The following is a 57,671-nucleotide window of genomic DNA, read 5'->3' as shown; positions in this document are numbered from 1 at the left end:
ACGACAAAGCCCAGGAAGGCCAGCATGCGGTTGCGCTCACCATTCTGAAAGCCAGGATTGCACTGGCTCGCGCGTTGCCTGAACGAGCCATTGAATTGCTCGCATCGCTGGACGCCGGGTCGGCCAGGCTGCCTCAGGCCCAGCATGTCAAGCTGTTTGCCTTGATTGGTTTGAATCGATGGGACGAGGCTTTGATTCAGTACCGGCATTGTGTGGCCTCCCGAGCCCTCAAACAGATGGACCAGGAGCAAGCCATCGGTGCAATTTACACCGGCCTAGTCGCAGCCGCTGACGGTGATGCTGCGAGGCTCAAGGCGGTTCTTTCCAACGCAAAACCCAAAGAGTTGGACAATGTATTGGCTTTGAATGCCCTCTCGGAAGGGTTGATGACGTGTGGGGAAAGCAAAGCAGCGCGTGTGCTGCTGGAGTCTGCACTCAGCAATCGCAAGAGTCTGGATCTGTTGCCCGCCTATCACCAGGTTGCTGTTCATGAGTCCCGGGATGCCTTGCCATTCGTGGAAAATCTCCTGGGGGCGAACCCCACAGATTTGCGACTGATTGAACTGGCCGGAGACGTATGTGAGCAGGAGCAGTTGTGGGGCAAAGCCATTTCCAGGTTTGAGGCTGTGTACGCGCGACAACCAACTGCACATTTGGCTCGCAAGCTGGAGCGTCTGTATGGGACTGCCAACCAAATGGACAAGGCACGCTTGTGGCGCGACAAGCTCAATGCCCATCTGCAGGCCGAACGTCAGCCAGCGTGAAGAAAACTTGGCTACAATTCCGAGCATCCAGGCAGGTAAACACCTGAATCAAATTTTGAAACATTGAACGAAAAGGATTTTGTGATGGGATACGAAGTGATTGCACCGGGCAAAGATGTTCCAAACGACGTGAACGTGATTATTGAAATTGCAGCCAACTCTGACCCTGTCAAATACGAAATTGACAAAGACAGCGGTGCATTGTTCGTGGACCGTTTCGTGGGTACTTCCATGCAATACCCCTGCAATTATGGCTACATTCCGCAAACGCTGGCTGCTGATGGGGACCCAGTGGACGTGTTGGTGATGACACCTTACCCCTTGGTGCCCGGTTGTGTGGTTCGTGTTCGCCCCATTGGTATTCTTAAAATGACCGATGAATCGGGAGGTGACGCCAAGCTGCTGGGCGTACCTGTTGAAAAGTTGCTGCCGTCCTACAAGCACTACAAAACCATTGCCGATGTGCCCCAAGAGTTCCTGGCGCGAATCCAGCATTTCTTTGAACACTACAAAGACCTGGAAAAGGGCAAATGGGTCAAAGTGGATGGCTGGGGCACCATGGACGACGTGGTCAAAGAAATTACGGATGGTATTGCCAACTACAAAAAAGATTGATTGTTGGACCGTGGCCAATCAAAAGCCCGCAGGCATTGCTTAGCGGGCTTTTTCATGGTCTAAAGACCTGAAAAGCCCAGCCCTGTTTGTCGATAGGCCTGATGCTCATCCAGCTCCTGTGCGTACATGTCCAGGTGCTGCTTTTCCCGTTCGATGAATTGGGCGATGGGTGCCTGAAACGCTCTGCTGGAAAGCCAGTGGACCGATACCAGTGTTTGAGGGTTTAAACCTCTGGCCATTTTGTGCTCGCCCTGTGCGCCGCCCTCAAACCATTCAATCCCCTGTTCAATGGCGAACTCAAGGGCCTGGTAGTAACACAATTCAAAGTGCAAGCACGGTATGGTTTGAACGCTGCCCCAATAGCGGCCATAGAGCCGTGTCTGGTTGAACAAGAACAAGGTACTGGCCACAGGCCGACCCTGCAGGCTTGCCTCAATCATCAGCACCTGCTCGCCCATCGATGCACAAATATCTTTAAAAAACGCCAGCGTCAGATAAGGACTGGATTGATGCGCCAGGTAGGTTTGTTCATAGCAGCGGTAGAAAAAATCGAGATCATCCGAAGTGGCTTCATGACCATGAATCCGCCGAATTCGCAAACCATCGACCTGCGCTTTGCGCCGTTCAGCTCGTATGTTTTTGCGTTTTTTCTGCTGAAGGCTGCCCAGAAAATGCTCGAAATCTTGAAATGGCCGACCAGTGTCTGGGTGTTTGTTTTGCCAGTGAAATTGCACCACATGCCGCGATTGCAGGTTTTCCCAGTGGTTGGTGCCCAGCAACAGGGATTGGTCTTCCGAATTCAGAAACAAGGCGTGCAGCCCCGAGCATTGAACACCCAGCAGTTGTTCAGAGGTGCATGCCTGTTCGCTCACTCGACGAAGGCCATCGCGCAGTACGGCTGCATGGTTCGGATCGTCAAACAGTAATTTAGGTCCGAGTATGGGTGTGAAGGGAATGGCACTCAACAGCTTTGGGTAATACACCATGCCGTGTCGGTGGTAAGCCTGAGCCCAAGCCCAGTCGAATACGTATTCGCCGTAAGAGTGGCTCTTGAGATAAAGCGGCATGGCGGCAACAGTCCGACCATTCTCGTCATCCATCCGAAGATGCAGCGGTGCCCAGCCTGTCTCTGCTGTGGCCGAGCCACTGTTCTCCAGCGCGAGCAGGTACTCGTGGCGCAATGCCGGGTGCAGCACACCGCCTGTACGACAGCGCAGGAGTGAATTCCAGGTCTCTTGTGCGATTTCACCAATGCTCTGGCAAATCTGCATGCGATAATTTGAGGACATTTGGCGACTACAGCAACACTTCAGCATCATGAGTTTATCCCGAGTCCGCGTGGCCATCGCCCAGTTGAATCTCACCGTGGGTGATTTGAAAGGCAATAGCGCAAAAATTATTGCGTCGGTGCATCAGGCTGTGGAGCAGGGAGCACGCGTCGTGTTGACTCCCGAACTGTCCATCACTGGTTATCCACCCGAGGATTTATTGATCCGTCCATCATTCCAGCGCCAATCAGACGTAGCGCTGGAAGCCTTGATGCGCGAGTTTGCAGCTTTGGACGTTTACGTGGTTTTGGGCCACCCTGTGCGCTGTGAAGGCGAGTTGTTCAATTCCGCGTCAGTGGTTCACAAGGGCAAGGTGATTGGTCGATATCACAAACACGATTTACCCAACCGGGAAGTGTTTGATGAACAACGGTATTTCACGCCAGACAACCGGCCCTTGGTGTTTGAGGTCGATGGTATTCGGTTTGGTTTGAACATCTGTGAAGACACTTGGAACCGCTATGCACCCGAGGCCGCTGCGGCGGCCGGTGCTGAGGTGCTATTGGTGCCCAATGCCTCGCCCTACCACATGGGCAAGCACACCATTCGGGAAGGGGTTGTTGCGCGCCGCGTGCAGGAAACAGGGATGGCGATTGTGTATGCCAACCTGGTGGGTGGGCAGGATGAACTTGTCTTTGATGGTGCCTCGTTTGCCATGGATGGTCACCAGCGTGTGGCCTTGCGCATGGCTCAATTTGAAGAAGGGCTTGCATGGTTGGATGCGGTGTCCACGCCGGGTCAGCCGATCGCCTTACAGCCTGTTAAAGCCTCTGCCGACGAATTGTCTTTAACCGCGCAAGTGTACGAGGCCTTAAAACTGGGTGTGCGGGACTATGTAACCAAAAACCGTTTTCCGGGTGCCATCATCGGCTTGTCGGGCGGGGTGGACTCTGCATTGACCTTGGCCATCGCTGTGGATGCGCTGGGTGCCGACAAAGTGCGTTGTGTGATGATGCCGTCACCGTACACTGCGGATATTTCGCTGACAGACTCACGAGACATGGTGCAACGCCTCGGTGTTCAATACGATGAAATATCGATTGAGGACTGCATGCAGTCGTTTGATCAAAGCCTTGCCCCGCTGTTTGGCGGTTTGCCGCCAGACACCACCGAGGAAAACCTGCAGGCCCGCATCCGGGGTACTTTGCTGATGGCCTTGTCCAACAAAACAGGTCGTATTGTGCTCACCACCGGCAACAAAAGTGAAATGGCGACCGGGTATTGCACGCTGTACGGCGACATGGCGGGTGGTTTTGCGGTCATCAAGGACATCTTTAAAACCTGGGTGTACAAATTGTGCGAATACCGCAATGGCTTGTCAGCGGTTATTCCGGAACGGATCATCACACGCCCGCCATCGGCGGAATTGCGTCCCGACCAAGTCGACCAGGACAGTTTGCCGCCCTACGACGTGTTGGATGCCATCCTGGCGCGCTACATGGAACAAGATGAAACCGTTGAGAACATCATTTCCAGCGGTTTTGCAAAGGAAGATGTGATCAAGGCTGTTAAACTTTTACGCATCAATGAGTACAAGCGCAGACAAGCGCCCGTGGGTATTCGCGTGACTCACCGGGCATTTGGCCGTGATTGGCGTTACCCCATTACTTCAAAATTCAATGACCTTGAGGATCTCTAACCATGAAATTGCTGACCGCCATCATCAAACCTTTCAAACTGGATGAAGTTCGCGAGGCCTTGTCGGAGATCGGTGTGTCGGGGCTGACCGTGACGGAAGTGAAGGGTTTTGGTCGTCAACGCGGTCACACCGAGTTGTATCGCGGTGCAGAGTATGTGGTCGATTTTCTGCCGAAAGTGAAAATCGAGTTGGTCATCGAGGACAAATTGGTGGATCAAGCCATTGATGCCATTCTTGGTGCTGCGCGCACCAACAAGATTGGTGATGGAAAAATTTTCGTGACTGAAGTCGAACGGGTGATCCGCATTCGCACTGGCGAGCAGGGCGAAGCGGCCATTTAAGTCAATTCAAGCCAAATGGCTGTGAATAATGTCTGAAAATGTTCCAGCCAGTGGTGCGGGCAAGTCATGACCCAAGCCCTTGATCAGGTGCAGCCTTGCACCCGGAACCAACTTCGCGATCCGCTCTGAACACTCTTTTTTCAGCAGTGGATCGTCCAGGCCGTGAATGACGCAGGTTGGTACCGTAATTTGACGCGTGTAGTCCTCGATGGAACCGGTGGATACCACACAGTGCGTTTGACGCAACACACCAGCCGGTTTGTAAGACCTTTGATACGATGCACGTGCGCGTGCCCGAATATCCACAGGATTGGGTGGATATCCAGGGCTACCAATCGCCGTAAACACCCGTTCTACATGCTCGGCCACATCATCAATGTGGGTGCTGCGCGGTTTTCTGAGGAACATGTTCAACATCACGTTGGGGCTGGGCATGGGCAGTTTTGGGTGGTTGGTCGACGACATCAAGGTGACCAATCGCCCAATCAAGTCTGGCCGTTTGGCCGCCACAATTTGGGAAATCATGCCGCCCATTGAAATACCCACCAGGTGAGGACGCTTTAGTTTCAGTGCTTCGATCAAACCGATTGCATCATCGGCCATCAAGTCCAGCTTGTAATTGCTCGGTGTCCTCAACCCCAGCTTATTGCGAACAAACGTGGCGGGAATATTGACGCGAATGTGGCTGGGGTGTTGATCTGTTAAGCCAATGTCCCGATTGTCAAAGCGCACCAGTCTGTAGCCCAACGCCAACAGTGGGCGGCAAAAATCGTCGCTCCACATGGTCAACTGACATCCCAGGCCCGCCACCAACAAGATGGTGTCAGCCTGCTGCGGGCCTGCGGATTGCCAGCACATGTTCAGTCCGGTGGTGGTTGATTGGCAGAATCCCTCGGTCCATTCAATGGTGTTCAAGGTCAGTGTCTCCGTGATGTTGTTGTGTGAACGGCAGTCATCAATGTTTGGCTTTCAGGATGACCAACAGGGCACCAGCGCCACCGTCTCGAGGGGGCGCCTGGCAAAAGGCCAATACCTCATCTTTTTGCACCAGCCACCGTTTCACTTTGTCTTTGAGAACGGGTTCTTTGCCCACAGAGCCCAGCCCTTTGCCATGAATGATTCTTACACACCGTACATCGTGTTTCACGCAGGTGCGTAAAAATTCGCCCACAGCCTCGCGCGCCTCTTCAGTGCGGTAGCCATGCAGATCAATTTGGGCTTGAATCACCCACTTGCCACTGCGCAGGCGTTTCAGGGCCTCCAGGCCAATGCCGTTTCGGCGATAACTCAGCTTGTCATCGGTTTCAAGAAAGCGTTCCACATCCATGTCGTCGGAAATACTTTCTTGCAGAACATGTGCATCGTCCAGTTCTCGCTGGCGCGCGATGGGAGGTGGTTTGTTGGGATCGTGAACTTTGCGATTGCTGTTGGGCAAAGGGGTGACGTCTTGCACCTGTCGTTGAAACAACTGGGCTTCTTCGCGTTGTTTTCGCTCGGCTTCCAGTCGAAGTTTTTCCTGTCGCTCAGCTTCCAGGCGCTGGTCTTTGAGCAAGCGGCGGACCCCTTCCAGATCGGCCATGGAATTGAGCTTTTTCATGGTGGGGTCTGCCAGGTGCTACTAACGATCGGTTATCAGCCTTCCTGGGCTTCCAGCCAGCGCTGGGCGTCCAATGCAGCCATACAACCGGTACCCGCACTGGTGATGGCTTGCCGGTAAATGTGGTCTTGCACATCGCCGGCGGCAAATACGCCTTCAACGCTGGTCATGGTGGCCAAACCATTCAGGCCACTGCGGGTCACGATGTAACCCCCTTTCATGTCGATTTGACCTTCAAAAATCTCCGTGTTTGGCCTGTGGCCAATCGCGATGAACACGCCTTGCAGCGCAATTTCTTTGGTGCTGCCCTCGCCAGTGGATTTGACACGAACGCCCGTCACCCCTGTCTGGTCGCCCAATACTTCGTCCAGTGTGCTATTCACCTGCAACTCGATTTTGCCTTCCTTCACCTTTTCCATCATTTTGTCGATGAGAATGGCTTCGGCCTTGAATTTGTCGCGGCGATGAATGAGCGTGACTTTTTTGGCAATATTGGACAGGTACAGCGCTTCTTCAACGGCGGTATTGCCGCCACCCACCACGCACACTTCCTGATTGCGGTAAAAGAATCCGTCGCAGGTGGCGCAAGCCGATACCCCTTTGCCCATAAAGGCCTCTTCAGAGGGCAGGCCCAGGTACATCGCGCTGGCACCGGTTGCGATAATCAGTGCATCGCAGGTATACACACCGGAGTCACCGGTCAATGTGAAAGGACGGTTCTTGAAATCGACCGTGTGGATGTGGTCAAAAATGATTTCCGTCTTGAACCGTTCTGCATGCTCCAGAAAGCGCTGCATCAGCTCAGGGCCTTGAACACCATGAACATCAGCCGGCCAGTTGTCCACCTCGGTGGTGGTCATGAGCTGACCGCCTTGGGCCAAACCGGTAATCAATACAGGGTTCAGGTTTGCGCGGGCTGCGTAGACCGCGGCTGTGTAGCCTGCTGGGCCAGAGCCCAAAATCAGGACTTTGGCATGGCGGGTTGGATTGGAGCTGCTCATTGGGGCCTCATTTGTGCTTCAAATGTTCGTGGTTCGGGGGCATTGGCCCTCGAACTTTGTCAGAATACAGACTTCAATTATATGCCGCTCGCGGCCTCGTCTGAACCCAGTGAATTCCAGGACCTCACAAAACAGTGGAACCCTCCGCGCCAGCAAACTGTTGCTGGAGGTGCGTTGGCTGGCCATGCTCGTGCTCTCCATCTATTTGATGCTGATTTTGGTTTCTCACAATCCGCACGACGACAGTTGGTCACATGCTTCCGGTAGCGATTCTGTCAGCAATTTCGGTGGGGCCATTGGGGCTCACCTGTCCGACGTGTTGCTGTTCCTCTCCGGGTATTCCGCTTACGTGCTGCTGGGCTTGTCTTTCTATCAACTGTGGCGCGTTCGTAGAATGGTTGATGCATTGGACCTACCCGGGTTTGATGAGCCTTTGCCCAAATGGTTGCCCTGGGTTCGTCCGGTGGGCTTTGTGTTGTTGTGGGTGGGTTTTATGGGCATCGAAGCCTTGTCGGTGTTCAAAGGGAACGACCTGCCAGCGGGTGCTGGTGGTGTGATTGGCCAATCCGTGAGCCACGTGCTGGTCAAGCTCACCGGTTTGTCGGGTGCAGTCATGTTGCTTTTGCTCATGTTTGCAGCGGGTCTGAGTGGTTTCTTGGGCATGAGCTGGGCAGTCATGGCTGAACGGGTTGGCGGTTTGCTGGAACTGGCCTTCTTTAAGGTGCGCAATGCATGCAACGCCTACGCGGATCGCAAAGAAGGCAAGAAGGTGGCCCAGGCGCGTGTGGAAACGGTCGAGAAAAAGCGCGAAGAATTTCAGGAACACAAGCCCATTCGCATTGAACCGGTGGCAGTGCCTGTTGAACCCTCGGTACAGGCCATCAAGGAAAAACAACAGCCGCTGTTTGCCGATCTGACCGAGACCGAGCTGCCACCATTGTCATTGCTGGACGATGCGCCGCCTGCTCAGGAAACCGTATCGGCCGACACACTGGAATACACCTCGCGGTTGATCGAGAAAAAGCTCAGTGATTTTGGTGTTCAGGTGCAGGTCATGGCCGCACAACCAGGTCCAGTGATCACCCGGTTCGAGGTCGAGCCTGCCGCTGGCGTGAAAGGTTCGCAGGTGGTCAACCTGGCCAAAGACCTGGCTCGTGCACTTAGTTTGGTGTCGATTCGGGTGGTGGAGACCATTTATGGCAAAAACCTCATGGGCCTTGAGCTGCCCAACCCTCGTCGACAAATGGTAAAGCTCACTGAAATTTTGAGCTCACAGGTTTGGAGCGGATCCAAGTCAGCCTTAACCATGGCGTTGGGCAAAGACATCGCGGGGAAACCGGTGGTGGCTGACTTGGCCAAAATGCCCCACCTCTTGGTTGCGGGAACCACGGGTTCGGGTAAGTCGGTCGGTATCAACGCGATGATTTTGTCGCTGCTGTACAAGAGCAATCCGGAAGAAGTCCGCCTCATCTTGATCGATCCCAAGATGCTGGAGATGAGCGTGTATGAGGGCATTCCGCATTTGTTGTGCCCGGTGGTCACAGACATGCGACAAGCGGCCAACGCCCTGAACTGGGCTGTGGGCGAAATGGAAAAACGCTATCGCCTCATGAGCAAAATGGGTGTTCGAAACTTGGCCGGTTACAACGCCAAAATGACCGATGCGCGAAAGGCCGGCCAGTCCATTCCGAACCCTTTCAGCTTGACCCCCGATGCACCGGAACCACTGGAGCCATTGCCCACCGTGGTGATTGTGATCGACGAATTGGCCGACCTCATGATGGTGGTGGGCAAGAAAATTGAAGAGTTGATTGCGCGTTTGGCTCAAAAAGCCCGCGCAGCAGGTATTCACCTGATTTTGGCCACCCAACGTCCTTCTGTGGATGTCATCACCGGTTTGATCAAGGCCAATATCCCCACCCGGATTGCATTCCAGGTGTCCTCCAAAATTGATTCACGAACCATTCTCGACCAAATGGGTGCCGAGGCGCTGTTGGGGCAAGGGGACATGTTGTTTCTTCCGCCGGGCTCCGGCGTTCCTCAACGGGTGCATGGTGCCTTTGTGTCGGACGAGGAAGTGCACCGCGTGGTTGAACACCTCAAGGAAAAAGGCGGTGAGCCCAACTACATTGAAGGCATTTTGGAAGGCGGAACTGCTGAGGAGGGTGGAAACGCCAGCATGGACGCAACCGCCGGCAATTTTGATGGCGAAAAAGATGCCCTGTATGACCAGGCCGTGTCGATCGTGTTGAAGCACCGTCGGGCGTCCATCTCATTTGTGCAACGTCACCTGCGGATCGGCTACAACCGCGCCGCACGCTTGTTGGAAAGCATGGAGCAAGCCGGTTTGGTGTCGGCCATGCAATCCAACGGCAATCGGGACATTTTGGTGCGTGCGGATGCAGCCCCGCAGGATGACGATCCGCCGTTTTAAGAGCCCATGCATTGAACCATTGCGTTCTCCTGGGCTCTTACCCCGCAAACCCACCCACCATTCTGCTGGATACACATGAGCGTGTTTTTCAAAAATTTTGCTGTAGCGCTGACCATCGTGGTCTGTCCATGGAGTCATGGGCTCGCACTGGCGAGCTCTGCTGAAGACCTTTTGCATAGCTTTGCCAAAACACGGCAATTTGCCGAAGGGCAATTCACGCAGGTCGTGGTTGCACCCTCCGGACAAATTAAGCAGAAAGGCAGCGGTGAGTTTGCATTTTCGCGCCCTGGCAAGTTTCGTTGGGAAATCAAAAAGCCCTATCCACAATTGATTGTTGCAGATGGCAAGTTGGTGACCAATTATGATCCCGACATGCAGCATGCCACCCAGAAACCCATGGGCAACGCCATGGATTCCACCCCGGCAGCCCTGCTGTTTGGCAGTGCCGATTTAAACAAGCTGTTTGTGATCAAGGAAGAAGGCACCAAAGACGGAAAGCAGTGGCTAAGTGCCAAGCCGCGGGACAAGGAAAACTTGTTCGACACCGTTCGCATCGGTTTTGAAAATGGCCTACCTGTTCACTTGGATATCGTGGATGCGCTGGGGCAAACCACCAAGCTGGACCTGACTCAATGGAAGTTTGACGCTCGACGTCCTGCCGCTTACTTTGAGTTCAAAACCCCACCGGGTGTGGATCTCATTCAAACCCAATGACTGTCTTGAATGGCCATGACTGCTGATTTGTTTGGCGAGGGTACCCAATCAAAGGGCACCGGTTCAACAGCGACTCAGCCCAGCGGTTCTGCGCCTCTGGCCGAGCAACTGCGGCCTCAGACACTGGTGGATGTGGTGGGGCAGGCCCATCTGATCGGTCCAGGAAAAGCCCTGTCCACCTTGTTTGAGCAGCGCAAACTCCACTCCTTGATTCTGTGGGGCCCTCCAGGCGTTGGTAAAACCACATTGGCCCGACTGTTGGCCAAGGCGGCCGATGCACAGTTTATTGCCTTGTCTGCTGTGTTGTCGGGTGTGAAGGAGATTCGAGAAGCCATTGATTTGGCGAGAATGTATGCAAAGCAAGGCAAAGTCACCACGCTGTTTATTGACGAAATTCATCGATTCAACAAGTCCCAGCAAGATGCTTTGCTGCCCCATGTCGAATCTGGTTTGGTGACATTTCTAGGCGCAACCACCGAAAACCCGTCTTTTGAGGTGAATTCCGCTTTATTGTCGCGTTCCCAGGTTTATGTGCTTCAACCGCTTCAGTCCAGTGACTTTGAACGTCTCCTGACACGGGCGCTGGCACACCTGACATTCAAGTTGACGATTGAGTCTGAAGCTTTTGACCTGTTGTGCCAATACGCCGATGGTGATGCAAGGCGTTTTCTGAATCTGCTGGATATCGTGGTTCAGCAAGCCGCTTTCCAAGGGCATGAAACCTTGACTGCAGACCTGCTGAAAGCCCTTGCACCATCCCAAATTCGTCGTTTCGACAAAGGCGGCGATGCGTTTTACGATCAAATCTCGGCTTTGCACAAAAGCGTGCGTGGCTCTGACCCGGATGCAGCGCTGTACTGGTTTTGCCGCATGATTGACGGCGGTGCCGATCCCCGTTATTTGGCCCGGCGTATCGTACGCATGGCGTGGGAGGATATCGGCCTGGCCGACCCGCGGGCCTTTACCTTGTGCAACGAAGCAGCTAGCACTTACGAGCGCCTGGGCAGCCCGGAGGGCGAGCTTGCCTTGGCCCAGGCTGTGATTTATCTGGCAGTGGCAGCCAAAAGCAATGCTGGCTACGTGGCCTACAAACAGGCCATGGCCACGGTCAAACAAACCGCGAGCCTGCCAGTGCCCCTGCATTTGCGCAACGCGCCCACCCAACTGATGAAAAATTTGGGGCATGGGGCCAACTATCGATACGCACACGACGAAGCGGGTGGCCATGCGGCGGGCGAGTCCTATTGGCCAGAGGGTTTGGAAGCTCAAGCGTTTTATCGGCCGACAGACCGGGGCCTGGAAATCAAAATTGGTGAAAAACTGGCCTGGCTGGCAGCGCGAAACCAGCGCAAAGGCGAGTAAGCCAGCCGATTAAAGTCGTCAATCCGGCTTAAAATGCTCACCATCGGACCCAGGCTGCCTTGGCATGTCTGCCCAACACAACAACCATCGACCCAAAGCGACCCCCATGCTCGACATTCAATTGCTTCGTAAAGACCTGTCCGCCGTGGCACAACGATTGGCCGACCGCGGCTATACCCTGGATGTAGAACAGTTCAATGCCCTGGAAAGTCAGCGCAAGCAACTTCAAACCAGCACTGAAGAACTGCAGGCCAAGCGAAATGCACTGTCCAAGCAAATTGGTCAACTCAAGGCCAAGGGTGAAGACACGGCGGCGGTGATGGCCGAGGTGGGTGGTCTGGGTGATGCACTGAAGGCCAATGAGCAAGCTTTGGCGCAGCTGCAAGACACGCTGCAGGCATTTTTACTGACCATTCCCAACATTCCCCACGACAGCGTGCCCACGGGTGCGTCCGAGACCGATAACGTGGAGCTGCGCCGCTGGGGTACCCCACGACAATTCGATTTTGAAGTGAAAGACCATGTGGATGTGGGGCAGGCTCTGGGGTTGGATTTTGAAACTGCGGCCAATTTGTCGGGTGCACGGTTTGCGGTGTTGAAAGGGCAGGTTGCCAAACTTCACCGTGCACTGGCCCAACTCATGTTGGATACTCACACCGATGAGCACGGGTACATCGAGCATTACACGCCGTACATTGTCCGTGCACAGACCTTGCAGGGCACTGGCCAGTTGCCCAAATTCGCAGATGACCTGTTTTCGGTGAAGAGGGGCGGAGAAGCCGGGGATGCTGAAGCGCTCTATCTCATTCCGACGGCGGAGGTTACCCTGACCAACCTGGTGGCTGACCAGATCCTGAAGGCCAGTGACCTTCCCATCAAAATGACTGCGCACTCACCGTGCTTTCGCAGTGAAGCAGGCAGCTATGGTCGAGATACCCGGGGGTTGATTCGACAGCATCAATTTGACAAAGTGGAAATGGTGCGGATTGAGCATCCCGACCGGTCTTATGCGGCGCTGGATGAAATGACTGGCCACGCCGAGAGAATTCTGCAAAAGCTGGGCTTGCCTTATCGGGTTATCGTCTTGTGTACGGGCGATATGGGCTTTGGTGCCACGCGAACCCATGACATCGAGGTCTGGTTGCCTGCCCAAAATACATATCGGGAAATTTCATCTTGTTCGAACTGCGAGGGCTTTCAGGCACGCCGCATGAAGGCTCGCTTCAAGAACGAAGCCGGTAAAACGGAGTTTGTGCACACGTTGAATGGGTCCGGCCTGGCCGTTGGCCGGACGTTGGTGGCGCTTCTCGAAAATTACCAGCAGGCCGATGGTTCGATAAAGGTGCCCGATGCCTTACAACCTTATTTGGGGGGAAAAGCCGAATTGCGCGGCTGAGCTTTCACTGGAAAAAACAAAAAGCACCGATCGGTGCTTTTTGTTTTTAAACAATCACTTGTCTTGATAATTTAACAAAACCGTTTAGGCGCCAACGGTTGCTTTGATGGCCGCGATGAATTTCTCGCTCTGCGCGACATTCACAACGGTGGCTTCAATTCCATGGCGGGCGCTGGCCAAGCGAACAAAGCGTTCCATCCGCCGTTGCTCATGTTTATTCCAGCGAACCGTGAAGGATACCACTCGATTGTTGTCGATCCAGACATTGCTGGGTTTCAGGAACATGAAGTCGCTGAGGGCGGTTTTTGGTAATCCAGGTTGACCGGTTGCGTCTGTACCCTTGAATTGCACCAACAGGGGCACGCCCGACAGCAGCCAATCGGCGTGGTCAATCGAGTCGCAAAAAATCGAGCAGGTTGACCAGGTAAGGCCGCTGTAACGCACCATAAAGGCCAGTCTGGATTCCTCAAAATTGTCGGTAACGTCTGCGCCGACCGCCGCCAAGTCTTCAGGACGTACTTTCAGCGACAACAACTCCTGCTCTAGCGTGCTGTAGGCCAGGGAAGTACGAACTGAATCTGGAATGGGTTTGACTTGCAGCCAGTGAAAAAGGCAATACGAGCGAGTCAAACGTTCGGCAATCGAGGTCATCATTTACTCCGTCAATGAGCGATCCCACCTTACACTTGTTACCAAGCTGTGAATCTTTTCAGATTCAACTTCACCCGATTTAAATTGGGTAATGGCTTCAAAACTGTGTGTCGTCAAAAGCCGATTTGGTTTCAATGGTGTTTAACGATTGGATCGCTCATTTGGATGACAGTTCAAAACCCCGTGTTCAAGCGGCTTTTTCCTGAATGTTGAGCGATGAGAAGTCAACGGCGGCTGGCCGATGGTCTATCAAAAACTGGGGTAATAGGTCGTCCCAGTCTGGGTTCAGTGACTCAATCAGCAGCAGTCGCATGTCGCGAGGCCAATTTCGAACGCGGCGCAGCCTGGCAATGAATTTCTCATGGTCATGCCAGACTTCAAAATAAACCAGGCGATCGAGGCGGTGGTAGTGTGCGTAATCCCGTCGAAGCCCAAGCCGGTGCTCTTCCATCCGGGTAGACAGGCATTCGGTATCACCAAGGTAGAGGGGGCCGCTGGGCTTGTTGTTTGATAAAATATATAGCCAGTACGTTGGGGACTCAGCATCGATCGCTGGGTGAAGGCCCATGGGTTTTTGTGTACTCACTTCATCCTCCGGTGGTGGCGGTGGGGTGTCTGAGATTGGCGGTTCGGTGCTTGGTTTACCGATGTCCGTACAATACGGGTTAATTGTACGGGTAATACTGACATTGGGTGATTTTATCTCCCTCGCAATAGGGGGGTCTGGCGCTACTTTTGACGATCACTTGGTGGTAGGATATTTAGTGCGGCGGTGTAACTTATTCATTTATTGCATTTCATCCATAATAAAATCGTTTAAAAATCAAGGGTTTATATGCTTACAGCGATCCTCGTGGACGGGCCGTTTTTCGTTCGCCGAATTCGTCAAATTTTCCCGTCGTCCATTCATTACGATGCCAAAGTGATGGCCGATCTGGTGTGGCGGTTATCCGCAGCGCATCTCTTTGAAAGAAATCAACCCAAACGTCATTTGTTTCGGATCTTTTTTTATGATTCGCCGGTGTTTACCCAGCGGGTCACGCTGCCAGTGTCTCGACAGTCCATTGACTTGTCAAAATCCAGAGAAGGGCAGTTTCGTGCAGCATTTCAACGCCAGCTCCAACGCAAGCGCAAATTGGCTGTTCGATTGGGCGAGCCCATGAACGTGGACAATTGGACCTTGAATGAAGACGCGTTGGGCGATCTGCTGGGCAAGAAAATCAGCGTGGATGACCTGACGGATGAGGATTTCTCGCCCGATGCGCATGTGCGAGGCATTGAATTGCGTATGGGAGTTGACTTGGCGTCACTGGCTTACAAGCGGCAGGTTCAGCAGGTGGTGTTGCTCACCGGGGACGGCGCCTTCTCCAGCGCCGCTGAGTTGCTTCGTCATGAAGGGATTGACGTGGTATTGGACCCAATGTGGCACAATATTTCGGAAGATCTGTTCTCCTACATTGATGGTCTGCGGTCCACTTGCCCGCCACCTGACCGCGCAGCCGACTTCCTTTCACGAATCAACTCAGACAATTTTGATCCGGAAGAATTGCCCGGATAAAAAAACCGGTAACCGCTGGCTTTGCGCTGGCATTTGGCATCAGAAAAAAGCCCACCGCAAGGTGGGCTTTTGAATTCGACCAGCGTCAATGCGTTAGTCGCCCATGCCTTCTGAATACAGATCATCAATCCGTTCCTTGAAGGCATCCAGAACTTTCACACGCTTGACTTTCAAGGTCGGCGTCAACAGGCCATTGTCCACTGTCCAGGGTTCTTTGGTGGTGATGATGCGTCGAACCCGAATATAGCGGGGCAGGTGGCCCAGCCGGTCGTTGGCGCGTTTAATCAATTCCTTCTCGTTTGAATTGGCAGTCACTGCAATCATGGAGATGAATGGACGCCCTTCGCCAACCAATACGATTTGTTCGAACACGTCATCACCGATAATCGCGGTCTCGGCATCCTGTGGAGAAAACTTTTCGCCGTTGGATAGCACCATGATGTCTTTGATACGGCCGCGGATAAAAATTCGACCATCCTTGATTTCAGCCACATCCCCGGTGTGCAACCAACCGTCTTTGTCAATGGCTTGCCGGGTGGCCTCGTCGTTTTCCCAATAGCCCAACATGATGTTAGGCCCTTTGGCCAATAGCTCATCGTTATCGCCCAATTTGACTTTGACATTGGGCAGCGGTGGGCCCACCGACTCTGGTACGTTGCTCTCAGGGCGATTGACGGAGATGACTGGGCAAGCCTCGGTCATGCCGTAACCGTGCAGGATGGGCAAACCCATGGCTATGAAGCTTTTGGCAATCGTGCTGTCCAGGGCGGCACCGCCGACCACGGCAAGGCGTAAACGTCCGCCTAGTCGTTCCAGAATGGGCTGTGCAACTTTGGCACGCAGCAAGGGCAGTTGGAAATGGTCCATGATGCCACCTTTTCCCTGAGCCATCCGCCAGCCGACATCCACCAGTTTTTCAAAGGCCCTGCGTTTAAAGCTGGAGTCTTTGACGGATGCCTGAATACGGCCATAAAACTTCTCGAAAATTCGGGGCACAGCAAACAGCACTGTGGGCGCCTGGGTGGCCAGGTCCTCTGGCAATTGATTAATGCCTCGGGCATAAATGACCTTTGCCCCAACACGCAGTGGCAAATAATAGCCACCAGTGCGTTCAAACATGTGCGACATGGGCAGGAAGGACAAGAAGGTGTCCTCCGGTTTTGCGATGTCCAGCTGGAAACAGCTGTCGACGTTACTGATCATGTTGTTGTGCGACAGCATGACGCCTTTGGGCCGTCCGGATGTGCCCGATGTGTAGCAGATGGTGGCCAGTGTGTCGGGCGGGAGATCCAGCAGTTCGAGCGGTTCCAGTTGACGTTCAAGGCTCTTGAGCAGGTGTAGCGCGTTGTCTACGCCGCCTTCAGACACTGCAATATCGGACTTCATGGACAGGACGCGAACATCCTGTAGCCCCTCTTTGAGGAGGTTTCGCCCAATTCGGTCGTTTTCAACCACCACCGCCCGGGCGCCTGAATTCTGAATGCAATAGCAAATGTTCCCGGCATTGTCGTCCACATACAGTGGCACTGAGACCATGCCCATGGCCAGCGCAGCCAGATCAAATGCCACCCAGTGAATGCTGTTTTTCAGGCAAATCGCAACGCGATCACCAGGTTGCAGGCCCATGGAGCGGAAAAAGCTTTGCCAGTTCCGCGCCAGGTCTATCATTTCAGAGGCTTTGAAATCCACCCACTCATTGTCAATAAACTGGCGATAAAGCACGCGGTTGGGACTGGTGTCGTGCTGCTGAAGGAATGTGGCGACGTTCGCCATAGAGGGTCTCCCGATTTTTCTTTCTTGTTGGTTGGCCGTAGTTTACTCAAGAGTAATTTCAATGAGAAGAACGAACGTTCTAGTTTTACGCTGAAGGAATGCTTTCAGCCCTCACAACCGTTCACCCATCCGAATTAGGCCAACCCAAGGATACCGCAGCTGCATACGCACTGAGTAATCTGTGTGCAACGTACGGGGTGATTTCATGGGTGTGCACATGCGCGTTGAGTCGATCTTGATCCGACTAATAACAAGCCTGCTGATCGTATGGCCAGCGGGCAACGCCGTGGCCATTGAGGCTGGCGTTTTGTCGGGAACCAGCAAGTTGGGCTTTCGACCCGACTATCGGGTCGATTTGCGATCAACTGAACACGCCGGTTTTTCGGTGATCCGGCCGGCCTGTTTGCAGGCCCAATGGCTTGGCGGGGAGCGGGATGCCGAGCCCAGACCTTTGGCAGTGGATATTTCAAAGCGCACCGATCAAACCATCCAGCTGCATTTCACTGGGCCATTTATCTTGAGCTCCACGGAAGGTACTCTCCTGCTTCGGTCCTCCTGCCCACTGAACGTATTTGAACTCAGCTGGCCAGTGTTCGTGACACCCACGGCCATGCCGGATGTCCTGAATTCGCCTTCAGCACGATCAAGCGGAGCGTCGGCACAAAACCTGTTGTCCGACCCCTTGCCTGGCAGCGCAGGTGGTTTTCGCGATTTCGAGCCGAGATCGCTGGTTGGCAACACCCGTCAGGCGCTGCCGCCAAACCATTCATTGCCCGAACCATACCGAGCCCAGATCAACAAAGCGAACAGTGCGCCAACTGCCTCTCCACAACCAGTGGCTTCAACCGAGCCAGTGTCGGCCTCAATAGATTCCAGGCAAACCATGCCGATCCAGCCAAAGGTCGTTGCTCAAGCCGCAACCCAGCAGGTAAAACCACCCTCCGATTCACCACCAACGATACCGAGCACAGCAATGCCAGACTGGCCGGTGAGCGTATATGGTGTGTTGGGGCTTTCCTTGCTGGGTGCATTGGGCTTCGCGGTGTGGTGGCGGCGGCAGCAGAATCTTCCTGTGTCCAACCGGTTGATCGCAGAGCCCTCGATTCAGCAAGGTCTTTCGGTGAGCGACTCCGAATCCGATGATCAGCGGTCTGCTGGTTCTGAACCGCCGGTGAGGGTGGCCGCTACATCAGACCAGTTGCTTCGCACGTTGCTGAGTGCGGAAGATTCATTTCTGATGTCCATGGACATGCTGCCGAACCTTACCCAAGCCGTGGGTGGTACAAATGGGATTCATCAACAGGAGACAGCCATCCGGAATGCATTGCGGTGGTTGGACTGGGATCACCAGACACCATGGCAGGTTCCTGAGGCCTACGATGAATTGGTCACACAGCGGAACCGCACCCTGTCTGTGGTCAACGAGGCATGGCCAAAATGGATTCAGTGGCACCTGGCCTTTGTTGAATTGGCTTATCACGAAGCGAAACAGGCTCGAAGCCTGTCGACAGATACCAGCGCAGCCTTGTTGATGCGTTTGGGTGATGCGCCAGTGATCGATCCTTCACCCGGAAAACTGCCGGACATGTTGTTAAGTCAGTTGACCGGTAAACTGTTTGAAATCGGATCCCCAACTGAGCAGGCGTTGTTTATCGGGAATCTCAATACCCTCACCACACTGGCCGGCGGCTGCGGCAGCGCTTTCACGTGGCCAGATTTTCCTGTCTTTTTGATGCAGCACACACCAGCAAATGCTGTCTGAGATCCGTGTTAAAGACCCAGTTCAGATTCCAGTGTCTCTGATTCCAACATCAATTCCAGCAGCTTGAATTCGTGATCTTCAACCTGCCGGTGGGCCGTCTCCCGTTCGTGGGCCAATCGAGCGGCCAGGCTTGCTGTATCCGGTTTGCTGTAATCCAGGTTGTGCAATGCGGTGTCGGCCAATTGCCGCTGGGCCGTGCATTCTTCCAATTGTTTTTCGATTTTTTTAATCTGATTGCGCAGGGTTTTGAGTCGTTGATGAGCGGCTTGTCGATCCGTTGGTTGGCCTTGGGTTGCTTTGGCTGGTTCCTTGGAGCGATCTGTCTGGCTGGATTCTTTTTTCAGCAGATTGGCGTAGTCCTCCAAGTCACCGTCAAACGGGCTTACTTGGCCCGCATGCACTCGCCAGTAGGTGTCGGTGATGGACTCCAGCAGATGCCGATCGTGGGATACCATCACCAGGGCCCCTTCGAATTCAATCAAACTGTTGACCAAGGCCTGTCGGGTGGACATGTCCAAGTGATTGGTGGGTTCATCCAGAAGCAGGAGGTTGGGCCGAAGGTAAGCCAGCAGTGCCAATGCAAGGCGTGACTTTTCGCCGCCAGAAAAATTCCCCACGGTTTGGCGGACTTTTTCGTCACGAAAGTCAAATCGAGCCAAAAAATCCCGAAGCTGCTGCTCGGTGGCTTGCCGATCCACGCGAGCAAGGTGTTGGAGTGGTGTGGCGGCCATGTCCAGTGATTCAATCTGGTCTTGCGCAAAATAGCCCACAACCAAACCTTTGCCCTCCACTCGGTCACCGGACAGCAACGGAAGATCGCCGACCAGGCTTTTGACCAAGGTGGTTTTACCATTGCCGTTAGACCCCAGCAAGCCAATTCGGTCACCTGGGCGAATTTCGAGATTCAAACCACTGATCACTGGTTTCTCGGCATTGTAGCCACATGCAGCCCGAGCCAGAACGACCAATGGGTCCGGGCTTTTGTGCGGTTCCAGAAAAGGGATTTCTGCATGTGCCTGCACTTGGTAGGTTTCAATCAATTTGATTTTTTCGATTCGCTTGACGCGACTTTGGGCTTGCTTGGCCTTGGTGGCTTTGGCCTTAAAGCGTTCCACAAAGCGTTGGAGCTTTTCAATTTCTGCACTGGCTTTCCGATTGGCCTGATCCACCTGTTCGGCCCTTTCGGCAAAGGTGCGTTCAAATGTGGAGTAATTGCCCGTGTACTTCACCAGTTGCTCGCCATGCAAATGCACGGTGTGAGTGCAAATCTCATCCAGAAATTCTCGGTCATGGGAGATGACCAGAACAGTACAATCCACCTGACGAATCCACTGGGCCAACCACAGGACCGCCTCAATGTCGAGGTGGTTGGTGGGTTCATCCAGCAAAATAAGCTCAGCGCGTGAGCCCAACACTTTGGCCAAATTCAGCCGCATTTTCCATCCACCGGAGAACTCGCCAACGTTGCGCTGAAGATCTTCCGGTTTAAATCCAAGGCCATGCAGAATCGTGGCGACGCGACTTTCGGCAGTGTAGCCATCCAGGTTGTCCAACTGCTCATACAGGTGAGCAATGTGCGCGGACTCACCGCTTGACTCTGCGTGCCGAATTTGCTGTCGAATAGTATGCAGGGCGCGATCGCCCTCCAATGCAAAATCAATCACTGGTGTGTCGTTGGCTGTGACCTCCTGATCAATCCACGCCACAGACCAAGCTTGCGGAATCTCAATATTGCCGGCGTCCACAGGTAACTCACCCAGTAGGCTGGCGAAAAAACTCGATTTTCCAGCACCGTTGTGTCCAATCAATCCAACCTTTTCCTTGGGGAATAGGGTGAGGTTTGCCTGCTTGAGAATTGACTTGCTGCCGCGGGCAATCGACAGCCCGGTGATCTGGATCATTCGAGGTCTTCTTTGTGGATGAGGAACACCTGCTCATCGCCGGCAGATGTCTCTAGCCAAATCACATTCAAATCCGGATATGCGTTCTCAAAATGAGGTCTTTCATTACCCAGCTCGACCACCAAAAGCCCGCCGTCGCTCAAATGCTTGGGTGCGTCCAGCAAAATGCGGTCAATTAACTGCATGCCGTTATCGCCCCCAGCCAATGCCATGCGCGGCTCGTGAAGGTATTCTGGCGGCAGGCTGCGCATGGATTGTTCGTTCACGTAGGGCGGGTTGGTGATGATAAGATCGAACTGTCGACCTGGCAGGCCTTCAAATAGATCCGTCTGGACCAACTCAAGCCGGTCCTGAAGCTGATGGTGTTTCACGTTGCTTTGCGCTACTTCCAGCGCATCGGCGGACAGGTCGGCGCCCACCACCGTGGCGTTGTTAAATGCATGCGCAGCCAGAATAGCCAGACAAGCTGACCCTGTGCACATGTCCAACACGTGCAAGGGGGCGTCGGGGTCATTGACCCACGGCGTTAGTTGGTCAGCCAGCAATTCAGCGATGAACGATCGCGGAATGATCACCCGCTTGTCGACATCAAAGCGATGGCCTTGCAACCAGCTTTCGCCGGTGATGTAACTGGCTGGTTTGCGGTGAACAATCCGCTCTGTGAGCATGTTCAGCAGCCGTGTTTTTTCATGCTCGGTCAAACGGGCATCCCAAAACACATCCAGAGGCTCCATCACCGGCAACGAGAGGGCGGTCTGTGTCAAGTACACGGCTTCATCGAACGCATTGGTACAGCCGTGGCCAAAAAAAACTTTGGCACGCCGCATCTCTGACACTCCAAAACGAATCCAGTCGCGAACTGTTTTCAGCTCGCGAATGTCCACTGCAATGTGGCCGGCTGTGTCATTCATGAAAAAATTCCGAAAAGTCGGTCAGGCCAATCGTCCATTGATCAGCAATCTTCACCACAGGCCGTTTAATCACCGACGGATTGTTCAGCGCCAGTGCGTGTGCGCCTGTCGAGCTCAATGCTTGAGCCTGTACATCCACCGATAGGCCGCGCCAGGTGGTACCTTTTTTGTTGATGACTTTGTCCACGCCCATGGAATTCAACCAGGTGGACAGCAAGCCTGGGTCCACACCTTCTGTCTTGAAGTTGTGAAAAACTGGCTGTACACCGGCATCTTTCAGGTTTTTCAACGCTTTTTTAACGCTGTCACAATTCGGAATACCGTAAACCTCTACTTGCTTGACCGTGTTTCCCATGAATTTATTCGGCACTACGCAGCAGTTCATTGATGCCAGTTTTTGCCCGTGTTTTGGCATCGACCTGTTTCACAATGACGGCGCAATACAAATTGTATTTGCCACAGGCGGAGGGCAATGAGCCACTGACCACCACTGAGCCTGCAGGCACACGGCCGTATGTGACTTCACCAGTTTCGCGGTTGTAAATTTTGGTGCTTTGGCCGATGTACACGCCCATGGAAATCACGGAGTTTTCTTCAATGATCACGCCCTCCACAACCTCCGAGCGGGCACCGATGAAGCAATTGTCTTCGATGATGGTGGGGTTTGCTTGCAGGGGTTCCAATACGCCACCAATGCCCACACCACCGGACAGGTGTACGTTTTTACCGATTTGCGCGCAGGAGCCGACCGTTGCCCAGGTGTCTACCATGGTGCCTTCGTCCACGTATGCACCAATGTTGACGTAAGAGGGCATGAGCACCACATTTTTTCCGATGAAGCTGCCACGGCGGGCAACAGCGGGGGGTACCACCCGGAAACCGCCTGCCTTGAAATCTTCTTCGGAATAATTGGCAAACTTGCTGGGCACTTTGTCGTAAAACTGAGTGAAGCCACCGGCAGGCATGGGTTTGTTGTCTTCCAGGCGGAACGACAGCAGCACCGCCTTCTTGATCCACTGGTGCGTCACCCAATCGCCATTTTCTTTGGACGCCACCCGGAGGCTGCCCTTGTTCAACTCTTCCAGTGTGGCTTGAACTGCTTCGCGCACATCAGCAGGCGCTTTCGATGGGGAAATATCGGCGCGGTTTTCCCAAGCTTGTTCAATGATGGACTGGTATGCATGGCTCATGGTGTGTTCCTTGGCTCAAAAATTGTTCAGAGAATGGCGTGAATACGATGTGCGGCCTCGTCGCACTCCGATTTGGAGGCGACCAAGGCAATTCGAATGTACCCGTCGCCCGGATTAATACCTTCGTGTGTTCTTCCCAAAAAACTGCCGGGTAGTACGGTGATGTGGGCTTGTTCAAACAGCATTTTGGCGAATTCAGTGTCGCTGCCCGGTACCTTCACCCAGAAGTAAAAACCAGCGGGTGGAATGTGCAAGGGCAACTTGTCGCCAATAATCGCTTTGAATGACTCAAATTTCTCGCGGTACAGGCGTCGGTTTTCGGCCACATGGGCTTCGTCAGACCAAGCCGCCACACTGGCAGCCTGTATGGTGGTAGACATCGCCGACCCATGGTAAGTGCGGTAGCGCAGAAAGTCTGCCATCAAATCGGCGTCTCCAGCCACATAGCCAGAACGTAAGCCCGGGGCGTTGGACCGTTTTGACAAGCTGGAAAACACAACCAGATTATTAAAGTCTGACCGACCCAGGCGTGCAGCAGCCTCCAGGCCACCGATGGGCGGATTGCCTTCATCCAAGTAAATTTCCGAATAGCACTCGTCGGAGGCGATCACAAAGTCATGTTCATCGGCCAAGTCGAACAGGCGTTGCCAGTCGTCCAGTGTGTACACTGCGCCAGTGGGGTTGTTGGGCGAGCACACATACATCAGCCGAGTGGCTGCCAGGGTTTCAGCGCTCAACGATGCAAAGTCGGGTAGCCCGGTGGCTTGGTCAATGTTGACAAACACGGGCTCGGCGCCGCCCAAAAAGGTTGCACCCTCGTAAATTTGGTAGAACGGATTGGGAAACACCACTTTGCTACCAGCGGGGCAGCCGTCTAGCACCACCTGCGCAAATGCAAACAGGGCTTCACGTGAGCCGAGGATGGGCAGTACCTGGGTGTCTGGGTTCACCTGGGCCTCAAACCGCTTCAAAATCCATTGCGCAATCGTGTTGCGGATGGCCGGTAAGCCTTGCGTACCCGGGTACACAGCCAGACCATCCAGATTGTTGATCACGGCTTGCTTGATCAGTTCAGGTGTTGGGTGTTTCGGTTCACCAATCGACAGGTTGACATGGCTCAGCCCGCCCGCGTGCTGTACACCCCCAAACAACGCCCGAAGGCGCTCAAAGGGGTAGGGCTGCAGTTTTTCCAGGTTTTTAACGGGCGTGAGCATGCAAACTTATCCGCGGGTGGGGTTCATGGTCGAAATCTGGTCCAACTCAACCTTGGGCAGGGGCGTCCAGCCAGCCTGGCGGTGCTCAGCCACCACCGTGGTGTATACACCGCCACGCACATACCATTTGGCTGTCAGCTTCATGTAGCGCGGCTCGGTTGCGGCCACTAAGTCGTCCAGAATGCGGTTGGTCACTGCCTCATGGAAGGCGCCCTCGTCGCGGTAAGACCACATATACATTTTCAGGCTTTTCAGCTCCACGTTTTTCAGGTGGGGCAGGTAATCGATGACCAGGGTTGCGAAGTCTGGCTGACCCGTTAGTGGGCACAAGCAGGTAAACTCCGGCACTTCAATGTGCACGTGATAAGGGCGGTCCGTGTTCGGGTTCGGGAAGGTCTGCAGTTCCCGGCTGGGCTTGTTGCTCATGATTCTCGCTCGAGTGAAACTTATGGGGCATCGGCTTTGCTATTATAAAGCGGGCAGAGTATGCCCGTTTTGCCGCAGTTCCGTTTTCACCGTTCTTCTATTGGCCTTCCCAACGCTTCATCGTGCGCTTAACTCATATTCGTTTAGCCGGTTTCAAGTCATTTGTCGAACCCACGTCCTTCGCTGTGCCCAGCAATTTGGTGGGGGTGGTGGGGCCAAACGGGTGTGGCAAGTCCAACATCATCGATGCTGTTCGTTGGGTGCTGGGTGAATCCAAAGCGTCCGAATTGCGCGGTGAATCCATGCAGGACGTCATCTTCAACGGATCTTCCAACCGCAAACCAGCCTCTCGGGCCAGTGTCGAGTTGGTGTTTGACAACGCCGAGGGTCGGGCAGGGGGAAGCTGGAACCAGTACGCCGAAATCTCAGTGAAACGGGTGTTGACCCGGGATGGTCAGTCCACGTATTACATCAATCAACAAGCGGTGCGACGCCGCGATGTTCAAGACATTTTCCTGGGCACAGGCTTGGGCCCCAGGGCATATGCGATCATTGGCCAAGGCATGATTGCCCGAATTATCGAAGCGCGCCCGGAAGAATTGCGCATTTTCTTGGAAGAGGCGGCGGGTGTATCCAAATACAAGGAGCGTCGTCGTGAGACCGGTAACCGCCTGCAGGACACCCACGACAACTTGACCCGAGTTGAAGACATTCGGCGTGAATTGGGTTCACAAATTGAGCGTTTGGAACAACAGGCGACGATTGCTCGGCAGTTCAAAGAGCTTGAAGAAGGCCGAAATGCCAAACAACGCTATTTGTGGACGATTCGCCTGAATGAGGCCCGTGAGCAGCAAAACACCGGCAAAGCCAAGCTTGAAAGGGCTCGGGCTGACCTTGAACAGATTCAAAGCCAATCCATTCACACGCAGACTGAATTGTTCGCCCTGCGTGAGAAACAAATTGATGCCCAGCAGACCCTTGAAAATGATCAAGGTCAGTGGATCGAGGCAAACCGCGAAGTCAGCCGATTGGAGGCTGACTTGCGCGTCATGGCCGAAAGTCGTACCCGCCTGGGTGCCAGGGTGGCTGAGCTGGAGGCTGAGTTGGCCAGTTGGGCGGCTCGCGAAAGCGAGGCCACACATCGCCTTGACGATATATTGGCCAGTGCTGAAGACCAGCAATCCATTCTGGAAGAGCTGACGATTGCCGTGGAAGAGGCCGAACTGGCGCTAGAGCCGCTGGAAGAAAGCCTCTCCATGGCGCGCCAATCAGTGGACCAGCAGCGTGCCAAAGTCATGGACGTTCAGCGTCAGTTAAGTCAGGTGTCTTCCCAGCAGGAGGCAGCCAGTCGAGCCGAGTCGGGTATTCAGGCGAAACTGGAGCGTTTGCACGGTGAAAAAGGTCAGATCGCTGCGCCGTCTGGTGCTGAACTGGCGGATATTCAGCGGAAAGTGGAAGATTTGACGGTGGAGCTTGAGGAATCCACGGCCCAGTTGCATGACCATGAGGCGCTGTTGGCCGATGCGCAGGATCATCTCGAACAGGTTCAAGCTGCATTCAACACCGAGCGTGACCGTCACGCCAATGCACAGGCTCAGTTGTCTGCGCTTGAAAAACTGAATGAACAGCTGGCCGAGAGTCAAACGCTGAAACCGTGGATCGAGCGCAGTGGCTTGGCTGATACCCCTCGGGTTTTGCGCAAGCTTCAGGTTGAGCGAGGCTGGGAACGGGCACTTGAATCTGCGCTGCGCGAATCGTTGGATAGTTTTCAGGTGCGGAGCGTGGACATGGTGGCCGGGTTTGCCAATCAGCCTCCACCTTCACGAGTGGCTTTCATGGAAACAGCGCCGGACAGCGCGCCTGCCAATCCGGTTGGGCCAGAAGACTTGGCCAGTTTGGTGCGATCTTCCGAGCCTGGGGTGGCGCAGGCAATTGCCCGGGCCTTGTCCGGTTGCCTGATGGCCGCTGATTTGTCTGCAGCCTTGGCCAAACGCAAAGGCCTGAAGCCTGGTCAAAAAGTGTTCACTCCGCAGGGCCATTGCGTGACCGAGTCTGGCGTGCAGTTTTATGCCGCGGAGGATGCTCAGGCAGGTCGATTGGAACGCATGCAGCAGATTGAAGCACTGCGAACAGAGGTTCGCGCTTTGGACATGTTGCGCAGTGAATCGCTTGGAAAGCGTGATCAACTTCAGTTGAAGCTCAATGAGCAGAAAGTTCTTGTTGCGCAGTCCCGTCAGCAAGTTGAATCCATAACGCGCCGCTTGCACGAGGCCCAGGTCCAGTTGATTCGACTCCAGGAGCTTCAAACCCGCGCCGATGGACGACGCGAGCAAATCAACCTGGACATCGCTGTGTTGCAATCAGAGCTGGAAGAGCAGAGGGCCATTCTTTTGGAATCCGAGGATCGCTATGCCGCACTGGATGAGCAGTTGGCTGCTGACAGCGATGTATTGGAGGCTTTGAAAGACAAGGTGCTGCAGATTGAGCAGCAGCTGCGGGACAGGCAACAGTCCGTCCAGGCGGCGCAGCGTAAAAAGCAAGATGCTGAATTCGATATTCGCAACCAAGACAGTCGGAAGCGGGAGTGTGAACGGGACATTGCTTTTGCGCAGGCCCAAATTCAGCAGATTTCCCAGCGAAAGTCCTCAGCGTTGGTTGAGCTGGATTCACTGTCAGAAGCTTCGGCACAGGAGTCCTTGCAGGGTGCACTGGAACTGCGGGTCATTGCTGAAGAGAAGGTGGTGATGTCGCGTGATGCGCTTGAGCAGATCATGAGCAAGGTGTCGGAGCTTGAACGGATTGAGAAGGAAAGTGATCGACAGGCGGAGCCTTTGCGCGCGCAGATTCAGGATTTGGCTCTGAAAATTCAGGCAGCTGAAATGACCATTGAGCAGTATCAGAACCTGCTCAATGAAGTTCAGGCCAACGTAGAGGCGATCAGTGCGGAAATACTGGCCATGGATGTTGCACCCAAGGCGTCGGTTCTTCAGGCTGAGGTGACCCGGCTGACCAATGCCATGCAAGACCTGGGGGCCGTGAACCTTGCTGCACTCGAAGAGTTGGCTGCTGCCACGGAGCGCAAGAGCTTTCTGGACCAGCAGGCTGCTGACCTCGTGGAGGCCATGACCACACTGGAAGATGCCATCCGGAAAATTGACAAAGAAACCCGCGACCTGTTGCAGGAAACATTCAACGTGGTGAATGGACATTTCAGCCGACTCTTTCCCAAGCTGTTTGGTGGGGGTGAAGCGCGGCTGGTGATGTCGGGCGAAGAAATTCTGGATGCTGGTGTTCAAGTGTTTGCACAGCCGCCAGGCAAGAAAAACGGCACTATTCACCTGCTATCCGGTGGCGAAAAGGCATTGACAGCAACGGCGCTTGTTTTTGCCATTTTCGAACTGAACCCAGCGCCATTCTGTTTGCTAGATGAGGTGGATGCTCCGCTGGATGACGCCAACACCGAGCGGTTTTCCCGCTTGGTCAAGCAAATGTCTGAACAGACTCAATTCCTGTTCATTTCTCACAACAAGATTGCCATGGAAATGGCCGAGCAATTGATCGGCGTTACGATGCAGGAAAAGGGTGTATCCCGCATTGTGGCTGTCGACCTAGCGGCTGCTGAAAAAATGGCCACGGAAACTGTATGAACGATTTACAACTGACGCTGCTCATCGTGGGTGGTGGCGGCATTGCTGCCATGATTGGATATAACTGGTGGCAAGACTTTCGACTTCGCAAGACCGCCAGTGAACGATTTGGTGAAAGCACCGAAGACCCATTGCTGTCGGTTCCCGCATCCACAGTTGGACGTGAACGTGCAGAGCCCGGTTTTCGCACCGATGAATCGCATGCGGATGCTTCGGGCGCGTATGTGGAGGCGGTGCCCGATCCAATTCTCGACAATCAACCGGCCGAGCCGCTGGATCCCCGTCTGTTTGTTGATTTCACTTTTCGGTTTGACGAGGCGCAGGATGCAAATGCTTGGAAAGCATTGATGGATGGTCTTGAGCAAATCAATCGGAAAAAAATTGTGTATGCCGCCGGTGTTCAGCCACCCGAGGGTGATGAGGTGCTTTGGTTTACTGCGTCAGCGTTCCAAGGGCATGCGCATCAACTGAAGGCCAGCATACAGATTGCCAATCGCAAGGGTCCGCTGAGTTCTATTGAGTTTTCCGAGGTGCTGACCCGTTTTCGGCGCTTTGCAGAGGATCACAACGCTGAAATTGAATTTCCCGAAATGCGGGAAGTGGTTCGACGGGCTGAAACCCTGGACCAGGCAGCTGCAGCGCTTGACACTTTGCTGGGTCTGCATTGCCTGATGCCTGAGCAAGTGGATGACGTGACCGTCGCAACCGCCCTGGTCAAGGCCGGTTGGGTACAAAAAGGTCACCAATGGTCTCTGAGTGATTCCACCGGAATTTTGGCAACCATGGTGGTACACCAGGCCCCTGGCAAACGGTTGTTGAGCTTTAACATTGATGTTCCCAATAGTTCGGATCCAGTTCGCTCGTTGGGTGATGTGGTCGCGGTTTGTCATGGGTTCAACGCGCAATATGGCGCACCCATGATGGACGATTCTGGGCGAACGCTCAGCACGCAAGCCATTGAAGGTATCTACAACCAATTGATTGAACGGGTTCGACATCTCACCGATAGTGGCTTTAAACCCGGTGATGTTTCATCAAGAATTCTGTTCTCTTGAACATGCATGGAAAATCTGAATTTGTTTGATTCAGTCGAGCCGGAACCAGGCTCATTGGATGATCCTGAAGCACGTATTCAGACATTGGTTGATCAGCTGAATGCATGGTCCTATCAATACTATGTGCTGGATGAGCCCATGGTGCCTGATTCCGAATATGACCGGTGCTACAGGGAACTGGAAGCGCTTGAAAGTCAATATCCGAATTTGGTTCGCAGGGATTCGCCGACGCAACGGGTTGGAGACAAACCCCTGGAAGGGTTCGAGCAAATTGTGCACCGTGCGGCCATGTTGTCGCTGTCCAATGCCTTCGACGAGGCGGAGGTCAGGGCATTCGATCGGCGTGTCCATGACCTTGCGGAGATCCCGGATCACCAGACGGTTGCGTATGCCATCGACCCAAAATTCGACGGCCTGGCGATCTCGATTCTCTATCGGGCAGGGCAGTTTGTTCAGGCTGTGACGCGTGGAGATGGAACCACCGGTGAGGATGTTACTGCCAATGTCCGGACCATCCGCAATGTGCCCATGCGCCTATCGGGATCAGAATTTCCAGATGAACTGGAAATCCGCGGCGAAATCCTGATCTACAAAGCGGATTTTCAAGCAATGAATCAGCGTCAGGCGGAGCATGGTCTGAAAGTGTTTGCAAATCCCCGGAATGCCGCAGCAGGCACCATTCGACAACTCGATCCCCGGGTGGCTGCCAGTCGCCCCCTTCGTTTTTTTTGTTACGGAGCAGTCCTTGATCGAGATCAGCAGGGGCGATTGCAGTCACATTCCAAGACTTTGGATTGGTTGCAAAACCTCGGATTACCCATCAGCCAACACCGTCAAACCGTTCAAGGTGTTGATGGTTTGCTGAGTTACTACAACACCATGGTTGGGCAACGTATCAGTCTACCGTTTGAAATTGATGGTGTGGTGTACAAGGTGGATGACTACCGGATTCAGGGTCAATTGGGCTTTGTTGCCAAAGCGCCACGTTTTGCCATTGCTCACAAATTCCCGCCAGATGAGGTGTTGAGTCGACTGCTGGACATTGAGATTCAAGTGGGTCGAACTGGAGCGCTGACGCCGGTGGCCAAGCTTGAGCCCGTTAAGGTGGGTGGCGTGGTGGTCTCATCGGCCACATTGCACAATGTGGACGAAATTCGCCGCAAGGACCTGCAAATTGGTGATCAGGTCCTGGTCCGTCGCGCGGGTGATGTGATCCCGGAGGTGCTGCCATTTCCGGGCAATCAACGTCTCCACCATCGGCCCTTTTCAATGCCGGCGCACTGCCCGGTGTGTGGTTCAACGGTGAGCCGGGAAGAGGATGAAGCAATTCATCGCTGCACGGGTGGCTTGGTGTGCAAGGCTCAACTGGTTGGTGCATTGATTCACTTTGCGCACCGCAAGGCCATGGACATCGAGGGTTTGGGCAACAAACTGGTTGAAACGGTGGTGGAAGTCGGTTTGGTTAAAACCCCCGCTGATTTGTATCGCCTGCGTTTGCCCGATTGGTCTGCGCTGGAGCGGATGGGTGAGAAGTCAGCCAATAATCTGTTGTCATCATTGAACAAGTCCAAGTCCACCACATTCGGGCGGTTTTTATTTTCCTTGGGTATTCGCCATGTGGGAGAAGCCACAGCACGGGATCTGGCCACTCACTTTGGCACGATCGACGCGTTGATGAATGCCAGCGTCGATGCATTGCTGGACGTTCAGGATGTAGGGCCCGTGGTTGCGCAATCCATTCATGAATTTTTCAGGGAAGCCAGCAACCGTGCGGTTGTGACTGAGCTACTGGGCTTGGGTATTCATTGGCCCGATCCTGCCAAGACCACTGTTTTGGATCAAACGCATCCCTTCTACGGAAAAACGTTTGTGTTGACCGGCACGCTGAAACAATACGGGCGTGATGACGCTGCAGCGCTCATATTGGCAAGGGGGGGTAAGGTGAGTGGCTCTGTATCCAAGAAAACCGACTTCGTGTTGGCTGGCGAATCGGCCGGCAGCAAATTAGAAAAAGCACAGGCCTTGGGTGTGGCTGTGTTGACTGAATCCGAATTTAATCAGTTGCTGTAAATTATTGAAATATTTTTACATCACAACGTTTGAGGTGTTGACATGGCAAGAGTTCGCAAGGCGGTATTTCCAGTGGCTGGGATGGGAACCCGTTTCCTGCCTGCAACCAAAGCAAGTCCCAAGGAAATGATGCCCGTGGTTGACAAGCCGCTGATTCAATACGCAGTTGAAGAAGCATTGGAAGCTGGCATTACGGAGTTGGTGTTTATCACAGGCCGTAGCAAGCGATCCATTGAGGACCACTTTGACAAGGCTTACGAGCTGGAGGCTGAGCTGGAGGCGCGGGGCAAGAAAGCGTTGTTAGAGGTTGTTAAAAACATTGTGCCCAGCCATGCCAATTGCATTTACATTCGCCAAATGGAACCACTCGGCTTGGGGCATGCAGTGTTGTGCGCCGAGCCTGTGGTCGGCGCTGATCCTTTTGCTGTGCTGCTTGCGGACGATTTGATGGATGTCGATCAGGGCACGCCGTCGGTCACCCACCAGATGGTCAAGATTTTCGAGCGGGAGCATGCCAGCGTATTGGCTGTTCAAGAGGTGCCCAAGGCTGAAACCAAATCCTACGGTATTGTGTCAAGCACGCCGTGGAATTCAAAATCTGAACGGGTCAATGCAATTGTTGAAAAGCCGGATCCCAAGGATGCACCGACCAACCTCGCCGTGGTTGGGCGTTATGTGCTGACATCCCAGATATTCGATCACATCCGCAAAACCGGAAAGGGGGCTGGTGGTGAAATTCAGCTGACCGACGGTATTGCATCATTGCTGCATGATCAACCTGTGCTGGCTTACCGTTTCGAAGGAACCCGGTTTGATTGTGGATCGAAAATTGGATACCTCAAGGCCACGGTAGAACTCGGTTTGAAACATCCTGAGGTGTCCACGGAATTCGCTGCCTATTTGAATAACCGGGGGTAACCAGATGTACGCAGTGATCGGTGGAAGTGGCCTGGGCCAGTTGCCAGACTTTGAAGTAACCCGACGTCAAGTCCTGAGAACGCCTTACGGCGAACCTTCTGGTGCATTGTTAATCGGTACGCTGGCAGGCCGCGAGGTGGTTTTTCTCGCCCGCCACGGTTACGGCCATACCTTGGCACCCCATGAAATCAACTACCGTGCCAATTTGTGGGCACTGGCTCAGCTTGAGATTGATGGAATTTTGGCTGTGGCATCTGTGGGGGGTATACAGCCCCAATTCGGCCCTGGAACGCTCATGGTGCCTGATCAAATCATCGACTACACCCATGGTCGTGCAGCCACTTTCTTCGAAGGCGATAACCAGGCGGTGCAGCACATTGACTTCACGTGGCCTTATGACTCTGGATTGCGAACGGCCTTGGTCGCCGCTGCCGATGCGGTCGGCGAGCCAGTGGTGCAAGGCGGTTGCTATGCCTGTACGCAAGGCCCTCGACTGGAAACCGCCGCTGAGATTCGCAGGCTGGCTCGGGACGGCGCAGACATCGTTGGAATGACCGGCATGCCCGAAGTGGCCTTGGCACGGGAGCTAGATATTCCGTACGCGCACTTGGCCTTGGTTGTCAACCATGCTGCTGGCGTGGGCGACAGTGCACGCGAAATTTCCCATGCGCAGATCTCCAAAACAGTTCAGGATGGCATGGTTCGCGTGATGGCCGTGTTGAAATCCTTGGTCCAGTTGCACGAAGATTAATCAAATGGACAGCAGTTCCAGCAAGTCGGATTCCAATTGAATTTGAAGCTTCTGAGAATTCAGCGACTGTCCGTTGATCAGGAACGTGTCTTCAGCGCGACCGCCGAGGGTCATGATTTTGGCGGTCTGCACATTGACCCGATACTTTGCCAGCAGTTTCGTGATGGAGTAGAGAAGCCCGGTACGGTCTGTCGCAGAAACGCTGAGCAAGTACTGGTTGCCTTTCTCGTCGGGCACCAGATCAACGGTTGGACGTATCGGAAAGTGTTTGGACTGGCGCGACATTCTGCCCAAGACCGGGTCGGCTAGGGGTTGGCGCTTTCCCAGCCGGTCTTGAAGATCAGCCTCAAGCAACGATAGAAACTCGCGATCAAAACCAGCGCCACTGTCTTGCTGAATCAGGAAAGAGTCCAGCGCATAACCGTGTGTGGTGGTGTGAATTTTCGCATCCAGGATACTGAGATTCTTTGAGTCAAAGTACCCGCAGATTCTGGCAAACAGATCTGGCTCATCCCGTGTGTACACCAGCACATCCAATCCTTCACCCAAGGGTGACCAACGGGCTTTCACGATCGGTTGCGCCGCGTCAACCCGCCAGTACAAATGTCGCGTATGCCAGGCAATGTCACTGGGACCTTGCCGAAGAAAATACGACACGTCCAACTGCTTCCATAGCTTGTCTTGAACATCATCCGATAACGCATACAGACGTAGAATTCGTTTGGCCTCCGCTTGCTGTTCAGCCAGCATTTGTCGGTGGGTTGGCGCTTCACCACCCAGCATTTTCAGGGTGTATCGGTACAGGTCCTCCAGCAACTTGCCTTTCCACGCATTCCACACTTTTGGACTGGTCCCGCGAATATCGGCCACAGTCAGCAAGTAAAGGGCTGTCAGACGCCTGGGGGTTTTCACAATCGCTGCGAACTCTTTCAACACCTCGATGTCCGACAAATCCTTTTTCTGGGCGGTATTTGACATGGTGAGGTGATGGCGAACCAGAAAGGTGACCAAATCGGTGTGTTCATCACCCAAATCATGCGATTGGCAAAAATCCGCTGCATCCACTTCACCGAGGGTGCTGTGATCACCACCGCGTCCTTTGGCAATGTCATGAAACAGCGCAGCGATGTATAAAATCCAGTGATCCTCAAAGTTGGCCATCAACTGGCTGCAGAACGGATATTCATGCGCATGCTCATCCATGGTGAACCGACGGAGGTTTCGAACCACCTGCATGATGTGCTGATCGACAGTGTAAACATGAAAAAGATCGTGCTGCATTTGCCCGACAATGCGTCGAAAGGCCGGTAAGTAGCGCCCCAACACACTGGTTTCGTTCATTCGGCGCAACTCGTGAACAATGCCCTGCGGTTGTTTGAAAAACTCGATGAACAGGGTTTTATTGACTGGGTTGGCCCTGAATTCGCTGTTGATGCGAACACGGTCATGCCAAAGCTGGCGTAGCAGCCTGGCGCTCATGCCCTTGAGCTCCGGATGCTGAGCCATCACGATGAAGGCTCTCAACATGGCTGATGGGCGTTCGGCAAATACCCGGTCATGGCGAATATCCAGCAGGCCGTCTGCTTCCTGAAAATCGTCGTCAATGGGCGTTTCCAACGAGTTGGCGCCAAAAATGGAAATTTCAATGTTTTGTAACAGGATGGTATTGAGCACCATGACCGCTTTGGCGGCCAGATAATAGCGCTGCATCAACTGTTCACTGGAGCGTTTGGCACCATTGGGTGCGTAACCCAACGACTCCGCCAACGGGGTTTGTACGTCGTAGACCAAACGGTCCTCGCGACGCCCAGTGGTGACGTGAAGCTGATATCGAATTTTCTTCAGAATGCGCTCGTTGTTTCTGAGCTTTGCCGCTTCGAACGGGGTAATCAAGCCATGCACGGCCATTTCCGCCCAGGAATTGCCCAGCTTGGCGGCCTTGGCCACCCAAAGCAACACGTGCAAGTCGCGCAGTCCCCCTGGGCTTTCCTTGCAGTTGGGTTCTAGGCTGTATGGCGTTTCATGGTATTTGGCGTGACGCTGGCGTTGCTCCAGCGTCTTCTTTCGAAAAAAGGTTTTGACATCCAGCGATTTCTCAAGACCTTCTTGCAAAAGCTTGAAATGCAGTGCATTTCCGCAAATCAGGCGTGATTCGACCAGCGCCGTCTGTACGGTGATGTCTTTGTTGGCCTCTTCGATGCACTGCTCATAAGTTCGCACGCTGTGACCGATTTCCAGTCCAATGTCCCAGCCAGACCCGCAAAACTGCTCCAGTTTTTCAACATCAGCACCCTCGGGCTCTCGGTCGAGCAAAACAAGAACATCCACATCCGAGTAGGGGAACAGCTCGCCGCGTCCGTAACCCCCCACAGCGACCAGGGCATATTCATCCGGGAAGTCCATTGATTTCCACAAAGAACTCAGTGCTTTATCAACAGCTTTGGATCGATTTCTTAATGCATTTTCTACATCAGAATCCTTGCTGTCAGCGTTGAACGGTGTCAGCCATAACGGTGAATTTGCTTTGAGTTCTTGCTTGATCTGAAGTCGGACATCGTTTGGCTGGGCACTCACGCGTTATTCCTGAAAAAGATGAATATGGTTCTCTATCGACTTGATTTAAAACTAAACTGCCATGGCTGCCCGTTCAGGCTTTGCAGGCGTGCCCGCCGAAACCGTTAACACCTCATAGCCGTCATCGGTCACCAGCACGGTATGTTCCCACTGCGCGGACAGGCTATGGTCCTTGGTGACAATCGTCCATCCATCCGGCATTTCCTTGATTTCCCGTCGACCGGCGTTTAGCATCGGCTCGATTGTAAAAATCATGCCTTTTTCCAGGCGAACACCGGTGCCGGGTCTTCCATAGTGCAACACCTGGGGTTCTTCATGAAATTTCTGGCCAATGCCGTGTCCGCAAAATTCTCGAACCACAGAGTATCCAAAGCCTTCAGCGAAACGTTGAATGGCTGCGCCGACATCTCCCAGTGTTGCACCGGGTCGCACTTGTTCAATCCCGATCCACATGGCTTCATACGTGATCTGGCATAGCCGGCGGGCGGCCAGAGAGCCTTCGCCGACCACAAACATCCGGCTTGTGTCGCCGTGGTAACCATCCTTAATCACCGTGATGTCGATGTTAATAATGTCCCCGTTTTTCAGTTTTTTCGGTCCCGGCACACCATGGCAAATCTGGTGATTCACCGATGTACAGATCGACTTGGGGTAGGGGGTGTAACCGGGCGGGCAGTAGTTCAGGGGTGCAGGAATAGTGCCTTGAACATTCACCATGTAATCGTGGCAGAGGCGATCGAGTTCTTCTGTGGTAATGCCGGCGTGAACATGTGGCGTAATGAAATCCAGAACTTCCGAGGCCAATCGGCCTGCCACGCGCATTTTGGCAATGTCTTCTTCGGTCTTGATAACAATATTCATGCTAATTGTGCAATTCCTGCTTGAGCTTATTCAATCTTCCTGAGTATAATCTCGGGCTGTCCTGCGGAGAAGCTCTTTTTCTCCCTTGGGCAAATCTGATGGCCTGCGCGACAGGGTGCCTTCGACCGAATACGGTGTCTGTAGGCCCAGCGCAGGATCACTTCAACCCTGTCTATACTGGAGAAATCATGGCAGTGTCTATGCGCGAAATGCTGGAAGCTGGTTGCCACTTTGGTCACCAAACCCGCTTCTGGAACCCAAAAATGGCCCCTTTCATCTACGGCCATCGCAACAAAATCCACATTATCAATCTGGAAAAAACAGTCACCATGCTGGATGACGCGCTGAAGTTTGTGAAGCGCCTGTCAGCCAACCGCGGCAACATCCTGTTTGTGTGTACCAAGCGCCAGGCCAAAGAAATCATCGCTGAAGAAGCGCAGCGTTGTGGAATGCCTTATGTCGACCAGCGTTGGCTGGGCGGCATGCTGACCAACTTCAAAACGGTGAAAACTTCCATCAAGCGCTTGAAAGACATGGAAGCTGTGATCGCCGACGGCGGTTTGGAGCGCATGTCCAAGAAAGAAGCCTTGTTGTTTGAGCGCGAACTCGAAAAGCTGAACCAGTCAATTGGCGGCATCAAAGACATGCCCACATTGCCAGACGCCATCTTTGTGTGTGACGTGGGTTATCACAAAATCGCCATCACTGAAGCTGAAAAACTGGGTATCCCGGTTGTTGGCATCGTGGATACCAACCATTCCCCAGCTGGTGTGAGCTATGTCGTGCCCGGCAACGATGACAGCGCACGCGCCATTCGTCTGTATGCCCGTTCCGTGGCTGATGCAGTGTTGGCTGGCCGCGATCAGGCTGTCAATGACGTGGTTGAGTCCATCAAGGCGGGTGACGAATTTGTTGAAGTGCCTGCCGAGGGCGCTGAGGGTTAATTCGCTCAATCAAAAAGCCAAGGGGCGATGCGTTTCGCCCCTTTTTTTTGTCTAGTTCTAGAACCGAATTCAGGAGAGAACAATGGCTGAAATTACAGCAGCAATGGTCAAAGTACTGCGCGAGAAAACCGACGCGCCAATGATGGAATGCAAGAAGGCCCTGACCGAGGCCGATGGCGATATGGAAAAAGCAGAGGAACTGCTGCGCGTCAAATTGGGCACCAAAGCGAGCAAAGCGGCCGCCCGGGTGACCGCTGAGGGTCTGGTTGGGATCTATATTGAAGCCTCTGGCAAATTGGGCTCGATTGTTGAAGTCAACTGTGAAACCGACTTTGTGGCCAAAAACGAGGATTTCTTGTCCTTGGTTGCCAATGTGGCCAAACTGGTGGCGGACAAGAACCCTGCCGACGTGGACGCGCTGAGCGCGTTGCCATTGGGCGAGGGCACTGTTGACAGCGTTCGCGCCGCATTGGTGGGCAAGATTGGTGAAAACATGTCCATTCGCCGGTTCAAGCGCGTTGAAGCCCAAGGGCGACTGGCATCGTATATCCACGGTGGCAAAATTGGGGTACTGGTCGATTTCACTGGTGCAGACGAGCAGGTCGGTAAAGACGTGGCCATGCACATTGCAGCGACCAAACCCAAGGCATTGAATGAAAATGGCGTGTCAGCTGAAGACATCGCCAAAGAACGTTCGGTGGCCGAGGCCAAGGCCGCCGAATCAGGCAAACCTGCTGACATCATTCAAAAAATGGTGGATGGCTCCATCAAGAAATTCCTGAAGGAAGTGGCCCTGTTGTCTCAACCTTTCGTGAAGGATCCAGACCACACGGTTGAAGCCATGCTGAAAGCCAAGGGTAGCGCGATCAACAGCTTCCAGTTGTTCATCGTTGGTGAGGGCATTGAGAAAAAGGTCAACGATTTTGCTGCTGAGGTGGCCGCACAAGCCGCTGCCGCTGCTGCCGCATCTGGCAACTAAATCGGTATTGCGCCTAAAGGGGTTTCTCGGAAAGCGGGAAGCCCCTTTTTATTTGCATTAAACGTAGTCATCCCCTTTTACGTTATAGAATCCTGACAATGATCCGAAAAGGTGCATGAATGGCGGCATACAAGCGTGTTTTATTGAAATTGTCGGGCGAAGCCCTGATGGGCGAGGATGCCTACGGCATCAATCGTGAAACGATTGAACGCATGGTGGCTGAGGTCGCCGAGGTGTCCCGCATGGGTGTTGAGTTGGCCGTGGTCATTGGTGGCGGCAATATTTTTCGGGGCATTGCACCGGGCGCTGCTGGCATGGACCGCGCAACCGCTGACTACATGGGCATGATGGCCACCGTGATGAATGCCTTGGCCTTGCAAGATGCCTTTCGCCGGGCTGGGGTGGTAGCGCGGGTTCAGTCGGCTCTGAATATTGAGCAGGTTGTGGAGCCTTACATTCGACCCAAAGCCATCCGCTATTTGGAAGAAGGCAAAGTGGTGATATTCGCAGCTGGCACCGGCAACCCTTTTTTTACCACCGACACAGCTGCTGCATTGCGCGGCTCTGAAATTGGTGCGCAGGTGGTCCTCAAGGCCACCAAGGTCGACGGTATTTATTCCGCCGACCCGAAGAAAGACCCCAATGCAACCCGTTACGATCAAATCAGCTTCAATGAAGCGATTTCCAAAAACCTGGAGGTCATGGACGCGACTGCTTTCGCATTGTGCCGTGACCAGAAACTTCCGATTCGAGTGTTTTCGATCAATAAGCCTGGCGCGCTCTACAGGGCGGTCATGGGTGAAAACGAAGGCACCCTGGTCCACATGTGATTTATTGGTGAGTTGAGCACAACATGAGCATTGCAAACATCCGCAAGTCCACCGAAGACAAAATGAAGCGTTCCATTGAGTCGCTCAAGACGGATCTTCAGAAAGTGCGCACAGGCCGCGCGCACACGGGTATTCTTGATCACATTCAGGTTGAATACTACGGCCAGCCGGTGCCGATTTCCCAGGTGGCTAACCTGCAGCTTGCCGATGCGCGGACGATCACAGTTCAGCCATGGGAAAAGAACATGATGGCAGCGGTTGAAAAGGCCATTCGTGAGTCGGACCTAGGACTGAATCCAGCCTCGATGGGCGAAACAATTCGGGTACCAATGCCTGCCCTGACAGAGGAACGCCGTCGTGAATTGACCAAGTTCATCAAGGCAGAAGGCGAGCAAACCAAAGTGGCTATTCGGAATTTGCGCCGTGATGCCAACGAGGCCTTCAAAAAATTGGTGAAAGACAAAGAAATTTCCGAAGACGACGAGCGTCGTGCCCAGGATGATGTTCAAAAACTGACTGACAAGGCGGTCGCCGAAGTGGATCAAATTCTTCAAACGAAAGAAGCTGAAATCATGACGGTTTAAACGCCATGGCCCTGTTCAGCAGCTCTACCCTGGAGATTCCCGAGACGTCCAATATACCCAGGCATGTTGCCATCGTGATGGATGGCAACGGCCGATGGGCGAAAAGCCGTCTGCTTCCCAGGGTGGCGGGACACAAGCGGGGCGTGGATGCCCTGCGCCGTACCGTGCAGGCTTGCGTGGAATTGGGTGTTGAACACTTGACCGTGTTTGCGTTCTCGTCGGAGAACTGGCGACGGCCCCCCGACGAAGTGTCACTGTTGATGCGCCTCTTTATTCGAGTATTGCGCAAAGATCTCCATGACATGCACAAAGAGGGGATTCGACTAAAAATCATCGGTGACCTGTCGGGTTTTGATGCCGAGTTGCAAAATGCCATTCAGTACGCGCAAGCGCTTACTGAAAACAACACCCGTTTTTGCTTGAATGTGGCGGCCAATTATGGCGGACGTTGGGACATTCTGCAGGCAACCCGGGCCATGCTTCAGGCCAATCCACAACTGGCCGCCAATCCCCAAGACATTGTAGAAACCGATCTCACCCCGCATCTGTGTCTGAGCTGCAGTCCAGAGCCAGACCTTTTCATTCGAACTGGTGGTGAGCAACGCATCTCGAATTTTTTGCTTTGGCAATTGGCCTACACCGAGTTTTATTTCACTGACAAGTATTGGCCTGATTTCGGAAAAGAACTGTTGACCGAGGCAATCTTGTCGTACAACAACCGAGAGCGACGGTTTGGCCGCACGTCAGAGCAGCTGGGAACACCTGCAGTACCAGCGCGTTCAGCAACCCAATAACAGTCGCCATGATCGAGACAAACCCATGTTGAAAACCCGAGTCATCACGGCTGTGGTTTTACTAATACTGCTGATTGGCATTTTGATGTACGGCGGTGCCTTTGGTTGGAATGCATTCATCACAGTCGTATTGCTGACAGCATTGTGGGAATGGGGGCGCCTGGGCCACCTGACCAGCACGAATGCCTGGGTTTATTCTGCAGTGGCCTCTGCCGTTTGCATCATGGCATATCAGGCCCTGAACCTTCAGGTTCAGTCCTTCCCGATCATGGCAGCGGCCAGTGTGTTTTGGGTGTTGATAGCCCCATGGTGTTTACGGCAGGTGTCTTTGGGGCCGGTGGGTCACCGATGGGTATTCCTGCCTTTGGGGGCGGTGCTGATTGGCGCGGCCTGCGTCGCGTTGATTTTGTCAAAAACCCAGGGTGTCATTTTTCTGTTAAGTGTGATTGCAATCTGTTTTGCCGCCGACATCTTTGCCTATTTTTTTGGTAAGGCATTCGGAAAACGCAAGTTGGCCCCCAGGGTTTCACCAGGTAAGAGCTGGGAAGGGGCGGTGGGCGGTGCGTGCAGCGTGTTGGTCCTTGGTTGGCTGGTTGTCGGATTTTCCGACATTTGGCCTGTCCTGAATGAAACCTGGCAAGTCAAGGCCTTGGATCGCTGGCATCCGGTGCTGTTTTCACTTTGGCTACTGGTGCTCAGTGCATTCAGTGTGGTTGGGGATTTATTTGAATCCATGCTGAAACGCGCAGCCGGCATGAAAGACAGCAGCCAATTGTTGCCTGGACATGGCGGGGTTCTGGACAGAATTGATGCCCAACTGCCAGTCATGCCACTGGCGTTGCTGTTGGTTGCTCAAGGTTTGGGCTCCGCCGCATGAGTTCGCCTCGCTCCATTTTGCTGTTGGGGTCCACGGGCACCATCGGCGTGAATACGTTGGACGTGATACGACGACACCCGGACCGCTTCACCGTGTACGGCTTGGTCGCGGGTCGAAATGTGCAGCGCCTGTTTCAACAAGCGATGGATCACAGGCCCCACGTGTTGGTTATTTGCGATGCCGATGCGCTGGCCCACTGGCATCAGTCGGGGCTTGATGAGGAATTGTCGGCCAAGCTGGGGTATTCGCCTCAGGTGGGTGGTTTAAACACCTTGGATGCGCTGTGTGCTTCCAGTGAAGTGGATACGGTGGTTGCTGCGATTGTGGGCGCTGCCGGTTTGAAGCCCACTCTGTCGGCCTTGAAGGCAGGCAAGCGGGTGCTGCTCGCCAACAAGGAATCGCTGGTATTGGCCGGACGCTTCATGATTGAGGCTGCGCAACAGTCGGGTGCCGTTTTGTTGCCTGTTGATTCCGAGCACAACGCCATTTTTCAATGTCTGCCGGCTGACTTTGATGTTCGACACGCCACTAGCTATGGCATTGAACGATTGGTATTAACAGCCAGTGGGGGTCCTTTTCGGTCCAAAAGCCTCGATGAGATTCAGCATGTAACCCCGGCACAGGCTGTGGCGCATCCCAACTGGGTGATGGGCCCCAAGATATCGGTGGACAGTGCCACCATGGCCAACAAGGGGCTTGAGCTGATCGAGGCCCTGTGGATGTTTGGCTTGCCGCCTGCGCAACTGTCTGTGCTGATTCACCCGCAGTCTATTGTGCATTCCCTGGTGGAATATAAGGATGGCAGTATGCTTGCCCAGTTGGGTTGTCCAGACATGCGAACGCCCATTGCCCATGTGTTGGGGCTGCCGGATCGAATTTCGTCCGGTTCGGCTCGCCTGAACCTGGCTAACATTGCCAGGCTGGAATTTGAAGAGCCAGACCTCCAACGGTTTCCAATGCTGGGGCTGGCTTTTGATGCTTTAAACAAAGCCGATTCGGCCGCCCCCGTGTTCAATGCGGCCAACGAGGTGTCTGTCGAGTGTTTTCTGAAGGGAATCATCCAATATCCCGACATTGTTCGGATTACGGCGCAGTGTCTTGAACGTTTTGGCTCTGTGAACATCCAAAGTCTGGATGATGCGTTGGATCTGGATGCTCAGGTTCGCGTACATGCCCGTTCTTTGATTCACCCGTCCACGGTCTGATCCCGCACCATGCTGAATTCACTGGTTTCATTTCTTGTCGCATTGGGCATCTTGGTGTTCATCCATGAATGGGGTCACTATGCAGTGGCTCGCTACTGTGGTGTTCAGGTCATGCGGTTTTCGGTTGGTTTTGGGCGTCCTCTGTTTCGTTGGGTCAGTCGGAAAACCGGTGTTGAGTGGGTTGTGTCCTGGATTCCACTGGGCGGTTATGTTCGCATGCTGGATGAGCGAGATCCCGAGAGCCTCACGGGTGCGCAGGCGGTTGATCTGGACCGGGCTTTTAACCGCAAACCCGTGGGGCACCGATTTGCAATTGTGCTGGCCGGACCTGTTGCCAATTTACTGCTGGCTGGTTTTTTGTACGCCCTGTTAAATTACAGTCAACCTGGTGGTGTTGCCACCACTGTAGCTAGCCCTTCACCAGGCAGTTTTGCCGAGCAAATGGGTTTGCGCGCACAAGACCGTATTCAATCCGTCAACGGGCAATCCACACCCAACTGGGGTGAGGTGTCTTGGGCTTTGCTCAAGGCCAAACTGTTTTCCCAGGGCTTGGTATTGACCATCGAACGCAACGGCTCGGTTATCTCCCTGCAGGCGCCGTCGAATGCGCCGCTGCCAGGCGATATTGGCCCAACCTTGAATCGGGATTTGGGTTTAATGCCATTTGAGCGCAAAGTGCTGGTCGGCTCTGTGGCACAAGGCTCTCCGGCCGAAAAGGCCGGTTTTCAACGCCAGGATCAATTGTTGACTGTGGACCACGTGCCAGTGCAAAGCGCAGCACAGTTCACTCGGCTCATTCAAGACAGGCCCGCCAGAGAAGTTCAGATTGAGCTGATTCGGGGTAACGAAACCATTACCGTCACGGCCACGCCTGAAGCGGTGGCATCCAATGGTCCGGGCGGTACAAACACCAAGGCCATGATTGGCCGGTTGGGTTTGGGCATTGGCGGTCAACCCGACTGGGTTGAACACCCGCGCAATGCCCTGTCGGCCATTCAATCCGGGTTCGGGCGCATGGTGGAAGTCAGCGTTTTTTCACTGGCTGCGTTGGTGAAGATGATCATGGGCGAGTTGTCCGTTGAACACCTCAGCGGACCAGTGTCGATTGCGGCCGCGGCAGGAGAGTCGTCCAGTCTCGGAATTTTGCCTTTCATCGCGTTCCTGGCCATGGTTTCTGTTAGCCTAGGCGTTTTGAATCTTTTGCCCATACCACTCTTGGACGGTGGGCACTTGATGTATTATTTGGCCGAAATTGTTCGTGGAAAACCGGTGAGTGAACAAGTACAGATGTGGGGTCAAAAAATCGGCATGACCGTGATCGCGTTGCTCACGTCCGTTGCTTTGTTCAATGACATCCATCGACTCCTGTAAACCTAACAATATCCCAACAGAGATCCGGCCTGTGTGGTCCGGTAGGAATGATCTGAATGACAATTCGAAGTCTATTGTTTCCGTCGCGGCTGGCGGCGCCGATGATTGCATGGTGTGCCTTGTCCACGTCCGTTGTACTGGCAGCCGGAAACCAGTTCGTTGTGAAGGACATTCAGGTTGAAGGCCTGCGCCGAACAGAGGCTGGTACTGTATTCAGCTATCTGCCAATCCGTGTCGGCGATACGTTCAACGACGAAAAGGCATTGCAGGCCATCCGTGCCTTGTTTGCAACCGGCTTTTTCGATGATGTAAAAATTTCCTCCAAAGACGATGTGCTGGTGGTGACGGTGGTCGAGCGCCCAGCCATTGCATCAGTGGAGTTCAACGGTACCAAGGAATTTGACAAAGACACCTTGAAAGAAGCCCTGAAAGGCATCGGCATTGGTGAATCCAAAATCTTCGACCGGGCCCTGCTGGACAAAGCTGAGCAGGAGCTGAAACGTCAGTACCTGTCCCGAAGCCGTTATGGTGCGCAGGTACAAACCAGAGTCGACCAGTTGGCCCGCAATCGGGTGGCCATCACGTTCAACGTGGATGAAGGTGAGGCGGCTTCCATCAAGCAGCTGAAGATCTTGGGTGCCAAGGATTTCAAAGAGAAGGAGCTGCTTGAAGAATTCGAGCTGGGCACCGGCACATGGACCAGTTGGTACACCAAAAACGACCAGTATTCCCGCCAAAAGCTCAGTGGTGACCTGGAAAAATTGCGGTCTTTTTACTTGAACCGGGGTTATGCCGATTTCAATATCGAAAATACGCAGGTTCAAATTGATCCAAACAAGCAGGACATCTACATCACTGTCACCGTCAAGGAAGGTCAAAAATTCAAGTTTGGCGATGTTGAACTGAGTGGTGAGTTGATTGGCCGTGAAAACGAGCTCAAAAGCCTGTTGTTGATCAAAAAGGGAGATCCTTTCAATGGCGAGGCGTTGAACGAAAGCACCAAAGCCATTCAAGACCGGCTTGGCAATTACGGATACGCTTTTGCCAATGCCAACGTGATTCCGGAGCTGGATCGTGAAAATCGCATCGTGAATGTGAATATTGCGGTGGACACTGGCAAGCGGGTGTATGTGCGCCGCATGAATGTGGGTGGCAACACCCGAACCAAAGATGAGGTGGTGCGTCGTGAATTCCGGCAGTTTGAGTCGTCTTGGTACGATTCCCGGAAAATCCAGCTCTCCAAGGAGCGCGTCGACCGCCTGGGCTACTTCTCAAAAGTGGATATCGAGACAGTACCGGTGCCCGGTACGTCCGATCAGGTCGATGTCAATATGCAGGTGGAAGAAAAGCCAACCGGTAACCTGTTGTTGGGTGCGGGTATCTCCAGCACGGACAGTTTGATTCTCTCGGCAGCCATTCAACAGCAAAACCTGTTCGGTACGGGAAAAACGGTGGGATTGGAGTTGAACACCTCCAAGGTAAACCGGACCATTTCATTCTCACTGACAGATCCTTATTACACACTGGATGGTGTGTCTCGAAGCATTGAGCTGTATAACCGGCGTACCGACCCCAGTGCATTGAATCTGGGTGATTACCGCATCGAAACCACCGGCGCCGGTTTGCGGTTCGGGTTCCCGATCAGTGAGTTTGAGCGGATTTCCTTTGGTGGCGGGTATGAATCCACCAAACTGGATGTAGGCCCTCTGAGCCCCGCGCGTTTCCAGCAGTATGTTCGGGATTTTGGTAGTTCGGCCGATGCTTATCTGATTAACGCGGGCTACTCGTTTGACAGCCGTGATTCGGCCATTGCGCCAACCCGTGGCCGTGTTACTCGCTTGAGCGCGGAATATGCAACACCGCTGGGTGACCAGGAATTCATCCGGACCACCTATCAAGAGCAGGTTTACTTCCCATTTGGCAAGAAGTACACGTTGGCCCTGAACGGCGAGGTGACGGCAGGCTTTGGTTTGGGTAGCTCGAAGTACCCCATTTTCCGGAATGTGTATGCTGGCGGTATCGGCACCGTGCGCGGTTACCGCTCATCCACCCTGGGCCCCCGTGATACAGACAATGTTCCGACGGGTGGTTCGAAGCGATTGATTGGCAACGCGGAATTCTTCTTCCCCGTGCCTGGCATGAACAAAGACAGAACATTCCGCGCCTTCACATTCCTGGATGCGGGTAACGTGTATCAGTCCGATGAAAAAATCAATCTTGGCAGCCTGCGATACGCCACTGGTCTGGGTATTTCCTGGTTGTCACCAGTGGGCCCACTGAAATTCAGTTTCGGTATTCCTTTGAACAAGGAACCGCAGGATGAAGTTCAGCGAGTGCAATTCACGATTGGTACCGGGTTTTAATGAACACCATTGAATTATTCTGGAGAAACAGTTTTGAAAAGCGTTAAACATTTGATGTTGGCGGCAACGCTGTCGCTGGCAACCATGATGCCGGCCATGTCCGAAGCTCAGGCAGCGAAAATTGGTTTTGTGAACACTGAGCGCATTTTGCGCGACTCGAAATTCGCTGTGGAGTCGCAAAAGAAGCTTGAGCGTGATTTTTCAAAGCGCCAAAAAGAATTGGAAGACATGGCCGGCCGCGTTAAAGCGGAAGCGACCAAGCTGGACAAGGATTCCATCACTTTGCCTGAAGCTGAAAAAGTCAAGCGCCAACGAGATTTGGCCGAAATGGATCGTGACTTCCAGCGCAAGCGTCGGGAATTCGAGGAAGACCTGGCTCAGCGCAAAAATCAGGTGGTTGGCGAATTGATTGAGCGTGCCAACCGAATTATTCGACAAATTGCCGAGAAAGACGGTTACGACATCATCTTTCAAGAGGCGGTATACGCCAACAAGCGTATTGACATTACAGACCAGGTGCTAACCAGTCTGGATGGCGGCAAGTAATGGATGGGTGGGCACCGCGTGGTGTCCACCTGCGACTTGGACAACCCTTTGCAGCCTGACATTGACATTCATCTGCCATGAAATTCATTGAAACAGCGTTGAGTCAGTTGGTTGTCCAGTTTGGTGGCAACATTTGCTCCTTTTCCGGATTGCCCAGCCAGTCAAACCCGTCGCTGCGTGGCATCCAGACGCTGGAAAAGGGCACTGCTGAGCATCTTGGTTTCCTGGCGAACCCCAAATACAAAGAACAATTGTTGACCACCCGCATTGGCGTGGTCATGGTCAAGGCAGACCAATTTGAAGGGCTGTCTGCATGGCTGTCTGATCAGGGAAGAGACCCAACCTCAGCGCCTTTGGCTTGGTTGTTACCCGATCCCTACCTGGCCTACGCGAAAATTCAGCAGTGGTGGCTTGCCCAGAGTGAATTCAAACCAGCACCAGGGATCCACCCCACTGCTGTTGTCGATCCGCTGGCCAACATAGATCCAAGCGCATCGGTGGGGCCCAATGTTGTCATTGGGGCACATGCTGTGATTGCCAATGGCGTGCGCCTGGACGCTGGTGTGGTGATTGGCAGGGATGTGCAGGTTGGCACACGCACACGAATCTATCCCAATGTAACGGTGTATGACGAGTGTGTGATTGGTTCCAATTGCATTTTGCATGCGGGCTGTGTGATTGGTGCGGACGGTTTTGGGTTTGCGCCGGAACAGGGCCATTGGGTGAAAATTCCCCAGGTGGGCCGTGTGGTGATCGCTGATGATGTCGAGGTGGGTGCCAATACGACGATTGATCGTGGGGCACTGGATGACACCGTGATTGGTTTTGGCGTGAAGCTTGATAACCAGATCATGATTGCCCACAATGTGCAGGTTGGGGAGCGAACCGCCATGGCAGGCTGTGTTGGTGTGGCTGGCAGCACGCGGATCGGTGCTCGCTGCACGGTTGGCGGTGCAGCCATGATCTTGGGCCACCTCAATATTCCAGATGGCACCCATATTTCAGCCGCCACCACGGTAATGAGCAGTATCAAAGAAGCTGGTGCATACACCGGCATCTTCCCGATGGAAGAACACAAAAACTGGGAGCGCACGGCTGTGTCGCTCAAACAGTTGGTGAAGTTGCGCGGTGAGCTCCGCGACCTTCAAAAAAAATAACCTTTTTCACCTCAGAAGCTATGACAACCCCTGTATTGGATATTAAGGATATTCTCGCTCAGTTGCCGCACCGGTACCCCTTTGTTCTGGTGGACAAAGTACTGGAACTGGAGCCTGGAAAGCGCATTTTGGCCCAGAAAAATGTGACCTACAACGAGCCGTTTTTCCCTGGCCACTTTCCCATCCACCCGGTCATGCCAGGTGTGTTGATCATGGAAGCCCTGGCCCAAGCCGCCGGCGTGCTGTCCTTCAACTCCATGGATGACAAGCCGTCGGACAAATCGGTGTTTTACTTTGTTGGCATTGACAACTGCCGCTTCAAGCGGCCTGTGGTGCCGGGTGATGTGCTGATGCTGGATGTGTCCATCCGCAAAATTTCACGGGGCATCTGGATGTACCAGGCCAAAGCGGTGGTGGACGGCAAAGTGGTTGCTGAAGCCGACTTGATGTGTACTTCCAGGGAAGTGTAAGTCTGTTGCGACCAGGTGCAGCGGGTGTCCTTCGAACAATACAACAACTGGAGACTGAACCATGACCCTGATTCACCCCACCGCCATCGTCGATCCCAAGGCGCAATTGCATGAGTCTGTGGAGGTTGGGCCATTTTCAATCATCGGTCCCCATGTGACCATTGGCGCGCGGACCAAGGTGGGGCCGCACATGGTCATCAGTGGGCACACCACCATCGGTGAAGACAATGTGTTCCACGGCAGTGCGACCATCGGTGGTGACCCACAAGACAAGAAGTACAAGGGCGAACCCACTGAGCTGTTGATTGGCCATCGGAACACCATCCGTGAATATTGCACATTCAACACCGGGACTGTGCAAGACTTGGGCTATACCAAGCTGGGTGATGACAACTGGATCATGGCCTATGTTCACTTGGCGCATGATTGTGTGGTTGGCAATAACACCATCATCGCCAACAGCGTTCAATTGGCTGGTCACGTCATCATCGGAGACTGGGTGATTTTGGGTGGACTCAGTGGTATTCACCAGTTTATCCGGGTGGGCGATCACGCCATGACCGCCTTTCAAACCAAATTGACCCAGGATGTGCCACCGTTTGTGATGGCCGCTGGCTATCCAGCTGGTCCCGCCGGTATTAATGCAGAGGGCCTGAAGCGTCGAGGTTTTTCCCCAGAGGCCATTTTGAACATCAAGCGTGCCTACAAGGCCATTTATCGCCAGGGCTTGAGTGTAGACGAAGCGAAGTCAGCCATTGATGTGCTGACTGACGCAGCGCCGGCAGACGCAAAACCCCACTTGGTCCATATGCGGACGTTCCTTGACCAGGCCACCCGCGGCATTATTCGATGACGGCCATGCCGAACACGCTGTCATCGGCGCGCGCGTCGGCAGACGTGGCCATCGCGGTGGGCGAAGCGTCGGGGGACTGGATTGGTGCATTGGCAATCGACAGCTTGCTCAAACAGCACGCCGACTGGGCGATTGAAGGCATTGCTGGCCCGAAACTTCGGGAGGTCGGCGTGGTGGCATTGCACCAGTCGGAGGAGTTATCGGTTCGTGGTTATGTTGAAGTGTTGCGGCATTTGCCCCGTTTGCTTCGCATGCGACGAGGTCTGATGCAGCGTTGGGCAGTCACCAACCGCCCAAGGGTGTTGGTGGGTGTGGATGCGCCTGACTTCAATTTGAAATTGGAACAGGTTGTGCGTGCCGCGGGAGTACCCACGGTCCAAGTGGTTTGCCCCTCCATTTGGGCTTGGCGCCGAGAACGCATCCACACTCTAAAGCAAGCCTGCAGCCATGTGTTGTGTATATTTCCGTTTGAGCCGACGCTTTTAAAGGCTGCCGGAATTCCGGCAACCTACATCGGACACCCCATGGCTCCGTTGGTACCTGAACACATCGATCCACGGTCTTATCGGTGTGCTCTGGGATTGGATCAGACGGCTGAATACGTCGCCATACTGCCAGGTAGTCGAGGTTCCGAGGTTAAATACCTGGGCCCTGTATTCATTCAAACAGCCGTTGAATTGCTCAAACACAAACCAACTTTGCAGTTTGTAACGCCGTTGCCACCTGGGTCATTGCTTGAGGAGTTCAAGCAATTCATTCCCGAGCCGCTGAAACCCCACTGGACAGTGGTGGCAGGGCGTTCTCATGAATGCATGGCCGCCGCGAATGCAGTGTTGCTGGCCAGTGGCACCGCCACGCTGGAAGCCATGATGTTCAAAAAACCCATGGTAATTGCCTACAAAATGCCGTGGCTAAGCTACCAGTGGATGAAAAACAAAGGCTATTTACCCTATGTGGGGTTGCCCAATATTTTGCTAAACCGGTTTGCTGTGCCGGAGTTCATTCAGGATGCCGCCAATCCCCGTGATTTGTGCAAGGCTGTGTTGTTTCAACTGGACGATGAGCGCAACCGTCAGCAATTGGAGCAGGTTTTTCTGGGGCAACATCAGGCGTTGCTACAGCCCTCCGGCGACATTGCTGCCGATGTGATCGAACGGGTGATGCGCACATGAAACGCGTTGCACGCCGATCGGTTTTACCCGATTGGACTTGGCCCGAACTCGCTCAAATGGCGCGGGAGGAAGGCCGTTGGATTATCGGTGTGGATGAGGCTGGCAGGGGGCCCTTGTGCGGCCCCGTGGTAGCCGGTGCCGCTGCCTTGGCCGATCCCAACCCAATTGAAGGGCTGGCCTGTTCAAAAACGCTGTCGCCCAAACGTCGTGCTGCCTTGTACGCGCACATCACGGCCCACGCACCGGCTTGGGCACTGGCGCAGGGGAGTGTGGAGGAAATCGATGAACTCAACATTCTTCAAGCCAGCTTGTTGGCCATGCACCGCGCTGTGGATCAAGTGGTGGCTCAACTGCAGTTGCCTTTAGACCATGTGCTGGTGCTGGTGGATGGGAATCGACTACCCCAGTGGCCCTATCGCAGTGTCGCCGTGGTCAAGGGTGATGAGAAAGTGCCAGCCATTTCAGCCGGTTCAATCTTGGCCAAGGTGAACCGTGACCGGTGGTGTGAAGCCCAGGCCCGTTTGTACCCACAGTATGGTTTGGATGTCCACATGGGCTATCCCACACCCATGCACCTGGAGCGCTTGCAGATCCACGGTGCAAGCCCCATCCACCGGCGCAGTTTTGGCCCGGTGCAGCAGGTGTTGGCTGCTCATCAATCCCAGGAATATCGACCATGACTGTCTGGCACAGAAAGCGCATTGATTCATTGCACAACGACACGCTCAAAGCGCTGATCAAGATTTTGGGTACCAGCGGTAACATGAAAGAGCAGGGCATTGCCGCGGCCGAAGGGCTGCACCTTGCAGCGTGTTTTTTGGGTCGCCCACAGTTCAAGCTGGACGCTGTGTTTGTGCCAGATGAACGCATGGAAGACGCCAGTTGGCTGGAGTTACTGGATGCCTTGCAGGCACAGCAACCCCTGAATGTCAAAGGCAAGCCGTTGACACTGTTTGAAATGCCGATGGTGGTGTTTAAAAAGTTGAGCAAACTCAACACACCCACTGGACCTTTGCTGGTGTTTAAAACACCGGGCGAGGGGGCAATGCAATCGGCGTCTAAACCCCTGGATCTTCGCCGGGATGTGGTGGTGCTGGATGGCGTTCAAGACCCCGGCAATGTGGGTACGTTGTTGCGAAATTGCGCTGCTGCCGGTATTTCACAAGTGGTGTGCACCGAAGGCACCGCGTGGGTATGGAATGACAAAGTGTTGCGTGCGGGCATGGGTGCCCAATTTGAGTTGAGCATTCACGATGAGGGCGCGTTGCTGGCGGCCATGGACAGCGCATCGCAAATACCCGTGCGCGTTACCAGCCTGCAACAGAGCGCAACTGATTTGTTTGCAACAGACCTTCGAAGCCCTGGCATTTGGGTGTTTGGCAGTGAAGGGCAGGGTGTAAGCGCTGCCTGGATGAACAGGGCAACGCAGCCGTTGCACATTCCACAAGCACAAGCGGTTGAAAGCTTGAACGTGGCCAGCAGCAGCGCAATTTGCCTGTTTGAACAAATGCGACAGCGCCGTTAAACTGATGCACGTTGTAGGGTGAATGGTGTGCACATGGCGGGTTCTGCCAACAAGCTTCATGTGGTGTGGTTAAAACGCGATATCCGTCAGCATGACCACGCCCCCCTGTTTGAGGCGGTTCAACAAGCCAGCCAGCATGGCGGCGCTGTGTTGTTGCTGTATCTCTTTGAACCAACATTAACCAAACAGCCCGATTACGCGCCACAGCATTTGGAATTCACCAAGGAATGTCTGTTGGATTTGGCTGCGCAATTGCCCGGCATGTTGCCGTTGTGTGTTCTGAACGCCGATGCGCAGGCCGCCTTCAGCCGATTGCTCAACGCAGACCGTCGGTGTGTTGTGTACAGCCATGAGGAAACGGGCAATTGGGCCAGTTTCCAACGCGACCAAGCCATTCAACGCCTGTGTGCGGCACATGCTGCTCCGTGGGTTGAATACCCAGCCAATGCTGTGGTCCGGCGCTTAAAGTCTCGCGATGCCTGGAGTACGTTATGGCTTGAGCGGATGGGTCAACCCACACTGCCACCGCCCAATACCAAACGCCTGTCCAGCATCGCGCAGGCACAACTGTTTGGTTTTGTAGATGGCCTATTCGAGGGTTTTGACTACTGTTTTTTACCGCATTCATCAACCGGAGCGCCCGATCAATCCGGGGTGTTTCGCTGGCCCCGCTGGAGCGAGCCAGCAGCGCTATGCAGGCCAGGCCTACACGACAAACCAAAACGTCAGCGGGGTGGTCGGGCTCAAGCCCTGAGCTTGTTAACCCAATTCCTTGAGCAGCGTGGTCAGCACTACCGCTCTGAAATGTCCAGCCCCCTGAGCGCCGAATCGGCCTGCTCACGGATTTCTCCATACCTGGCCTTGGGCGTTGTTTCGATTCGGGAGGTGTTGGAACGTCTGCAAGTGGCCCGCACGAATTGGCTGGGCAATACTGCCACACCGGTAACCCAAAAGGCCTGGAAACAATCACTGAAATCGTTTGAATCCCGGCTGCACTGGCATTGCCATTTCATTCAGAAAATGGAAAGTGAACCTGAGCTGGAATTCCGTGCGGCACACCGTGGTCTGGATACCCTGCGAAATGCTGGACCATTGACCCCAATCGAACAACAACGACTGCAGGCCTGGATCAGTGGCCGTACCGGTTTCCCCATGGTGGATGCTTGCATGCGGATGCTGATTGCAACAGGTTGGGTAAATTTTCGCATGCGTGCCATGTTGGTGGCTTTTGCATCCTATCAACTGTGGCTGGACTGGCGTCACACAGCACCGCTATTGGCATGTGAGTTTCTGGACTATGAGCCCGGCATTCATTACCCACAATTTCAAATGCAAAGCGGTGTGACGGGAATCAACACCCTGCGAATTTACAATCCGGTCAAGCAAGCCAGAGACCACGATCCCCATGGGTTGTTCATTCGACAGTGGATTCCCGAGTTGGCGGCCTTACCCACCGAGTGGCTGGCTGAGCCATGGAATACGCCCATCATTATTCAACACGACTGCGGTTGCGTGGTTGGTCGGCATTATCCCCAACCCATTGTGAATCCCGACACGGCCATTTCCGAGGCGCGCATGAAAATCACGGCCTTTCGCCATCAACTGGGTTTTGTGGAAGAGGCCCGTCGCGTCTATGAAAAGCATGGTTCCCGAAACCCGGACCGCAACGGTCGCCCCAAGAGAACCCAGCGTCGGCTGGTTGACGAACCAAGCGCGGATCATCCCGGTGAGGCTGCCCAGCAATCGCTGTTTTGAGCGGTTCAGTAAATGGGTGAGCCCAGGTTCAACTGTTGCAAAATGGTGGTTGAAATTTCTTCGATGGACTTGCTGGTTGAACTTAGCCATGCGATACCTTCCCGCCGCATCATAAATTCGGCCGCTTTCACTTCTTTTTTGCAGTTTTCCAGGGAAGCATAGTGGCTGCCAGGGCGACGTTCATTGCGAATTTCACTCAAACGCTCCGGTGAAATGGAGAGTCCGAAAATCTTGTTCTTGAAAGGAGGGAGGGCCAGTGGCAGTTCACCCCGTTCAAAGTCCTCCGGGATCAACGGATAGTTGGCCGCCTTGATGCCGTATTGCATGGCCAAGTACAAGCTGGTCGGTGTTTTTCCTGACCGAGACACCCCAATCAAAATGACATCAGCACCTGCCAGGTCTTTGTCCGTTTGACCATCGTCATGGGCCAGGGTGAAGTTGATCGCCTCAATGCGATTTTTGTACTGTTCATTGTCAGAAATGGTGTGCGAGCGACCGATGCGGTGCGTGCTTTTCACACCCAGCTCATTTTCCAATGGTTCCACAAACTTCAGGAACAAGTCCATGAACACACCATTGGCCTTGTGAACCACTTCATTGATCGTCGGGTTGACCAAGGTGCTAAAGACGATGGGTTTGATCCCATCATAAATGGCGATGTCATTGATTTTTTGTTTGGCCGAAATGGCCTTCACTTCTGAATCAATAAAAGGGATGCGGATTTGCTTGAATTTGATCCCTTCAAACTGGGACAACACGGAGTGGCCAAGGGTTTCGGCCGTGATGCCCGTTCCATCGGAAACGAACACCACGGTTCGCTCTTGAGGAATATTTTCTGGCATGAATCATTCTCCTGGGCCGTACTGTTCAAAACACCGGTTACAGTTACAATCATAGTAAAAATATCAGTGGAAATAATCGATGTGGTGTCCGCCAAGCGCCGCATTCATTATTTCTTTTGATCGATAAGGTGAAACCATGTCAACACAACCCGGTGTTAGCGAGACAGCGCTCGTCCTGCCGTTTGAGCAGCTTCGAATGGAGGACGTCGAAATTGTTGGCGGAAAGAACTCGTCCCTGGGAGAGATGATTTCCCAACTGGCTGAGACTGGCGTTCGCGTGCCAGGAGGCTTTGCCACCACAGCGCATGCTTTCCGTGAGTTTTTGAAAGCCAATAATCTGGTAGAGCGCATCAATGCCAAACTGGATGACCTGAATGTGGACGATGTGCGCGCGCTAACGCAGGCTGGTGCTGAAATTCGACAGTGGGTAGTAGAGGCACCATTGCCTGCCAATCTTGAACACGACATTCGGCAGTCTTATGCAGCCATGATGGCGCAAAGCGGTGGTGAAATTTCGGTTGCTGTCCGGTCCTCTGCCACCGCGGAAGATCTGCCCGATGCCTCTTTCGCTGGTCAGCAGGAAACGTTCCTGAACGTCAATGGCATTGATGACGTACTCGAAAAAATCAAGGAAGTGTTTGCTTCGTTGTACAACGACCGGGCCATTTCATACCGCGTTCACAAAGGTTTTGCGCACAGCGATGTGGCGTTGAGCGCGGGCATCCAACGCATGGTTCGATCCGACGTCGGCGCTGCAGGCGTGATGTTTACCCTGGACACGGAAAGCGGTTTTGATCAGGTGGTGTTTATCACCTCCAGTTACGGCTTGGGTGAGACGGTGGTGCAGGGCGCAGTCAACCCCGACGAGTTTTATGTGTTCAAGCCCACACTGGAAAGCGGTAAGAACCCCATCATTCGGCGGCAGATCGGTTCCAAGCTGATCAAGATGGAATTCGACCTGAAAAAGGAAACCGGCAAAAGTGTGCGCACGGTGGATGTGCCTGCCGAGTTGCGCAACCGCTATTCATTGACCGATGAGGATGTGGTGCAGCTGGCCAAATACGCCATGATCATCGAGAAGCACTACGGTCGCCCCATGGACATTGAATGGGGCAAGGACGGCAACGATGGCAAGCTCTACATTTTGCAAGCTCGTCCGGAGACCGTGAACAGCCAAAAAAGCAATGACGTGCAGTTGCGTTACAAACTCAAGGGTAATTCATCGGTGCTGAGCAGTGGCCGAGCCATCGGTCAAAAGATTGGCTCAGGCCCGGTTCGGATCATCAATGATGCCGCCGAAATGGACCGCGTGCAGGCTGGCGACATCCTGGTCACCGACATGACCGACCCCAACTGGGAACCCGTGATGAAGCGCGCTTCCGCCATCGTGACCAACCGTGGTGGGCGTACCTGCCATGCAGCGATTATTGCGCGTGAGCTGGGCATTCCCGCCGTGGTGGGTTGCGGCGATGCCACCGACAAATTGAAAGAGGGCATGCTGGTGACGGTGAGCTGCTCTGAAGGCGACACGGGTCACATTTATGAAGGCTTGCTGGAAACTGAGGTGACGGAAGTCAAACGCGGCGAGCTGCCCGAGATTCCGGTCAAAATCATGATGAACGTGGGCAACCCACAACTGGCCTTTGAGTTTTGCCAACTGCCGAACAAAGGCGTGGGTTTGGCACGTCTGGAGTTCATCATCAACAATGCGATTGGCATCCACCCCAAAGCCATTTTGGATTATCCCAACGTGGACGCCGACTTGAAGAAAGCGGTGGAGAGCGTGGCCCGCGGCCATGCCAGCCCGGTGGCGTTTTTTGTGGACAAACTGGCCGAAGGCGTGGCGACCATTGCCGCGGCGTTTTATCCCAAGCCTGTTATTGTCCGGATGTCGGACTTCAAGTCCAATGAATACCGCAAGCTGATCGGTGGTAGCCGCTATGAACCTGAGGAAGAAAACCCGATGTTGGGTTTCCGGGGCGCAGCACGCTACATTTCCGAGGAATTCGCTGAATGCTTTGAAATGGAATGCCTGGCGCTGAAACGTGTACGTGAAGAAATGGGGCTGGACAACGTTCAAATCATGATTCCGTTTGTACGCACTTTGAACCAGGCCGCCCGTGTGGTCGACCTGCTGGGCCGCAACGGACTCAAGCGTGGCGAGAACAAACTCAAACTCATCATGATGTGCGAAGTACCGTCCAATGCGGTTTTGGCAGACCAGTTCCTTGAATACTTCGACGGTTTCTCGATCGGGTCCAATGACCTGACTCAACTGACCTTGGGCCTGGACCGCGATTCTGGACTCGAGTTGTTGGCTGCCGATTTCGATGAACGGGACCCCGCCGTTCGCGCTTTGCTGAGCAAGGCGATTGAAGCCTGTCGATCCAAAGGCAAGTACGTCGGCATTTGTGGCCAAGGGCCTTCGGACCACCCGGATTTTGCGTTGTGGTTGGCTGCTGAGGGGATCGAGTCCATCTCGTTGAATCCGGACACGGTGGTGGACACCTGGCAAAAACTGGCGGATCGCCAAAAGCGCGCCGGGTAAGGTCGACACCATGGGCGACGTGTCGTTTTGGTTGGTGTTTGGTGGGGTACTTCTTATTGCGGAGCTCACCACCGGAACCTTCTATTTGTTGATGGTCGCCCTGGGGGCCTTTCTGGGCGCACTGGTGGCCTATTTTGGGTATTCAGTGCCCATGCAGGTGGCTGCTGCTGGCGTGTTTTCGGTGGCTGCCACCCTGGGTTTGAAAAACACGCGAAAAAACGCAGATCGGCTTCAGGTGCCACTGGATCAATCCTTGGACATTGGGAACACAGTTCGTGTCGATCAATGGCAAGCTGGGCATCACACACAGGTTCAGTACCGGGGAGCGCAGTGGTCAGCGGAGTCGGTGGATCAAACCCCAGTCACAGGGACACACACCATTGTCGCCGTCCAGGGCAACCTG

Annotated in this window: 50 protein-coding genes (2 of these 50 running past the window's edge); 34 read left to right on the top strand and 16 right to left on the bottom strand. The window is 53.9% G+C overall.

Going from position 1 to position 57,671, the window contains the following annotated elements; all coding sequences use genetic code 11:
- Both NQT62_RS06390 and ppa read left to right on the top strand, forming a co-directional pair.
- Positions 1–764, top strand: partial view of a heme biosynthesis HemY N-terminal domain-containing protein gene (locus tag NQT62_RS06390; protein ID WP_256763815.1) — the 3' portion only. The gene continues 427 nt to the left of window position 1, outside the view; only the last 764 of its 1,191 coding nucleotides appear in the window; the start codon falls outside the window, past its left edge; it ends in the stop codon at positions 762–764.
- 84 nt (positions 765–848) lie between these two features.
- Complete coding sequence (gene ppa, locus NQT62_RS06385) at positions 849–1,379, top strand: inorganic diphosphatase (protein WP_256763814.1); 531 nt, start codon at positions 849–851, stop codon at positions 1,377–1,379.
- 59 nt (positions 1,380–1,438) lie between these two features.
- Here the strand turns inward: ppa and NQT62_RS06380 are convergent, their stop codons facing one another.
- Positions 1,439–2,668, bottom strand: a complete 1,230-nt coding sequence (locus NQT62_RS06380; RefSeq protein WP_256763813.1) for a GNAT family N-acetyltransferase — start codon at positions 2,666–2,668, stop codon at positions 1,439–1,441.
- 28 nt (positions 2,669–2,696) lie between these two features.
- On the opposite strand from NQT62_RS06380, the gene NQT62_RS06375 reads away from it, so the two are divergent.
- Both NQT62_RS06375 and NQT62_RS06370 read left to right on the top strand, forming a co-directional pair.
- Positions 2,697–4,346, top strand: a complete 1,650-nt coding sequence (locus tag NQT62_RS06375; protein ID WP_256763812.1) for an NAD+ synthase — start codon at positions 2,697–2,699, stop codon at positions 4,344–4,346.
- Between the two features lie 2 nt (positions 4,347–4,348).
- The gene (locus tag NQT62_RS06370; RefSeq protein ID WP_256763811.1) at positions 4,349–4,687 is read left to right on the top strand and encodes a P-II family nitrogen regulator; all 339 of its coding nucleotides are present in this window, start codon (positions 4,349–4,351) and stop codon (positions 4,685–4,687) included.
- Positions 4,688–4,693: 6 nt separating this feature from the next.
- Here NQT62_RS06370 and NQT62_RS06365 read toward each other — a convergent pair whose 3' ends face one another.
- From NQT62_RS06365 to trxB, 3 genes are read right to left on the bottom strand one after another with little or no spacing between them, the layout of a single operon-like run.
- Positions 4,694–5,602 carry an alpha/beta fold hydrolase gene (locus NQT62_RS06365; RefSeq protein ID WP_256763809.1) on the bottom strand — a complete coding sequence of 303 codons (909 nt, stop codon included), beginning with the start codon at positions 5,600–5,602 and terminating at the stop codon, positions 4,694–4,696.
- 40 nt (positions 5,603–5,642) lie between these two features.
- A complete protein-coding gene (locus NQT62_RS06360; protein WP_256763807.1) occupies positions 5,643–6,284 on the bottom strand; it encodes a Smr/MutS family protein in 642 nt (213 codons plus the stop codon).
- Between the two features lie 35 nt (positions 6,285–6,319).
- Complete coding sequence (gene trxB, locus NQT62_RS06355; RefSeq protein WP_256763806.1) at positions 6,320–7,285, bottom strand: thioredoxin-disulfide reductase; 966 nt, start codon at positions 7,283–7,285, stop codon at positions 6,320–6,322.
- 109 nt (positions 7,286–7,394) lie between these two features.
- Between trxB and NQT62_RS06350 the strand changes: the two genes are divergently transcribed.
- From NQT62_RS06350 to serS, 4 genes are all read left to right on the top strand, one after another.
- Positions 7,395–9,719 carry a DNA translocase FtsK gene (locus NQT62_RS06350; RefSeq protein ID WP_256763805.1) on the top strand — a complete coding sequence of 775 codons (2,325 nt, stop codon included), beginning with the start codon at positions 7,395–7,397 and terminating at the stop codon, positions 9,717–9,719.
- Between the two features lie 75 nt (positions 9,720–9,794).
- A complete protein-coding gene (gene lolA, locus NQT62_RS06345; RefSeq protein ID WP_256763804.1) occupies positions 9,795–10,433 on the top strand; it encodes an outer membrane lipoprotein periplasmic chaperone LolA in 639 nt (212 codons plus the stop codon).
- 15 nt (positions 10,434–10,448) lie between these two features.
- Positions 10,449–11,795: a replication-associated recombination protein A gene (locus tag NQT62_RS06340; RefSeq protein WP_256764420.1), complete on the top strand. Its 1,347-nt coding sequence runs from the start codon at positions 10,449–10,451 to the stop codon at positions 11,793–11,795.
- Positions 11,796–11,901: 106 nt separating this feature from the next.
- Positions 11,902–13,191, top strand: coding sequence for a serine--tRNA ligase (gene serS, locus NQT62_RS06335; RefSeq protein WP_256764419.1), 1,290 nt, complete (start codon positions 11,902–11,904; stop codon positions 13,189–13,191).
- An 84-nt stretch (positions 13,192–13,275) separates the two neighbouring features.
- On the opposite strand, the gene NQT62_RS06330 is transcribed toward serS, so the two are convergent.
- Together NQT62_RS06330 and NQT62_RS06325 are read right to left on the bottom strand one after the other, a co-directional pair.
- Positions 13,276–13,845 carry a hypothetical protein gene (locus NQT62_RS06330; RefSeq protein ID WP_256763802.1) on the bottom strand — a complete coding sequence of 190 codons (570 nt, stop codon included), beginning with the start codon at positions 13,843–13,845 and terminating at the stop codon, positions 13,276–13,278.
- A gap of 184 nt (positions 13,846–14,029) precedes the next feature.
- A complete protein-coding gene (locus tag NQT62_RS06325) occupies positions 14,030–14,428 on the bottom strand; it encodes a GIY-YIG nuclease family protein (RefSeq protein WP_256763800.1) in 399 nt (132 codons plus the stop codon).
- Between the two features lie 249 nt (positions 14,429–14,677).
- Between NQT62_RS06325 and NQT62_RS06320 the strand changes: the two genes are divergently transcribed.
- Entirely contained in the window at positions 14,678–15,400 is a 723-nt protein-coding gene (locus tag NQT62_RS06320; protein ID WP_256763799.1) for an NYN domain-containing protein, read from the top strand.
- A 93-nt stretch (positions 15,401–15,493) separates the two neighbouring features.
- Here NQT62_RS06320 and NQT62_RS06315 read toward each other — a convergent pair whose 3' ends face one another.
- A complete protein-coding gene (locus NQT62_RS06315) occupies positions 15,494–17,173 on the bottom strand; it encodes an AMP-dependent synthetase/ligase (RefSeq protein WP_256763798.1) in 1,680 nt (559 codons plus the stop codon).
- 205 nt (positions 17,174–17,378) lie between these two features.
- Here NQT62_RS06315 and NQT62_RS06310 point away from each other — a divergent pair, with 205 nt between their 5' ends.
- Positions 17,379–18,935 (top strand): hypothetical protein, encoded by a 1,557-nt coding sequence (locus NQT62_RS06310; RefSeq protein ID WP_256763797.1) that lies wholly within the window; start codon positions 17,379–17,381, stop codon positions 18,933–18,935.
- Between the two features lie 8 nt (positions 18,936–18,943).
- Here the strand turns inward: NQT62_RS06310 and NQT62_RS06305 are convergent, their stop codons facing one another.
- From NQT62_RS06305 to queF, 6 genes are read right to left on the bottom strand one after another with little or no spacing between them, the layout of a single operon-like run.
- Positions 18,944–20,836, bottom strand: coding sequence for an ABC-F family ATP-binding cassette domain-containing protein (locus NQT62_RS06305; RefSeq protein WP_256763796.1), 1,893 nt, complete (start codon positions 20,834–20,836; stop codon positions 18,944–18,946).
- On the bottom strand, positions 20,833–21,747 hold the full coding sequence (gene prmB / locus NQT62_RS06300) for a 50S ribosomal protein L3 N(5)-glutamine methyltransferase (RefSeq protein ID WP_256763795.1): 915 nt from the start codon (positions 21,745–21,747) through the stop codon (positions 20,833–20,835). The genes NQT62_RS06305 and prmB overlap by 4 nt, the downstream gene beginning before the upstream one ends.
- Positions 21,740–22,102: an ArsC/Spx/MgsR family protein gene (locus tag NQT62_RS06295; protein ID WP_256763794.1), complete on the bottom strand. Its 363-nt coding sequence runs from the start codon at positions 22,100–22,102 to the stop codon at positions 21,740–21,742. The genes prmB and NQT62_RS06295 overlap by 8 nt, the downstream gene beginning before the upstream one ends.
- 4 nt (positions 22,103–22,106) lie before the next feature.
- A complete protein-coding gene (dapD, locus tag NQT62_RS06290; protein WP_256763792.1) occupies positions 22,107–22,937 on the bottom strand; it encodes a 2,3,4,5-tetrahydropyridine-2,6-dicarboxylate N-succinyltransferase in 831 nt (276 codons plus the stop codon).
- Positions 22,938–22,963: 26 nt separating this feature from the next.
- A complete protein-coding gene (gene dapC, locus NQT62_RS06285) occupies positions 22,964–24,151 on the bottom strand; it encodes a succinyldiaminopimelate transaminase (RefSeq protein WP_256763791.1) in 1,188 nt (395 codons plus the stop codon).
- Positions 24,152–24,157: 6 nt separating this feature from the next.
- Positions 24,158–24,577 (bottom strand): preQ(1) synthase, encoded by a 420-nt coding sequence (gene queF, locus NQT62_RS06280; RefSeq protein ID WP_256763790.1) that lies wholly within the window; start codon positions 24,575–24,577, stop codon positions 24,158–24,160.
- 122 nt (positions 24,578–24,699) lie between these two features.
- On the opposite strand from queF, the gene smc reads away from it, so the two are divergent.
- Genes smc through NQT62_RS06255 form a run of 5 tightly spaced genes read left to right on the top strand, consistent with a single transcriptional unit; the run spans position 24,700 to position 33,018 of the window.
- Positions 24,700–28,224 (top strand): chromosome segregation protein SMC, encoded by a 3,525-nt coding sequence (smc, locus tag NQT62_RS06275; RefSeq protein ID WP_256763789.1) that lies wholly within the window; start codon positions 24,700–24,702, stop codon positions 28,222–28,224.
- Positions 28,221–29,279 carry a hypothetical protein gene (locus NQT62_RS06270; RefSeq protein WP_256763788.1) on the top strand — a complete coding sequence of 353 codons (1,059 nt, stop codon included), beginning with the start codon at positions 28,221–28,223 and terminating at the stop codon, positions 29,277–29,279. The genes smc and NQT62_RS06270 overlap by 4 nt, the downstream gene beginning before the upstream one ends.
- 6 nt (positions 29,280–29,285) lie before the next feature.
- Positions 29,286–31,349 (top strand): NAD-dependent DNA ligase LigA, encoded by a 2,064-nt coding sequence (ligA, locus tag NQT62_RS06265; protein WP_256763787.1) that lies wholly within the window; start codon positions 29,286–29,288, stop codon positions 31,347–31,349.
- Positions 31,350–31,391: 42 nt separating this feature from the next.
- Entirely contained in the window at positions 31,392–32,267 is an 876-nt protein-coding gene (gene galU, locus NQT62_RS06260) for a UTP--glucose-1-phosphate uridylyltransferase GalU (RefSeq protein ID WP_256763786.1), read from the top strand.
- A gap of 4 nt (positions 32,268–32,271) precedes the next feature.
- A complete protein-coding gene (locus NQT62_RS06255) occupies positions 32,272–33,018 on the top strand; it encodes an S-methyl-5'-thioinosine phosphorylase (protein ID WP_256763785.1) in 747 nt (248 codons plus the stop codon).
- Here the strand turns inward: NQT62_RS06255 and NQT62_RS06250 are convergent, their stop codons facing one another.
- Positions 33,019–35,592: a [protein-PII] uridylyltransferase gene (locus NQT62_RS06250; protein ID WP_256763784.1), complete on the bottom strand. Its 2,574-nt coding sequence runs from the start codon at positions 35,590–35,592 to the stop codon at positions 33,019–33,021. It abuts the gene before it with no gap.
- A 51-nt stretch (positions 35,593–35,643) separates the two neighbouring features.
- Positions 35,644–36,453 (bottom strand): type I methionyl aminopeptidase, encoded by an 810-nt coding sequence (gene map / locus NQT62_RS06245; protein ID WP_256763783.1) that lies wholly within the window; start codon positions 36,451–36,453, stop codon positions 35,644–35,646.
- A 188-nt stretch (positions 36,454–36,641) separates the two neighbouring features.
- Here map and rpsB point away from each other — a divergent pair, with 188 nt between their 5' ends.
- The 17 genes from rpsB to NQT62_RS06160 all read left to right on the top strand — a co-directional run bounded on the left by rpsB (position 36,642) and on the right by NQT62_RS06160 (position 53,878).
- Complete coding sequence (gene rpsB, locus NQT62_RS06240) at positions 36,642–37,397, top strand: 30S ribosomal protein S2 (RefSeq protein ID WP_256763782.1); 756 nt, start codon at positions 36,642–36,644, stop codon at positions 37,395–37,397.
- A gap of 82 nt (positions 37,398–37,479) precedes the next feature.
- Positions 37,480–38,376, top strand: a complete 897-nt coding sequence (tsf, locus tag NQT62_RS06235; RefSeq protein ID WP_256763781.1) for a translation elongation factor Ts — start codon at positions 37,480–37,482, stop codon at positions 38,374–38,376.
- Between the two features lie 119 nt (positions 38,377–38,495).
- Positions 38,496–39,206, top strand: a complete 711-nt coding sequence (pyrH, locus tag NQT62_RS06230) for a UMP kinase (RefSeq protein ID WP_256763780.1) — start codon at positions 38,496–38,498, stop codon at positions 39,204–39,206.
- A gap of 23 nt (positions 39,207–39,229) precedes the next feature.
- The gene (frr, locus tag NQT62_RS06225; RefSeq protein ID WP_256763779.1) at positions 39,230–39,790 is read left to right on the top strand and encodes a ribosome recycling factor; all 561 of its coding nucleotides are present in this window, start codon (positions 39,230–39,232) and stop codon (positions 39,788–39,790) included.
- A gap of 5 nt (positions 39,791–39,795) precedes the next feature.
- Positions 39,796–40,584 (top strand): polyprenyl diphosphate synthase, encoded by a 789-nt coding sequence (uppS, locus tag NQT62_RS06220; RefSeq protein ID WP_256763778.1) that lies wholly within the window; start codon positions 39,796–39,798, stop codon positions 40,582–40,584.
- A gap of 25 nt (positions 40,585–40,609) precedes the next feature.
- Positions 40,610–41,461 (top strand): phosphatidate cytidylyltransferase, encoded by an 852-nt coding sequence (locus tag NQT62_RS06215; protein ID WP_256763776.1) that lies wholly within the window; start codon positions 40,610–40,612, stop codon positions 41,459–41,461.
- On the top strand, positions 41,458–42,666 hold the full coding sequence (gene dxr / locus NQT62_RS06210) for a 1-deoxy-D-xylulose-5-phosphate reductoisomerase (RefSeq protein WP_256763775.1): 1,209 nt from the start codon (positions 41,458–41,460) through the stop codon (positions 42,664–42,666). Before NQT62_RS06215 ends, dxr begins: the two co-directional genes overlap by 4 nt.
- A gap of 9 nt (positions 42,667–42,675) precedes the next feature.
- Entirely contained in the window at positions 42,676–44,037 is a 1,362-nt protein-coding gene (gene rseP, locus NQT62_RS06205; RefSeq protein WP_256763774.1) for an RIP metalloprotease RseP, read from the top strand.
- Positions 44,038–44,093: 56 nt separating this feature from the next.
- Complete coding sequence (gene bamA, locus NQT62_RS06200; protein WP_256763773.1) at positions 44,094–46,400, top strand: outer membrane protein assembly factor BamA; 2,307 nt, start codon at positions 44,094–44,096, stop codon at positions 46,398–46,400.
- A gap of 33 nt (positions 46,401–46,433) precedes the next feature.
- Positions 46,434–46,946: an OmpH/Skp family outer membrane protein gene (locus NQT62_RS06195; protein WP_256763772.1), complete on the top strand. Its 513-nt coding sequence runs from the start codon at positions 46,434–46,436 to the stop codon at positions 46,944–46,946.
- Between the two features lie 77 nt (positions 46,947–47,023).
- Positions 47,024–48,103, top strand: coding sequence for a UDP-3-O-(3-hydroxymyristoyl)glucosamine N-acyltransferase (gene lpxD / locus NQT62_RS06190; RefSeq protein WP_256763771.1), 1,080 nt, complete (start codon positions 47,024–47,026; stop codon positions 48,101–48,103).
- Positions 48,104–48,123: 20 nt separating this feature from the next.
- Positions 48,124–48,573: a 3-hydroxyacyl-ACP dehydratase FabZ gene (gene fabZ / locus NQT62_RS06185; RefSeq protein WP_256763770.1), complete on the top strand. Its 450-nt coding sequence runs from the start codon at positions 48,124–48,126 to the stop codon at positions 48,571–48,573.
- Positions 48,574–48,634: 61 nt separating this feature from the next.
- On the top strand, positions 48,635–49,426 hold the full coding sequence (gene lpxA / locus NQT62_RS06180) for an acyl-ACP--UDP-N-acetylglucosamine O-acyltransferase (protein ID WP_256763769.1): 792 nt from the start codon (positions 48,635–48,637) through the stop codon (positions 49,424–49,426).
- Positions 49,427–49,431: 5 nt separating this feature from the next.
- Entirely contained in the window at positions 49,432–50,598 is a 1,167-nt protein-coding gene (gene lpxB, locus NQT62_RS06175; RefSeq protein WP_256763768.1) for a lipid-A-disaccharide synthase, read from the top strand.
- Positions 50,595–51,278 (top strand): ribonuclease HII, encoded by a 684-nt coding sequence (rnhB, locus tag NQT62_RS06170; RefSeq protein ID WP_306173574.1) that lies wholly within the window; start codon positions 50,595–50,597, stop codon positions 51,276–51,278. The genes lpxB and rnhB overlap by 4 nt, the downstream gene beginning before the upstream one ends.
- Complete coding sequence (locus tag NQT62_RS06165; protein WP_256763767.1) at positions 51,275–52,123, top strand: TrmH family RNA methyltransferase; 849 nt, start codon at positions 51,275–51,277, stop codon at positions 52,121–52,123. The genes rnhB and NQT62_RS06165 overlap by 4 nt, the downstream gene beginning before the upstream one ends.
- 33 nt (positions 52,124–52,156) lie before the next feature.
- Entirely contained in the window at positions 52,157–53,878 is a 1,722-nt protein-coding gene (locus tag NQT62_RS06160) for a cryptochrome/deoxyribodipyrimidine photo-lyase family protein (RefSeq protein WP_256763766.1), read from the top strand.
- 5 nt (positions 53,879–53,883) lie between these two features.
- On the opposite strand, the gene ppsR is transcribed toward NQT62_RS06160, so the two are convergent.
- Complete coding sequence (gene ppsR, locus NQT62_RS06155) at positions 53,884–54,720, bottom strand: posphoenolpyruvate synthetase regulatory kinase/phosphorylase PpsR (protein WP_256763765.1); 837 nt, start codon at positions 54,718–54,720, stop codon at positions 53,884–53,886.
- Positions 54,721–54,856: 136 nt separating this feature from the next.
- Here ppsR and ppsA point away from each other — a divergent pair, with 136 nt between their 5' ends.
- Positions 54,857–57,268 (top strand): phosphoenolpyruvate synthase, encoded by a 2,412-nt coding sequence (gene ppsA, locus NQT62_RS06150; protein ID WP_256763763.1) that lies wholly within the window; start codon positions 54,857–54,859, stop codon positions 57,266–57,268.
- A 10-nt stretch (positions 57,269–57,278) separates the two neighbouring features.
- Positions 57,279–57,671, top strand: partial view of an NfeD family protein gene (locus NQT62_RS06145; RefSeq protein WP_256763761.1) — the 5' portion only. It continues 30 nt past the right edge of the window; the window shows 393 of its 423 coding nt (coding positions 1–393); its start codon is at positions 57,279–57,281; its stop codon lies off the right edge, out of view.

Source organism: Limnobacter humi (genome assembly GCF_024518835.1).
Taxonomy (GTDB): Bacteria; Pseudomonadota; Gammaproteobacteria; order Burkholderiales; family Burkholderiaceae_B; genus Limnobacter; species Limnobacter humi.
This window is presented reverse-complemented; position numbering and strand designations above follow the sequence as displayed.

What these genes read in the sequence shown, in the direction of transcription:
- ppa (WP_256763814.1), top strand. Translation starts at nt 849, where the DNA reads ATGGGATACGAAGTGATTGCACCGGGCAAAGATGTTCCAAACGACGTG.
- NQT62_RS06380 (WP_256763813.1), bottom strand. Translation starts at nt 2,668, where the DNA reads ATGTCCTCAAATTATCGCATGCAGATTTGCCAGAGCATTGGTGAAATC.
- NQT62_RS06375 (WP_256763812.1), top strand. Translation starts at nt 2,697, where the DNA reads ATGAGTTTATCCCGAGTCCGCGTGGCCATCGCCCAGTTGAATCTCACC.
- NQT62_RS06370 (WP_256763811.1), top strand. Translation starts at nt 4,349, where the DNA reads ATGAAATTGCTGACCGCCATCATCAAACCTTTCAAACTGGATGAAGTT.
- NQT62_RS06360 (WP_256763807.1), bottom strand. Translation starts at nt 6,284, where the DNA reads ATGAAAAAGCTCAATTCCATGGCCGATCTGGAAGGGGTCCGCCGCTTG.
- trxB (WP_256763806.1), bottom strand. Translation starts at nt 7,285, where the DNA reads ATGAGCAGCTCCAATCCAACCCGCCATGCCAAAGTCCTGATTTTGGGC.
- lolA (WP_256763804.1), top strand. Translation starts at nt 9,795, where the DNA reads ATGAGCGTGTTTTTCAAAAATTTTGCTGTAGCGCTGACCATCGTGGTC.
- NQT62_RS06340 (WP_256764420.1), top strand. Translation starts at nt 10,449, where the DNA reads ATGACTGCTGATTTGTTTGGCGAGGGTACCCAATCAAAGGGCACCGGT.
- serS (WP_256764419.1), top strand. Translation starts at nt 11,902, where the DNA reads ATGCTCGACATTCAATTGCTTCGTAAAGACCTGTCCGCCGTGGCACAA.
- NQT62_RS06330 (WP_256763802.1), bottom strand. Translation starts at nt 13,845, where the DNA reads ATGATGACCTCGATTGCCGAACGTTTGACTCGCTCGTATTGCCTTTTT.
- NQT62_RS06320 (WP_256763799.1), top strand. Translation starts at nt 14,678, where the DNA reads ATGCTTACAGCGATCCTCGTGGACGGGCCGTTTTTCGTTCGCCGAATT.
- NQT62_RS06315 (WP_256763798.1), bottom strand. Translation starts at nt 17,173, where the DNA reads ATGGCGAACGTCGCCACATTCCTTCAGCAGCACGACACCAGTCCCAAC.
- NQT62_RS06310 (WP_256763797.1), top strand. Translation starts at nt 17,379, where the DNA reads ATGGGTGTGCACATGCGCGTTGAGTCGATCTTGATCCGACTAATAACA.
- NQT62_RS06305 (WP_256763796.1), bottom strand. Translation starts at nt 20,836, where the DNA reads ATGATCCAGATCACCGGGCTGTCGATTGCCCGCGGCAGCAAGTCAATT.
- prmB (WP_256763795.1), bottom strand. Translation starts at nt 21,747, where the DNA reads ATGAATGACACAGCCGGCCACATTGCAGTGGACATTCGCGAGCTGAAA.
- NQT62_RS06295 (WP_256763794.1), bottom strand. Translation starts at nt 22,102, where the DNA reads ATGGGAAACACGGTCAAGCAAGTAGAGGTTTACGGTATTCCGAATTGT.
- dapD (WP_256763792.1), bottom strand. Translation starts at nt 22,937, where the DNA reads ATGAGCCATGCATACCAGTCCATCATTGAACAAGCTTGGGAAAACCGC.
- dapC (WP_256763791.1), bottom strand. Translation starts at nt 24,151, where the DNA reads ATGCTCACGCCCGTTAAAAACCTGGAAAAACTGCAGCCCTACCCCTTT.
- queF (WP_256763790.1), bottom strand. Translation starts at nt 24,577, where the DNA reads ATGAGCAACAAGCCCAGCCGGGAACTGCAGACCTTCCCGAACCCGAAC.
- NQT62_RS06270 (WP_256763788.1), top strand. Translation starts at nt 28,221, where the DNA reads ATGAACGATTTACAACTGACGCTGCTCATCGTGGGTGGTGGCGGCATT.
- ligA (WP_256763787.1), top strand. Translation starts at nt 29,286, where the DNA reads ATGGAAAATCTGAATTTGTTTGATTCAGTCGAGCCGGAACCAGGCTCA.
- galU (WP_256763786.1), top strand. Translation starts at nt 31,392, where the DNA reads ATGGCAAGAGTTCGCAAGGCGGTATTTCCAGTGGCTGGGATGGGAACC.
- NQT62_RS06255 (WP_256763785.1), top strand. Translation starts at nt 32,272, where the DNA reads ATGTACGCAGTGATCGGTGGAAGTGGCCTGGGCCAGTTGCCAGACTTT.
- map (WP_256763783.1), bottom strand. Translation starts at nt 36,453, where the DNA reads ATGAATATTGTTATCAAGACCGAAGAAGACATTGCCAAAATGCGCGTG.
- rpsB (WP_256763782.1), top strand. Translation starts at nt 36,642, where the DNA reads ATGGCAGTGTCTATGCGCGAAATGCTGGAAGCTGGTTGCCACTTTGGT.
- tsf (WP_256763781.1), top strand. Translation starts at nt 37,480, where the DNA reads ATGGCTGAAATTACAGCAGCAATGGTCAAAGTACTGCGCGAGAAAACC.
- pyrH (WP_256763780.1), top strand. Translation starts at nt 38,496, where the DNA reads ATGGCGGCATACAAGCGTGTTTTATTGAAATTGTCGGGCGAAGCCCTG.
- frr (WP_256763779.1), top strand. Translation starts at nt 39,230, where the DNA reads ATGAGCATTGCAAACATCCGCAAGTCCACCGAAGACAAAATGAAGCGT.
- uppS (WP_256763778.1), top strand. Translation starts at nt 39,796, where the DNA reads ATGGCCCTGTTCAGCAGCTCTACCCTGGAGATTCCCGAGACGTCCAAT.
- NQT62_RS06215 (WP_256763776.1), top strand. Translation starts at nt 40,610, where the DNA reads ATGTTGAAAACCCGAGTCATCACGGCTGTGGTTTTACTAATACTGCTG.
- dxr (WP_256763775.1), top strand. Translation starts at nt 41,458, where the DNA reads ATGAGTTCGCCTCGCTCCATTTTGCTGTTGGGGTCCACGGGCACCATC.
- rseP (WP_256763774.1), top strand. Translation starts at nt 42,676, where the DNA reads ATGCTGAATTCACTGGTTTCATTTCTTGTCGCATTGGGCATCTTGGTG.
- bamA (WP_256763773.1), top strand. Translation starts at nt 44,094, where the DNA reads ATGACAATTCGAAGTCTATTGTTTCCGTCGCGGCTGGCGGCGCCGATG.
- lpxD (WP_256763771.1), top strand. Translation starts at nt 47,024, where the DNA reads ATGAAATTCATTGAAACAGCGTTGAGTCAGTTGGTTGTCCAGTTTGGT.
- fabZ (WP_256763770.1), top strand. Translation starts at nt 48,124, where the DNA reads ATGACAACCCCTGTATTGGATATTAAGGATATTCTCGCTCAGTTGCCG.
- lpxA (WP_256763769.1), top strand. Translation starts at nt 48,635, where the DNA reads ATGACCCTGATTCACCCCACCGCCATCGTCGATCCCAAGGCGCAATTG.
- lpxB (WP_256763768.1), top strand. Translation starts at nt 49,432, where the DNA reads ATGCCGAACACGCTGTCATCGGCGCGCGCGTCGGCAGACGTGGCCATC.
- rnhB (WP_306173574.1), top strand. Translation starts at nt 50,595, where the DNA reads ATGAAACGCGTTGCACGCCGATCGGTTTTACCCGATTGGACTTGGCCC.
- NQT62_RS06165 (WP_256763767.1), top strand. Translation starts at nt 51,275, where the DNA reads ATGACTGTCTGGCACAGAAAGCGCATTGATTCATTGCACAACGACACG.
- NQT62_RS06160 (WP_256763766.1), top strand. Translation starts at nt 52,157, where the DNA reads ATGGCGGGTTCTGCCAACAAGCTTCATGTGGTGTGGTTAAAACGCGAT.
- ppsR (WP_256763765.1), bottom strand. Translation starts at nt 54,720, where the DNA reads ATGCCAGAAAATATTCCTCAAGAGCGAACCGTGGTGTTCGTTTCCGAT.
- ppsA (WP_256763763.1), top strand. Translation starts at nt 54,857, where the DNA reads ATGTCAACACAACCCGGTGTTAGCGAGACAGCGCTCGTCCTGCCGTTT.